52 protein-coding genes and 1 tRNA gene (1 of these 53 cut by a window edge) are annotated in these 52,957 nt (G+C 54.3%); 24 read left to right on the top strand and 29 right to left on the bottom strand.

What is annotated here, in order from left to right; genetic code table 11:
* The first annotated feature begins 799 nt into the window (after positions 1–799).
* Together AB9F29_RS17755 and hisD (AB9F29_RS17750) are read left to right on the top strand one after the other, a co-directional pair.
* Positions 800–1,279, top strand: a complete 480-nt coding sequence (locus AB9F29_RS17755; RefSeq protein WP_369756615.1) for a heme-degrading domain-containing protein — start codon at positions 800–802, stop codon at positions 1,277–1,279.
* Between the two features lie 257 nt (positions 1,280–1,536).
* Positions 1,537–2,826 (top strand): histidinol dehydrogenase, encoded by a 1,290-nt coding sequence (gene hisD / locus AB9F29_RS17750; RefSeq protein ID WP_369756614.1) that lies wholly within the window; start codon positions 1,537–1,539, stop codon positions 2,824–2,826.
* Here hisD (AB9F29_RS17750) and AB9F29_RS17745 read toward each other — a convergent pair.
* The 16 genes from AB9F29_RS17745 to AB9F29_RS17670 all read right to left on the bottom strand — a co-directional run bounded on the left by AB9F29_RS17745 (position 2,814) and on the right by AB9F29_RS17670 (position 18,678).
* The gene (locus tag AB9F29_RS17745; RefSeq protein ID WP_369756613.1) at positions 2,814–4,160 is read right to left on the bottom strand and encodes an amidase; all 1,347 of its coding nucleotides are present in this window, start codon (positions 4,158–4,160) and stop codon (positions 2,814–2,816) included. The two genes, hisD (AB9F29_RS17750) and AB9F29_RS17745, sit on opposite strands and share 13 nt — an antisense overlap.
* Positions 4,157–4,849: an RraA family protein gene (locus AB9F29_RS17740; RefSeq protein ID WP_335585790.1), complete on the bottom strand. Its 693-nt coding sequence runs from the start codon at positions 4,847–4,849 to the stop codon at positions 4,157–4,159. The genes AB9F29_RS17745 and AB9F29_RS17740 overlap by 4 nt, the downstream gene beginning before the upstream one ends.
* Positions 4,846–5,544, bottom strand: coding sequence for an alpha/beta fold hydrolase (locus AB9F29_RS17735; RefSeq protein WP_369756612.1), 699 nt, complete (start codon positions 5,542–5,544; stop codon positions 4,846–4,848). Before AB9F29_RS17735 ends, AB9F29_RS17740 begins: the two co-directional genes overlap by 4 nt.
* Positions 5,541–6,665: a cobalamin-independent methionine synthase II family protein gene (locus AB9F29_RS17730; protein WP_369756611.1), complete on the bottom strand. Its 1,125-nt coding sequence runs from the start codon at positions 6,663–6,665 to the stop codon at positions 5,541–5,543. Before AB9F29_RS17730 ends, AB9F29_RS17735 begins: the two co-directional genes overlap by 4 nt.
* A gap of 38 nt (positions 6,666–6,703) precedes the next feature.
* Positions 6,704–7,669 (bottom strand): cupin domain-containing protein, encoded by a 966-nt coding sequence (locus AB9F29_RS17725; RefSeq protein ID WP_369756610.1) that lies wholly within the window; start codon positions 7,667–7,669, stop codon positions 6,704–6,706.
* A 150-nt stretch (positions 7,670–7,819) separates the two neighbouring features.
* A complete protein-coding gene (locus tag AB9F29_RS17720) occupies positions 7,820–8,782 on the bottom strand; it encodes an ester cyclase (protein WP_369756609.1) in 963 nt (320 codons plus the stop codon).
* On the bottom strand, positions 8,779–9,762 hold the full coding sequence (locus AB9F29_RS17715; protein ID WP_369756608.1) for a nuclear transport factor 2 family protein: 984 nt from the start codon (positions 9,760–9,762) through the stop codon (positions 8,779–8,781). Before AB9F29_RS17715 ends, AB9F29_RS17720 begins: the two co-directional genes overlap by 4 nt.
* Positions 9,759–10,769, bottom strand: coding sequence for an ester cyclase (locus AB9F29_RS17710; RefSeq protein ID WP_369756607.1), 1,011 nt, complete (start codon positions 10,767–10,769; stop codon positions 9,759–9,761). Before AB9F29_RS17710 ends, AB9F29_RS17715 begins: the two co-directional genes overlap by 4 nt.
* A gap of 2 nt (positions 10,770–10,771) precedes the next feature.
* Complete coding sequence (locus tag AB9F29_RS17705) at positions 10,772–11,785, bottom strand: LacI family DNA-binding transcriptional regulator (RefSeq protein WP_369756606.1); 1,014 nt, start codon at positions 11,783–11,785, stop codon at positions 10,772–10,774.
* A complete protein-coding gene (locus AB9F29_RS17700) occupies positions 11,785–12,540 on the bottom strand; it encodes an SDR family NAD(P)-dependent oxidoreductase (protein WP_369756605.1) in 756 nt (251 codons plus the stop codon). Before AB9F29_RS17700 ends, AB9F29_RS17705 begins: the two co-directional genes overlap by 1 nt.
* Positions 12,537–13,868 (bottom strand): histidinol dehydrogenase, encoded by a 1,332-nt coding sequence (gene hisD / locus AB9F29_RS17695; RefSeq protein WP_335585781.1) that lies wholly within the window; start codon positions 13,866–13,868, stop codon positions 12,537–12,539. Before hisD (AB9F29_RS17695) ends, AB9F29_RS17700 begins: the two co-directional genes overlap by 4 nt.
* A 10-nt stretch (positions 13,869–13,878) precedes the next feature.
* Positions 13,879–14,364: an ester cyclase gene (locus tag AB9F29_RS17690; protein ID WP_369756604.1), complete on the bottom strand. Its 486-nt coding sequence runs from the start codon at positions 14,362–14,364 to the stop codon at positions 13,879–13,881.
* On the bottom strand, positions 14,361–15,416 hold the full coding sequence (locus AB9F29_RS17685; protein WP_335585779.1) for a sn-glycerol-3-phosphate ABC transporter ATP-binding protein UgpC: 1,056 nt from the start codon (positions 15,414–15,416) through the stop codon (positions 14,361–14,363). The genes AB9F29_RS17690 and AB9F29_RS17685 overlap by 4 nt, the downstream gene beginning before the upstream one ends.
* A gap of 10 nt (positions 15,417–15,426) precedes the next feature.
* Positions 15,427–16,308, bottom strand: a complete 882-nt coding sequence (locus AB9F29_RS17680; protein ID WP_369756603.1) for a carbohydrate ABC transporter permease — start codon at positions 16,306–16,308, stop codon at positions 15,427–15,429.
* A gap of 12 nt (positions 16,309–16,320) precedes the next feature.
* The gene (locus AB9F29_RS17675; RefSeq protein WP_335585777.1) at positions 16,321–17,349 is read right to left on the bottom strand and encodes a sugar ABC transporter permease; all 1,029 of its coding nucleotides are present in this window, start codon (positions 17,347–17,349) and stop codon (positions 16,321–16,323) included.
* Positions 17,350–17,439: 90 nt separating this feature from the next.
* Complete coding sequence (locus AB9F29_RS17670) at positions 17,440–18,678, bottom strand: ABC transporter substrate-binding protein (RefSeq protein ID WP_369756602.1); 1,239 nt, start codon at positions 18,676–18,678, stop codon at positions 17,440–17,442.
* 392 nt (positions 18,679–19,070) lie between these two features.
* On the opposite strand from AB9F29_RS17670, the gene AB9F29_RS17665 reads away from it, so the two are divergent.
* From AB9F29_RS17665 to AB9F29_RS17635, 7 genes are all read left to right on the top strand, one after another.
* Positions 19,071–20,222, top strand: coding sequence for an ester cyclase (locus AB9F29_RS17665; RefSeq protein ID WP_369756601.1), 1,152 nt, complete (start codon positions 19,071–19,073; stop codon positions 20,220–20,222).
* A 264-nt stretch (positions 20,223–20,486) separates the two neighbouring features.
* Positions 20,487–21,554, top strand: coding sequence for an ester cyclase (locus AB9F29_RS17660; RefSeq protein WP_369756600.1), 1,068 nt, complete (start codon positions 20,487–20,489; stop codon positions 21,552–21,554).
* 251 nt (positions 21,555–21,805) lie between these two features.
* A complete protein-coding gene (locus tag AB9F29_RS17655; protein WP_369756599.1) occupies positions 21,806–22,990 on the top strand; it encodes a M24 family metallopeptidase in 1,185 nt (394 codons plus the stop codon).
* 2 nt (positions 22,991–22,992) lie between these two features.
* The gene (gene argE, locus AB9F29_RS17650) at positions 22,993–24,162 is read left to right on the top strand and encodes an acetylornithine deacetylase (RefSeq protein ID WP_369756598.1); all 1,170 of its coding nucleotides are present in this window, start codon (positions 22,993–22,995) and stop codon (positions 24,160–24,162) included.
* Complete coding sequence (locus AB9F29_RS17645) at positions 24,155–24,859, top strand: GntR family transcriptional regulator (RefSeq protein WP_369756597.1); 705 nt, start codon at positions 24,155–24,157, stop codon at positions 24,857–24,859. The genes argE and AB9F29_RS17645 overlap by 8 nt, the downstream gene beginning before the upstream one ends.
* A gap of 231 nt (positions 24,860–25,090) precedes the next feature.
* Positions 25,091–26,938, top strand: coding sequence for an autotransporter assembly complex family protein (locus tag AB9F29_RS17640; protein ID WP_369756596.1), 1,848 nt, complete (start codon positions 25,091–25,093; stop codon positions 26,936–26,938).
* On the top strand, positions 26,935–30,384 hold the full coding sequence (locus AB9F29_RS17635) for a translocation/assembly module TamB domain-containing protein (protein ID WP_369756595.1): 3,450 nt from the start codon (positions 26,935–26,937) through the stop codon (positions 30,382–30,384). The genes AB9F29_RS17640 and AB9F29_RS17635 overlap by 4 nt, the downstream gene beginning before the upstream one ends.
* Here AB9F29_RS17635 and AB9F29_RS17630 read toward each other — a convergent pair.
* A complete protein-coding gene (locus tag AB9F29_RS17630) occupies positions 30,378–31,145 on the bottom strand; it encodes a TerC family protein (RefSeq protein WP_369756594.1) in 768 nt (255 codons plus the stop codon). The two genes, AB9F29_RS17635 and AB9F29_RS17630, sit on opposite strands and share 7 nt — an antisense overlap.
* A 57-nt stretch (positions 31,146–31,202) precedes the next feature.
* A complete protein-coding gene (locus AB9F29_RS17625; protein WP_369756593.1) occupies positions 31,203–32,240 on the bottom strand; it encodes a LacI family DNA-binding transcriptional regulator in 1,038 nt (345 codons plus the stop codon).
* Between the two features lie 212 nt (positions 32,241–32,452).
* On the opposite strand from AB9F29_RS17625, the gene AB9F29_RS17620 reads away from it, so the two are divergent.
* The 3 genes from AB9F29_RS17620 to AB9F29_RS17610 all read left to right on the top strand — a co-directional run bounded on the left by AB9F29_RS17620 (position 32,453) and on the right by AB9F29_RS17610 (position 36,036).
* On the top strand, positions 32,453–33,979 hold the full coding sequence (locus AB9F29_RS17620; protein WP_369756592.1) for a sugar ABC transporter ATP-binding protein: 1,527 nt from the start codon (positions 32,453–32,455) through the stop codon (positions 33,977–33,979).
* Positions 33,972–34,991: an ABC transporter permease gene (locus AB9F29_RS17615; RefSeq protein ID WP_335585765.1), complete on the top strand. Its 1,020-nt coding sequence runs from the start codon at positions 33,972–33,974 to the stop codon at positions 34,989–34,991. Before AB9F29_RS17620 ends, AB9F29_RS17615 begins: the two co-directional genes overlap by 8 nt.
* An 88-nt stretch (positions 34,992–35,079) precedes the next feature.
* Positions 35,080–36,036, top strand: a complete 957-nt coding sequence (locus AB9F29_RS17610; protein WP_335585764.1) for a substrate-binding domain-containing protein — start codon at positions 35,080–35,082, stop codon at positions 36,034–36,036.
* Positions 36,037–36,205: 169 nt separating this feature from the next.
* Here AB9F29_RS17610 and AB9F29_RS17605 read toward each other — a convergent pair.
* Positions 36,206–36,289, bottom strand: a tRNA-Tyr gene (locus AB9F29_RS17605).
* A gap of 112 nt (positions 36,290–36,401) precedes the next feature.
* On the opposite strand from AB9F29_RS17605, the gene rlmB reads away from it, so the two are divergent.
* The 3 genes from rlmB (at position 36,402) to AB9F29_RS17590 (ending at position 38,336) form a co-directional block, all read left to right on the top strand.
* Positions 36,402–37,181, top strand: a complete 780-nt coding sequence (gene rlmB, locus AB9F29_RS17600) for a 23S rRNA (guanosine(2251)-2'-O)-methyltransferase RlmB (protein WP_335585763.1) — start codon at positions 36,402–36,404, stop codon at positions 37,179–37,181.
* Positions 37,182–37,277: 96 nt separating this feature from the next.
* Positions 37,278–37,733: a YHS domain-containing (seleno)protein gene (locus tag AB9F29_RS17595; protein WP_335585762.1), complete on the top strand. Its 456-nt coding sequence runs from the start codon at positions 37,278–37,280 to the stop codon at positions 37,731–37,733.
* 177 nt (positions 37,734–37,910) lie between these two features.
* Positions 37,911–38,336, top strand: coding sequence for a CoA-binding protein (locus tag AB9F29_RS17590; RefSeq protein WP_369756591.1), 426 nt, complete (start codon positions 37,911–37,913; stop codon positions 38,334–38,336).
* Here the strand turns inward: AB9F29_RS17590 and AB9F29_RS17585 are convergent.
* The 3 genes from AB9F29_RS17585 to hisA form a co-directional block, all read right to left on the bottom strand.
* The gene (locus AB9F29_RS17585; protein ID WP_369756590.1) at positions 38,333–38,641 is read right to left on the bottom strand and encodes a phosphoribosyl-ATP diphosphatase; all 309 of its coding nucleotides are present in this window, start codon (positions 38,639–38,641) and stop codon (positions 38,333–38,335) included. The two genes, AB9F29_RS17590 and AB9F29_RS17585, sit on opposite strands and share 4 nt — an antisense overlap.
* Positions 38,638–39,402 carry an imidazole glycerol phosphate synthase subunit HisF gene (hisF, locus tag AB9F29_RS17580; protein WP_039002543.1) on the bottom strand — a complete coding sequence of 255 codons (765 nt, stop codon included), beginning with the start codon at positions 39,400–39,402 and terminating at the stop codon, positions 38,638–38,640. The genes AB9F29_RS17585 and hisF overlap by 4 nt, the downstream gene beginning before the upstream one ends.
* A gap of 66 nt (positions 39,403–39,468) precedes the next feature.
* Positions 39,469–40,200, bottom strand: coding sequence for a 1-(5-phosphoribosyl)-5-[(5-phosphoribosylamino)methylideneamino]imidazole-4-carboxamide isomerase (gene hisA / locus AB9F29_RS17575; RefSeq protein ID WP_335585759.1), 732 nt, complete (start codon positions 40,198–40,200; stop codon positions 39,469–39,471).
* Positions 40,201–40,350: 150 nt separating this feature from the next.
* Here hisA and AB9F29_RS17570 point away from each other — a divergent pair, with 150 nt between their 5' ends.
* Positions 40,351–40,734, top strand: coding sequence for a DUF2147 domain-containing protein (locus AB9F29_RS17570; RefSeq protein ID WP_039002541.1), 384 nt, complete (start codon positions 40,351–40,353; stop codon positions 40,732–40,734).
* A 45-nt stretch (positions 40,735–40,779) separates the two neighbouring features.
* On the opposite strand, the gene hisH is transcribed toward AB9F29_RS17570, so the two are convergent.
* From hisH to AB9F29_RS17555, 3 genes are all read right to left on the bottom strand, one after another.
* Positions 40,780–41,418 (bottom strand): imidazole glycerol phosphate synthase subunit HisH, encoded by a 639-nt coding sequence (gene hisH / locus AB9F29_RS17565; RefSeq protein ID WP_369756589.1) that lies wholly within the window; start codon positions 41,416–41,418, stop codon positions 40,780–40,782.
* A complete protein-coding gene (hisB, locus tag AB9F29_RS17560) occupies positions 41,419–42,006 on the bottom strand; it encodes an imidazoleglycerol-phosphate dehydratase HisB (RefSeq protein ID WP_335585757.1) in 588 nt (195 codons plus the stop codon). It lies immediately after the preceding gene.
* 96 nt (positions 42,007–42,102) lie between these two features.
* Positions 42,103–42,648, bottom strand: coding sequence for a pseudouridine synthase (locus AB9F29_RS17555; RefSeq protein WP_369756588.1), 546 nt, complete (start codon positions 42,646–42,648; stop codon positions 42,103–42,105).
* Between the two features lie 234 nt (positions 42,649–42,882).
* Here AB9F29_RS17555 and AB9F29_RS17550 point away from each other — a divergent pair, with 234 nt between their 5' ends.
* The 5 genes from AB9F29_RS17550 (at position 42,883) to AB9F29_RS17530 (ending at position 46,439) form a co-directional block, all read left to right on the top strand.
* Positions 42,883–43,503: an ATP-dependent Clp protease proteolytic subunit gene (locus AB9F29_RS17550; protein WP_039002536.1), complete on the top strand. Its 621-nt coding sequence runs from the start codon at positions 42,883–42,885 to the stop codon at positions 43,501–43,503.
* 159 nt (positions 43,504–43,662) lie between these two features.
* Positions 43,663–44,928: an ATP-dependent Clp protease ATP-binding subunit ClpX gene (clpX, locus tag AB9F29_RS17545; protein WP_039002609.1), complete on the top strand. Its 1,266-nt coding sequence runs from the start codon at positions 43,663–43,665 to the stop codon at positions 44,926–44,928.
* Positions 44,929–45,094: 166 nt separating this feature from the next.
* Positions 45,095–45,469, top strand: coding sequence for an NADH:ubiquinone oxidoreductase subunit NDUFA12 (locus AB9F29_RS17540; protein WP_369756587.1), 375 nt, complete (start codon positions 45,095–45,097; stop codon positions 45,467–45,469).
* 2 nt (positions 45,470–45,471) lie between these two features.
* Entirely contained in the window at positions 45,472–45,921 is a 450-nt protein-coding gene (gene mlaD, locus AB9F29_RS17535) for an outer membrane lipid asymmetry maintenance protein MlaD (protein WP_369756586.1), read from the top strand.
* Positions 45,918–46,439: a DUF2155 domain-containing protein gene (locus AB9F29_RS17530; RefSeq protein ID WP_369756585.1), complete on the top strand. Its 522-nt coding sequence runs from the start codon at positions 45,918–45,920 to the stop codon at positions 46,437–46,439. Before mlaD ends, AB9F29_RS17530 begins: the two co-directional genes overlap by 4 nt.
* On the opposite strand, the gene aat is transcribed toward AB9F29_RS17530, so the two are convergent.
* The 3 genes from aat to accB are packed head-to-tail and all read right to left on the bottom strand — an operon-like array spanning position 46,367 to position 48,911.
* On the bottom strand, positions 46,367–47,017 hold the full coding sequence (gene aat / locus AB9F29_RS17525; protein ID WP_369756584.1) for a leucyl/phenylalanyl-tRNA--protein transferase: 651 nt from the start codon (positions 47,015–47,017) through the stop codon (positions 46,367–46,369). The genes AB9F29_RS17530 and aat overlap by 73 nt on opposite strands.
* 54 nt (positions 47,018–47,071) lie before the next feature.
* Positions 47,072–48,418, bottom strand: coding sequence for an acetyl-CoA carboxylase biotin carboxylase subunit (gene accC / locus AB9F29_RS17520; protein WP_039002529.1), 1,347 nt, complete (start codon positions 48,416–48,418; stop codon positions 47,072–47,074).
* A gap of 10 nt (positions 48,419–48,428) precedes the next feature.
* Entirely contained in the window at positions 48,429–48,911 is a 483-nt protein-coding gene (gene accB / locus AB9F29_RS17515) for an acetyl-CoA carboxylase biotin carboxyl carrier protein (RefSeq protein WP_039002528.1), read from the bottom strand.
* 395 nt (positions 48,912–49,306) lie between these two features.
* On the opposite strand from accB, the gene AB9F29_RS17510 reads away from it, so the two are divergent.
* Positions 49,307–50,647, top strand: coding sequence for an NAD(P)-dependent oxidoreductase (locus tag AB9F29_RS17510; protein WP_369756583.1), 1,341 nt, complete (start codon positions 49,307–49,309; stop codon positions 50,645–50,647).
* A gap of 3 nt (positions 50,648–50,650) precedes the next feature.
* The gene (gene preA, locus AB9F29_RS17505) at positions 50,651–51,949 is read left to right on the top strand and encodes an NAD-dependent dihydropyrimidine dehydrogenase subunit PreA (protein ID WP_335585749.1); all 1,299 of its coding nucleotides are present in this window, start codon (positions 50,651–50,653) and stop codon (positions 51,947–51,949) included.
* Between the two features lie 52 nt (positions 51,950–52,001).
* Here preA and AB9F29_RS17500 read toward each other — a convergent pair whose 3' ends face one another.
* Entirely contained in the window at positions 52,002–52,625 is a 624-nt protein-coding gene (locus tag AB9F29_RS17500) for a TetR family transcriptional regulator C-terminal domain-containing protein (protein WP_335585748.1), read from the bottom strand.
* A 298-nt stretch (positions 52,626–52,923) separates the two neighbouring features.
* On the opposite strand from AB9F29_RS17500, the gene AB9F29_RS17495 reads away from it, so the two are divergent.
* Positions 52,924–52,957, top strand: the start of a protein-coding gene (locus AB9F29_RS17495; protein ID WP_335585794.1) for an aspartate aminotransferase family protein. The gene runs 1,247 nt beyond the window's last position; 34 of the gene's 1,281 nt are visible here — the first part of the coding sequence; it begins with the start codon at positions 52,924–52,926; its stop codon lies beyond the right edge, outside the window.

The raw sequence follows: 52,957 nt of genomic DNA, 5'->3' as shown, positions 1-52,957 counted from the left end.
AGCGCCACCATGATCCATCAGGGTAGCGGAATAACGATATCGTGCCAAAATGGACACGAACGTCAAAAACTCTTAAGGGCACCAAGATCAGCCGGGTTTCCACACAGCCTCTCCGCTGAGCTGACCTCGGTGCCTTGCCCCAATAGGCCAAAGCTGTGGAATTCCTTATGTCACAGTAATTGCTCTGTAGGGAACGTTTCAAACTTGACTAGTCGAAAGCAAAAAACCTAAGCGTAATTACGATCTATTTACGAATTTTTTTCACAAATTATTGAAATAAAACATTAAACTTTGCTTCTAGAGCGCACCAGTATTTTTACCCGATGCAGTGAAGATCCCTATTTATATGAGGTTATTCAGGGCGTTGTGGGGGCGTTTCTCTTACTGAATTGCGCTAAAAACCATTAAAATCGCCATGCAAGGTATACGAAATTCCAAGTCAATTAAAAAGCGCGTTTAGCATTGCGTGCAAGGAATGAGGGATCATCAAAGTTAACCGCCGCCGTTTACCCGTAGGAGAGATGGCGGCCTTAGATCAGGCGATCACCTTACAGGGTTGGAAATTTCCGGACGTTTTCGCGACTGTGTACCGATTGAGCCAAGCGGGCCAACTCGCTTTTCATCGCGTTAATACAGCGCGATAACCCCACGACATTCGGGGATTTGTTGCCCATTGAGGGGGTCGCCCGAACAGCAGGCTTGATTGAAGCCCGAAACGCCCACAACATGCAGAAAATACATTCCATTTGCGGTGTGTCTAAAATGATGTCTGTGCTGACATCAGGGATAAGGTTGAAGAATGACGATTGAAGATGAAAAAGCGCTCTTGGAAACATTGGCAGCACAGGAAGCGCAACTGGTGTTTCCGAAGTTCAGCACTGATATGGCGTTGACGCTTGGCGCTCGGTTGATGGCGCATGGTCAGGAACATGACTTACCGATCTCGGTTAATATTTCACGCAACGGGCAATGCCTTTTTGCCTGTGCACTGACGGGGGCTCGCCGCGATAACGAGGTCTGGATTCAACGCAAAAACTGTGTCGTGAACCGGTTTGGCCATAGCTCGTTCTATATGGGGACGCACCTGCGCGCTCTGGGAACAACAATGGAAGCGAAATACCTGTTGCAGGAGAGCCATTATGCCGCGCACGGCGGGGCGTTTCCAATTCTGATCAAGGAAACGGGCCCGATTGGGACGGTGACTGTTTCGGGGCTATCGCAACGGGATGATCACGACCTCGTTGTAAAGTTTCTAGGCGAATTGCTAGCGGAAACTTGATGGCGGTGGTTTGGGGCTGAAAATTTCCCCGAACTTCCTGCTGGCAACCACTGGCAATTGCCGCCAACTGACTTGAGATCAGGCCTATGAAAATACGCGCGATAAGCGCTTAGGGAGTGAGGGTACCTCACGCCAGCTAAAGCTATTTCCGAGAAAAAATTACGCCTCGAATGATTGAATACGTTTGCAATATTATTGGACGTTGATAGTATTCCTCTAGAAATTTCACACTCAGTCTCTATCGAATAGGAAAAGTTATGCACTCCACTTGCCCACCGTTCAAGGGTATTCACCAGCTTTGCAAACCAAAAGACAACGGGCCATCCGATGCGTCGGATATCTCAAATTTGGTGAGTAAAGTCCTGTTTGCAGTTCAAAAGGACGGTGATCGCGCCGTCGCAGAATTTGCCTTGAAGTTTGACCAAAGTGATCTGACCGACTTTGAGGTGTCGCTTGAAGATCGCGAAGCCGCGCTCAGGGAGCTTGATCCGCAAACGCGCGCAGACACTGAATTTGCGATTGCAAACGTACGCAAGTTTGCGGAGGCGCAACTGGAAACGATGCTGCCACTTGAAATAGAAATCCGCAAAGGTGTTCATCTTGGGCACCGGATTATTCCGATTGAACGGGTGGGTTGCTATGTGCCGGGGGGCCGCTATCCGCTGTTGTCCGCGCCGATCATGACTATTGTTCCGGCCAAAGTCGCGGGCGTGGATGAGGTTATCGCTTGTTTGCCACCGAATGCGCATCGGGCGATGATTGCGGGCTGTCATTTGGCGGGGGCTGATCGCATTTTCCGCATTGGCGGCGCTCAAGCGATTGCAGCGATGGCGTTTGGCACCGAAACCGTTCCCGCCGTTAACAAGATCGTGGGGCCGGGCAATGCATACGTCAACGAGGCCAAGCGGCAGGTTTTTGGGCCAATTGGCATCGACCAACTCGCCGGACCCTCCGAGATTTACACCCTTGCCGATCATACGGGCGACGCGGAGATGATCGCGACCGATCTGCTGGCCCAAGCGGAGCATGATGTGCGCACGCGTGTCGGTTTGATCACCACGGATTCCGACTTGGCACATGCCGTCAAAGACGAGATCGAGAAGCAACTTAAGGTTCTTGCCACCGCAGAAACGGCCGAACAAGCATGGCGGGACTATGGCGAAATCGCGATTTGCGACGACGAGGCCACGATGATTGCCTACTCTGATTTCATTGCCGCCGAGCACTTACAGGTTCATACAGCTGATCCCAAAGCCTTCGCGGAAAAGCTGCGCAACTACGGCTCTTTGTTCATCGGGGAGCTGGCGAGTGTTGTCTATTCCGACAAATGCTGTGGTACCAACCACACTCTGCCGACCATGGCGGCGGGGCGTTATACTGGAGGGTTGTGGGTTGGAACCTATGTGAAAATCGCGACCCATCAATGGATCGAGCCCGAGGGGGTGATGGCCGTTGGGCCGCCCGCCGTGCGTCAAAGCACGAGTGAAGGCCTAGACGGTCACAGACGCGCGGCCCAGTTGCGACTGGACCGGCTTCAGGCGCTGTAAGGATCGCCCGCGCCGTGGTCGGTGGCGGCTTCAAAAGCCGCGCCGACACGGCACACGGTGGCTTCGTCGCCGTGCCATCCTACGATCTGTAGGCCCATCGGCAATCCGTTGGCAAACCCCATCGGAACGCTCAGGGCAGGGTGGCCCGTCACGTTGAATGGCAAGGTACGCATCGCTGTCCATACGGTTTTGCCCTCGGCAAAGGCGCTAAACGGTGGCGCGGGGGCCATTGTGGTTGGTAGGATCAGGACGTCATGGTCCCTCAGAAGTGTATCAACTGCTGCGCCAAACCCTCCCACTAATTTCTGTGCAGCCACGAGTTGGCGCGAAGTGACGGATTTTCCGGACAGGATGCTTTTCGCAGCGGCTGGCCCCACATCCGACGGTTGCGCCTCAATTGTATGGCCATGGGACGCGTATTCTCCGGCAAGGATGATTTGGGCTGCCGCAGCTTCAACGGCGGCATAATCAGGCAATTCAACCAAGCTCACTTGGGCACCACAAAGGGATAGGACCGAGGCGGCTTCATCCATCAGGGGTTCGAGGGCCGGATCGGCCGCCGTGTCGGCACACCACGCGCGGCCATAGGCAATACGCGTTCCAACCACACCCGACAGTTCGGCGCGTGCAGATTTTGTCAGAACGGCAAAGACCGTAGCCGCCTCTGTGACGTTGCGCGCAATCGGGCCGACATGGTCCAGAGCCGTGGCAAGGGGCATGACGCCGTCAAGGGACACCGCGCCATAAGTTGGCTTAAGTCCGACAACCCCGCAGTAGGACGCGGGGCTGCGCACCGATCCGCCCGTATCTGTTCCAAGGGCAATGCGTACCATTCCAGAGGCCACAGCCGCCGCCGATCCAGACGAGGAGCCACCCGTCACATGGGCGGGATTCCATGGGTTGCGGGGCTGTGCATAGAGGCTGTGTTGATCGGGACCAACGGTCGCCAACTCATAGGTCGCAACCAAGCCCAGAGGAACCGCACCTGCGTCCAGCAGGGTTTGCACAGAGGGGGCGGTGGAGGTTGCGATACGATCTTTTTGCAAGCGTGATCCCCAGCGCACAGGCCACCCTGCTACGTCGAAAATATCCTTGATTGCGAAGGGAATACCGTGAAGCGGGCCAAAATCCTGCCCTGCCGCAAAAGCGGTATCTGCTGCCTGTGCTGCGGCCGTGGCGTCTTCAGGGGCCACATGCACAAACGCGCCAATCGCTGGGTTGCGGTCCGCGATCCTTTGGAGGTGTGCCGCGACAAGGACGGTTGCTGTTAACGTTCCGGATCGCAGCGCCGTCGCGGCTTCGTCAATCGACAGGTCGGCGGGATCGATCTTCATGTGCGTGCGCGTTCAAAATTCGCCCAAGCTTTTTCAAACCGTGCGAAATCAAAGCCAGCTTCCTGTGCGGGGCCAAGGACCAACTGCTCGGTTTCCTGCATCTTGGTGATTGCTTGGGCGAGGTGGTCGATCACCTCGGGTGGCACAACGACCGCCCCGTGCTGGTCCGCGTGGACCAAATCCCCAGGGGACACTGTTAGTCCAAAGATCGTCACGGGGCCGTCAAGTTCGGTGACGTGGACGAAGCCATGACTGGGGCCGATGGAACCCGCCACCACGGGGTAATCTGGTGCCATATCCCCAAGGTCGCGCATCACGCCGTTGGTCAACGTCCCCGACAGACCAAAGCCCTTGTGGATTGTCGTATTCACTTCGCCCCAAAAGGCGCCAATGGCGTGGGGATAGTCCTCGTCCTCAACGACACAGACAGAGGGTTTGGGGGCTTCTGCCATTTGTTTGTAATAGGCCATGCGACGGGCGCGGATCACATCTGCGGGCTCGCTTGGCGGGGTTATGGCGGCAATTTTGGCGGTGCTGGCATAGCCGACAACCACGCCGACGGGATCATTGATCAGCATTGTGCCGCGGGTGAAGGCGTTAAAACCGCGCTTGCCTTGGGCGACTTCGATGGCGTTGCAGACGGTAGGCGTATCAACAGAGCGCAGGAGTGCGAGAAGTTCGGGGGTCATGTATCAGTCTCCAGCCAGCGGGTGAGTGTGGCATTTGTTAGGTCGGGTTGTTCGAGCGTGGGTAAATGGCCCGCGCCCTCGATGACGGTAAGAGTGGCGTTGGGAACCAATGCACAGATCAGTTCATGTCGCTGCACGGGGCATAGGGTGTCAAACCGTCCGCAAAGTGCGAGCGTCGGCACGGTGATGTGGCGCAGGGTGTCCTGCTGATCGGGGCGGGATTGGAGCGCGCGCGATTGGCGGACGAAAACCTCGGGGCCAAGCGCTTTTGCCATGTCCATGCAGATGTTTAAAATCTCTTGCCGTGCAGGGCCGTCGGCGAGATAGCGTGGCTTCATCTCGTCGCGCATCACAGAGTGCAGGTGTCCCGTCTGTACCTTGATAATCTGCGGTTCGCGCGCGGCTGCGACTTCGGGAAGTTCCGCCAAAGGATTGGTATCCAAAAAGGCAATCCTGTCCACGCGTTCTGGGGCCAAACGTATGACCTCCATCGCGACGATACCGCCCATAGATAGCCCCGCCAGCGCAAAACGCGGCGGCGCGTTGTCTAGGACGTTTTGCGCCAAGCCCGTGATGGTCTGCGTGGCGATTAGGGGGGCCACATGCACGACTCGATGCGCCGAAAACGCCGCGATTTGCGGGGCAAATAACCGTGCGTCGCACATCATACCGGGCAGCAGGACTAGCGGGATCATGAGGCCAGTTTCGCTCCTTCGGAGAGGGCGGAAAGCTTGGCATAGGCGATATCGGGATCGACCGCGCCAAAGCCTGCAAAGGTGCCAAACCCGCAATCGGTGCCCGCGATAACGCGCTCGGCCCCTACGATGTCTTTAAAGCGTTCAATCCGTTGCGCAATCAATTCAGGATGTTCGACGAAGTTGGTCGTAGTATCGACCACACCGGGGACGAGCACTTTGTCGTCGGGGATATCGGCCTTGCGGTCGCGAAATACCGCCCATTCGTGGCCGTGGCGCGGGTTTGAGGTTTCAAACAACGTATAGCGCGCCTTGGCGCTCATCAGGGTGTCAAACATCTTGGACATAGGGATATCACAGACATGTGGCCCCTCGTAATTACCCCAGCAAATATGGATGCGCACCTTGTCTTGCGGTACGTTTTGCAACGCATGGTTCAGCGCCTCGACATGGGAGGCGGCGATTTTGAGGAATTCGTCGTCGCTCAGATCATTGAACAACATGTGTCGCGACAGGGCCAGATCGGGACAGTCCAGTTGCAGGTCTAAACCACTGGCGACAATGGTTTCATATTCCGCTTTCATCGCATCCGCCAAAGCTGCCAAATAGGCCTCGCGGGTGGGATAGAAATCGTTTTGCAGGAAGAGTGAAATCACCCCGGGGCTGGCGGCATTCATAAATCCGCGCTCTGCGCCGTGTTGCGCCATTGCGGCCTTTAGATTAGCGATGTCTTTTTCCAATTCGCCTTGGCCTTTTGAGGTCACTTTGCCCACGCACATGGGGCGTGCATATTGGGGCGATCCGCCGTCGTCGGCCAATCGTTTCAGGTAGGTCGGAAATTGTTTGAGGTCAGCAGGGGCGTTGCGTGGGCTGTCGCCGTCAAAACCCGTGTAGCGGTCTTTGACGTAGGTGGCATAGCTGATCTTGGAAGTTTCGCCGTCACTGACGATGTCAACGCCGGAAGCGACCTGACGGCGCACGGTTTCGGACACCGCCGCCGTCATGGCCGCATCAAAGGCCCCCTGATCGTAGTCCGTGCCGTTTTCACGCGCAAAGATGAAATCGACCACCTCTTGGGTGCGCGGAAGACTGCCAACATGGCTGGTTAGGATTTTGGTCATAGGGGCCTCTTTTCTTTTTTATCAGTTGGTTGGCGAATTTATCCTTGCCACGTCAAGCCCGCTGGGTCAGCGGTTTGCGTCACACGATACAGGGAGGACTCACCCGTCATTGAGGGGGTGATACAGTGCGCTACATTCGGTGGAATGGCGACGGTATCGCCCGGATTTAGCGTGGCGCTGCCGCCGTCATACGTCAGTTTCCAATGACCGCGCATGGGCATCAAAACGGTATTCTTGTCGTGGCTGTGCATCTCTGACGGGGCCGAACCACGGGTGATGAAATCCACCTCAAACCCAGGTTTGTCGCGCAAGATGCCGTTTTCGCCAATGACTTTCGCAGGTTCGCTATCGCCCATTGCATAGAGATCATAATAGCGCGCGACATAATGCGGGACCACATCGCGGGTTGTGGGCTCGGGGTAATCTTTCAACTGCTCTTCCGTTAGCAACGGCATCGGCTTCACATCCGCAGGCAGGTTTTGGCCCTTTTTGGTGTCGTAAAGCTTGCCGTTTTCGCCAAGTACCAGCCCGTGATCGGCGGCATCGGTGATCACTTGCGGGGCCCAGATCACGCCACCGCCTGCATCATCGCCGCCAAGGACGGCCATGATCATCCCATAGTCGGTGCCGATGTTTTGAAAGCCACGAAAGATGCCCGTGGGAATATTGATGATATCCCCTTCTTCAAGAATCACTTCGCCCGCATCGCCCCAGCGACCCCAGAAAAACCTCCAGCGGCCCGAAAGGATGAAAAACACTTCCGCCGTGCGGTGGCTGTGTAGAGAATTGCGACAGTGGGGAGGTTGGCCCGCCGCGCCGATATTAAAGCCCACTTGATCGGAGATATGGACGTGCTGGTCGGCGCTTTCCGACACGCCTCCGCCGATGATGGTGAAGTTTTCTTTTTGGTTACTCCCCGGTGTGTGGGCGTCGATAAAGGCAGTTTTGCAAGGCATTAGGTCGCCATAGCGGACAATGCGTTTTTCCATTTCTGATGGGGTCATTTTGTGTCTCTCCTGAGAACGTCTTGATGTATCTGGTTTAGTGTAGCTGTTTGGAGGGCGCGATTTGGCCCGGCGGATGCGGGTTTAATCTGCGCGCCCGACGGCTGGCCAGAACGCCATGACGATGCAAAAGGGTGCGAGCGATGCGGATCATGTTTGTGCCTCGTGAAGGAGGATTTGCTTCCAGATCGCGACCTCGTCCCAAAGGCTCCATTCGCGGCGCAAGCCCCACGGGCCGAACTCTGCGTGGGTGAATCCCATGATGTGAACCGGTGCTCCTGTTGGCGCTCCGAAAACACCATAACCAGTGTGATGACCCGTCAGGCTCCAGCGTACGGCGGCGCGGTCTGGCTCTCCCTGATCTGAGCGCCCAATGCGATGATGCACCTCGAATTTGGCGTCCGGAAAGGCACTGCGCAATTGCATCCACTGTGCCTCGGCAAAGGAACGTCCCCAGCCCGTGACGTTTCCTGCATGGTAGATATGGGCCGCGCGATCATAGGTTTTGCCAATAACCGCGACGTCATAGTCCATGATATGCGTCAAAATATCGGCCAGTCGTGTGCCAAGTTCGTGGTCATTGCCCGTGCCCGTATAGGGGCCGGGGCGGTCCTGATCGGGGGTGAAGGGGCGCTGGGCGGTCTCCGGCCCGCCTTCGCGTGCAATGGATGCTGCGGCCCAATCGCGCGGGCTGTGGCCCATTTGCTGCACCATCGAGGACACGTCATAGCAGAGCCATTCGTCGGTAATAACGTCGTCTTGCACGAAACAATCCGCGATACAGCGGGTCGTTACAACTTTGCCCGTCGGGGGGCCGAACACGCCGTGGCCCGTATGTCGCCCCGTGATGATTGAGCGGTGCGACGATAGATAGCCGTCCTTTTCGGTGCCCGACCAAATCACGTCGTCGCCAAGGATTTCGCGGTCGGGGAAGACGGCTTGACTTGCGAGGGTGTCCTTTATCACGCCCTCGGTCCCGATGATCAGCGCCGCCGTGGAGCGCATGATCATGTCCTTGCCATAGGATTCATGCAGCGAAGCGATCTGGCGTCCCTCCCAAATCTCGTAAGTGACGCCTTGGATATAGTCGGGCAGGGTGGCAAAACGGCTCATTCTACGTTTCCGGTGTGCAAGTGGATTTGTTTCCAAATCGCGACCTCGTCCAGAACGGTAAATTCACGCCGCAAGCCCCATTCGCCCCATTCGGCGTGGGTCGCGCCCATGATATGGATCTCGGCCCCAGTCGGCGCTCCGAAAAATCCGTGGCCGCTGTGTTTGCCCGTAAGGGACCAACGCACCGCCGCACGATTGGGGGTGCCAGCGTCAGATCGACCAATGACGTGGTGGATTTCGAACGTCGCCGTCGGGAAGGACGAGCGCAGACGCATCCAGTCCGTCTCGGCAAAGCCATACGACCAGCCACCACGTGATCCCCAATGTTCCGTTCGCACCGCACGGTCGTATTCGGAACGGATAACGGTGAAATCCTTGTCCATAATGCGTGTAAGGATGGAGGCGAGCCTTTGGCCCCATTCGTTGTCGTTACCGCGTCCCGTATAGGGGCCGATGACGTCATCGCGCGGGTGGAATGGACGCTGACAGGTCTCAGGGCCGCCCTCGTGCTGAATTTGATAGCGGGCATAATCGGCGGGTTCCCAGCCCAGTTGCCGCGCAATGCCGCCTGCGTCACGGATCAGCCATTCATCGTCGATCACGTCGTTTTTGGCGGCGCAATCGGCGATCCCACGGATCACGAAACTTTTGCCCGTTGGCGGGCCGTACAGGCCGTGCCCTGTGTGGGTGGCAGTCGTCAAAACACGGTGCGAAGACAGGTAGCGTTCGGGGTCTGTGCTGTCTTGCGACCAGATGACGTCCTCGCCCAGAAGTTGGCGGTCGGGAAATTCGGCCAGTGTCGCGAGCGTCCCGTCGATGACGCCTGCATTGCCCGTGACCAGCCCCGAGGGGAAGCGCATCGGGATATCTTTGCCGTAGTAGTGGTGCAACGTCGAGAGGCCACGGTCTTCCCAGATTTCCTTGGTAATTTTCAAGATGTAGTCTGGGAAGTCTTTGAATTGGGGGGAAAAGCCCTTCATGTGTGCTGTCCTGTATGGAGTAAAATTTGTTTCCAGATCGCTGTTTCATCAATGAGCGCATATTCGCGGCGGATTGTGGGGTCGCCAGCGCCGAATGGCCCGAATTCGGCGTGGCACATGCCCATAATATAGACCTCGGCACCTGTGGGCGTGCCAAACCGGCCCCAGCCACTGTGCTTGCCATGCAGCGACCAGCGCAGCGCGGCACGCGGTGGCATCAAGGGATCATCGCGGCCGACGATATGTTCGATTTTGAAGGTGGCAGTGGGAAAGGCGGCGCGCAGGCCGATCCAAAAGGCGTCGGCTTCGGCCCACCCCTGTCCATTTTGGCCGCTGGGATAGTGCAACGCGCAGGCGCGATCATAGTGGCGCGGAATTGCGTCCAACTCGGCAGCCATGAGGGCGTTTATCGTCGCGGCATAGCGCTCGCCCCATACATTGTCGTTGCCTTTGCGGTCGTAGGGACCAGCCACGTCGCTCGCGGGTGTCATGGGCGGCACGCAGGCCGTTGGGCCGCCTTCACGGGCAATCAGGTCGCGGGTCCACTCAACAACGTCAAAACCCAGTTGTTGCACGATTGCGGATTGGTCGCGGACCAGCCACTCGTCGTAAACCGCGCCGTCGCGGATCGCGCAATCTGCAAGGATGCGGTAGGCGATTTTACGTCCTGTGGGGGGGCCGTACATGCCAGCGTGTGAATGGGTCGCGGTGCAGATCAAACGATGCGACGAGAGGTAGGCATCGGAGGTGGCAGTCGCGCCTGCGGGATCGTCGCACCAGATAACGTCTTCGCTGAGCAACTCGCGGTCTGGAAACTCAGCAAGCGTTGCCATGGTGGCCGCGATGACGTTTGAGTTGTCGACCACCACCGATGCAGGAGAGCGGACGATCAGCCCGTCGGCATAGAGGTCGCGCAGGGAGCCGATCTTGCGATCCTCCCAAATCTCTTTTGTTATACCGATGATATAGTCGGGCACATCACGCCATTTTGGGTCAAAACCGCGCATCCCTATGCCTTCAAAGTCTTGGTGGAGCCGCGCAAGATCAGTTCGCCTTGAAACTGCACTTTTTGAGGCGGCGCGGTGGGGTCTTTGATGCGGGTCAAGATGGTCTCGACGGTTTGCACCACCATCCGGTTGATCGGCTGGCGATAGCTGGTCAAATCATAGGCCGGCCATGCGGCGATGGGCACATCATCAAATCCAGCGATGCTGACGTCTTCGGGAATGCGCAGACCCAGCTTGGAGCGCAACGCGTCCATCACCGCGAAGGCCATATGATCGTTGCACACAAAGGCGGCGTCGGGACGGTCGGAGCCGGCAAACATCTCAAGCGCTGCGGCGCGGGCCATCTCGTATTTAAATCCGCCGTTCTCCCGAAAGGACAGGGCAAGGCCTGCCTCTTCAAGCCCGTCACGGAACCCCGATTCACGGTCACGTTGGGTTGAGGCCCCTTCAAATCCGGCGATGTAGCCAATTTTCGTGTGACCAAGGGCTGCGAAATGCGCTGCGATTTCACGACCGCCACGGCGATTGTCAGTCGTGACGGACGACATCAACGGATCGTCTTGATCCCGATTAAAGAGAACGACAGGGATGCCATGATCGTTGCACCGCGCCGTAAGTTCTGATGACATGGATACTGAGGCCAGCACGATGCCATCCACCTGATAATCCAGAATTTCTTTCATAACGTCCTGAACGTCGCCAATGGTGGGGGCAGCCATGAAAACGAGCACGTGGTAGCCTTCGGCTTGCAGCGCAATTGACAGGCGTTCAACGACTTCGGGATAGAACTGGTTTTCCAGATAGGCGACAACAAGGCCAATGATGCGGCTTTTTCCGGTAATCATTGCACGGGCCAAAACGTTGGGGCGATACCCCAATGCCGTCGCGGCTTTGTCCACCTTCTCACGCGTTGCTTTTGAAACCGAGGCTCCGGGCGTGTAGACACGGCTGACTGCCGATTGACTAACGCCTGCCTTTAGCGCGACTTGTAGTGATGTGATTTTTTCGTTTGCCATCAGTCTGCTGTCCAACCTCCGTCTATGAGCATTGAGGTACCAGTTACCAGAGAGGACGCATCCGAGGCCAGATAAAGAACGGCCCCCATGATGTCCTCAACTTCGCCGACTCGACCAAGTTTGATCTTTTCGGTTATCCATGCGGCGCGTTCGGGGTTTTCGAACGTCACCGCCGTAAGTGGCGTGCGAATGAACGTTGGGCAAATGGTGTTGACGCGAATTTGACGTGGTCCCCATTCAATGGCCATGGCCTTGACCATCCCCTCAAGCCCGTGCTTTGACGCGCAATAGACGGCGCGATCAATGCCGCCAACATGGCCCATCTGGCTGCTGATATGGATGATCGACCCCGCCCCAGTCATGCGGCGTGCCGCGTAGATCGACAAGAAATACGCCGACCGCAGATTGAGCCCCATGACGGCGTCGTAGTCCTCGGGTGTTGTGTCCAAGGCGGGCGAGTGGCGGGCCAACCCAGCTGAATTCACGACGATATCAAATGGGTCTTGCGCGTCCACTGCGGCCTTCGTGGCCTCAAGGTCGGACAGGTCCAACAACAGCGTTTCCGCCGACCAACCATTGCTGGCCATTTCATCTACCGTGGCCGATAGTTTTTCAACGCCCCGCGCGGCACAAACCACATGCGCGCCAGCATCGGCCAAGGCAACGGCACAGGCTTGACCGATTCCAGACGACGCACCCGTCACGAGGGCACGTTTGCCATCGAGGCGCATGGAAGGTGTACGTGGCAGAGTCATTCTGCGGCCTCCTTGTAAGGGGCGCGTTCGCCATAGGGCACGTTGATCCCCCCATAGCGGCGAACGCGGAGGTTGCATTGTTCGGCGTGGGCCACGAACCCTTCCAGCATACACAAACGAGAGCCATAGGCGCCAATGGCCGCGGCGGCCTCGTCGGTGGTGATCCGTTGGTAGCTGTGAGTTTTGAGATACTTGCCAACCCAGAGACCACCGGTATAGCGACCCGCCTTCTTCGTTGGTAAAGTGTGGTTTGTTCCAATGACTTTATCGCCGTTGGCAACATTCGTGCGTGGCCCCAAGAACAAGGCACCATAACAGGTCATTTTTTCCAGAAACCAATCGTCACGGTCGGTCATGACCTGCACGTGTTCGGAGGCAATATCGTCGGCCACCTCCAGCATTTCGTCATAGGTATCACAGACGATAATCTCGCCGTAGTCTTCCCAACTTTTCGACGCGGTGTCGGCCGTGGGGAGGATTTTCAGGAGGCGGTCGATTTCGGCCATTGTGGCGCGCGCCAATTTTTCGGAGTTGGTCAAAAGCACACAGGGGCTGTTGTAGCCATGTTCGGCCTGTCCCAGAAGATCGGTCGCACAAAGTTCGGCGTCAGCGGCGGTTTCGTCGGCGATCACCATTGTTTCGGTCGGACCTGCGAACAAATCAATCCCCACACGGCCAAAAAGCTGGCGCTTGGCTTCGGCCACAAAGGCGTTGCCCGGACCGACGAGCATATGCACAGGTTCAATCGTCTCGGTGCCAAGTGCCATGGCGCCAATGCCCTGAATGCCGCCCAAAACGTAAATCTCATGCGCGCCGCCTAAATGCATTGCGGCAATCACTGCGGGGTTGGGCTCGCCTTTGAAGGGAGGGGTCGCCGCGATGATACGCGGAACGCCAGCGACGGCGGCGGTGGCCACGGACATGTGGGCGCTGGCAACCATCGGGAATTTGCCGCCCGGAACATAGCACCCAACCGATTGCACGGGAATGTTTTTGTGGCCCAGAAACACGCCGGGCAGGGTCTCAATTTCGATATCCAGCATGCTGTCACGCTGGGCCTGCGCGAAATTACGCACCTGCACCTGTGCAAAGCGAATGTCCTCGAGATCGCGCGGATCAACCTTTGCGATTAAAGCCTGAATGTCCGCGTCCGAAAGACGGTAGCTTGCAGGGCTGTAATTGTCGAACTTTTCGGCCATTTCACGCACGGCCACATCTCCACGCGCCTCGATATCCTTTAGTGCCGCTTCGACGGTGGCCCGCACAATGTCATTATCAGCCGCCCGTTCAGATTCGGGTTTCCCGCGCTTGAGATAGGTCACAGTCATTTCAAATTCCTCATGCAGGGTGCGTTGGTGTTAGGGTGCCGTTATCGTAGTTTTCCCAGCCGTGCCCGTTAAACACGTCGCGGCCAAGTTGGGCGAGGACGAAGGCGAAATCGACTGACACCCAGTTGTCTTTTATGCGGTTGCCGTCGATTTTCCAGAAGTCCATGTAGGGAATTTTAACGCGCTTGTTGGTGGGCGCGATCCCCATGAAGGTGCCCGAATGGGTGCCCTCGATATGGCCAAAGCACGACGCCCATTCCCCTTCACAAATAAAGCGATCAGTTTTGTATTCTCGCTCGGTGAAGGCCGCACGCAGGGGCAGTTGCCAATTGTTGCGGAAGGCATCCAAGCCTGGCTTGGTGCCGCAGCCTTGGTTGCCGATCCAGCGGAAATCTTCGTGGAAATGGCTGGCCATGTCGTTGGAATTGTCGCCAAGTGCGGCTTCCATTCGCAAAATAACTTGCCGTGTTGCCTCGGCCTCGGTGAGTGCACTCATGGGAGAGCAATCCTTTCGCCAGACGCTGTGTCAAACAGATGACAGATGCTTGCGGGAATGCGCGCTTCGACCACTTCGCCAATCGCTGCACGATAGTCCTTGTGGGTTTTGACCGAAACAAGAGCCCCCGCCAAACGCCACGTAATCATCGAGGCCTCGCCAAGGAGTTCGATCGAATACATCGGTGCCGCGATCTGGCCGCCACTGGTGACAATCTCGGCGTCTTCAGCGCGGAACCCGAGGGTGACATTGCCCGATGGCCCCGCAGGCAGCCCCTCGACACGCATGTTTTGACCTTCGAACACGCCATTGGACAGCGTGCCCTCAATAAGGTTCATCGCGGGAGATCCAATAAAGCTGGCCACGAACGTGTTGGCGGGCATGTCGTAAATATCGGTCGGTGTCCCGACTTGCTGAATTTTGCCAGCATTCATAACGACCACGCGGTCAGCGAGGGTCATCGCCTCGATCTGGTCATGGGTCACATAGACGGTCGTGGTTTTCAGTTTTGATTGCAGGTTTTTGATCTGCGCTCGTGTACTGACACGCAATTTGGCGTCAAGGTTCGAGAGGGGTTCGTCCATGAGGAACACTGTCGGTTTGCGCACAATGGCGCGTCCAAGCGCCACGCGTTGTCTTTGACCACCGGACAACTCCGCTGGACGGCGATGCATGAAATCCTCAAGCTCGGTCATCCGCACGGCTTCCATCACCATCTCGTGGTGCTTTTCTTTTGGCACCTTGCGGACGCGCAACGGGAACCGGATATTTTCATATACGGACAGGTTCGGGTAGAGGCCGTAGGACTGGAACACCATGCTGATGTCGCGGTCCTTGGGTTCGAGTTTATTGACGACACGATCCCCTAAGATGATCTCGCCTTCCGTGACGTCCTCAAGGCCCGCGATCATCCGCATGGTCGTGGATTTGCCACAACCCGAAGGCCCGAGCAGCACCAGAAATTCCTCGTCCGCGATGTCTAGGCTGAAGTTTTCGACGCCCACAAAGGAGCCCCAACGTTTGTTTACATTTTTGAGTTGAAGTCTGGCCATAGTGAGCCCCTTATCCTTTGACGGCGCCAGCGGTCAGACCGCTTACGATTTGACGTTGGAAAAACATGATGAGTACGAAAAGCGGTAAAATCGCCGAGACCACCGCGGCTACGGCATACATGACCTTGCCTTCCTCTTGCGTGGACCCCAGAAATCCGTTGATCTTGGGGATCATCGTTGCGTTTTCTTGCGTCAGCAGCATCGATGTTACGGTAAAGTCGTTATACGCCAACAGAAAGCTGAACAGCCCTGTGGTGACCACACCTGGCCACATCACGGGGATGATTGCCAGTCGGAAAGCCTGAAAGCGGGTGCAACCGTCGACCATTGCGGCTTCGTCCAAATCCTTTGGGATCGAGAGGAAGAAACTGTGCAGCATCCACAAGGTGAAGGGTTGGTTGATCGCGACAAGAACGACGATCGTGGTCAGCTGATACCCCCAGATATTGAGTTGGAAGAAAGGCAGCAAATAGCCCGAAACCAATGTCACGTGCGGCATCGCCCGAAAAATCAGCGCCGCCATGAGGAGCCAGAACGTATATCTGAACCCCGAGCGCGCCAGAGCGTACCCGCCGAGGGTTCCCAGCGTCAGCGAGATGACAACAACCGATAGGGTGATCGTCGCCGTGTTGACAACCGCGCGCCAAAACTCTTGCTCAATCCATGCGCCCTCATAGCCATTGAGGGTAAAGACCCCCCCCGTTTGACGCTCGGTGATTGGCCCCGTGATCGCGTTCATCCAGTTTGCGCGGGAAAAGAAATCTCCCTCAACCTTAAAGGAGCCCCACATGGTCCACAGGAAGGGGAAGGCGGCGATGAACAGCCAGATCAGCACGAAGGCAATTGTCAGCGCAAGAAGCGGGAGCGGTTTTTTGTGTGTTGGGTTAGACATGCTTCTGACTCCTCAAGTCTTGCGGTTGAATTCGCGCGAATTGCGGCGCAGAACCGGCAACAGCAAGATGAATACGCCAACAATCGTCAGCATCGATGTCGCAGCGGCCGACCCATAAAGCGGGGACTCTGCGGCGCGCAGATCGTTGTAGATCAGGTAACTCAGCGAGGTCGCACTCGCCGCGGCTGAGAAGCCGATGATTGGTTCGAAAACACGGAAGTTATCCATTAATTGCATCAGCGCAATGAAGGTCACGAGTGGCGTCATATAAGGCACAATGACGAAGCGCACGCGCTCCCATCGGTTGGCTCCGTCGACCATTGCAGATTCAAGCGTATCCTTTGGCACCGTTTGCAGCCCCGCATAGAAAACGACGAAGGCAAAGGGCGCGCTGTGCCAAACTCCGTAGACGAACAATGTGACCCACGTCAGCATCGGCGACGCTTTGAGCGATAGAGAGGGATCGGAAAACAGCGTTTGCAACCCCGCCCCAATGATCCCTCGACTGTCGATCATCCAGAACAGGACCAGCGATCCTACCAGAGGCGTAACAATCATCGGCAGCAGAGAAAAGAAGATCACCGGCCCCTTGAGCATTTTGGGAATGGAATTGACAACAACCGCGATGATGAAACCAAGAATAATCACCAATGGTGTCACAATAAAGGTGTAGCTCATGGTGAAAATGAAGGCCTTGTAGAACGGCAAATTCATGATTTTATTTCGTATTTCACCAAAGTTTTCACTCGTCGCGAATATCTCACCGATTTCATCATAGGCCAGATGGCTGGCATTGCCGTAGGTGCCTAATCCGTTAAAGCGGCCCGCAGGCTGGCTCTTGCTTAACGCGGACATCGCATTTGCATCGACGCTGACCGAAGCCACGCATCCAAAGGGGCCGCAATTTTCCGCTTCGATCAAAATCTTCTCGTGCTCGATGAATAACGATTGATAGCCTACCGAGATAATCGGGATGGCAATGAACAAAATCATCGCGAAAAAGGATGGCCAGATGAAGGCCAAAAACGTTTTGTGAGGCATGAATGATCTCCTGCTGTGTCCCTCAAGGACACGAGGTGGGTTTGCGCACGTCAAGGAGGAGAGCCGACGCGCGGCTCTCCTCCGAATGGCTTAGTTTAGGAAGCCAGCTTCTGTCGCTGCAGTCTCATAAGCCGAAGTGATGTCAGACATCGCCTGCTCAGCACTTTCTTTACCCTGCAGGTATTCCGCGAGATTGTCGCCAATTGCTGTGTGCAACAGCCCCATATACGGCAACATTGGATAGGGACGCGCGCCCCCTTGCAGATCGGCAATCACACCCGTTGCGGCATCTGTCGGCTCATAGCCGTCGATCAACCAAACGGCGACGTCGCGGTTGGCTTCCATCATTTCTGGGGAAATTCCCACCATCATCGCGCGGAAAGATGCCTCAGCGTCCTCGTCGCTGATGTTCTTGGCTATTGTGAAGCCATCCCACCAAAGTGCTGCGCCTGGTATTGTGCTGTCGCCCAAAGCCGGAGCAGCAGAAAAACGGGTTACGGCTGCGATCTCAGGTGCTGGGCTATCATCGCCAATATAGGCGCCAGCGCGCGAACCCCATGCGATCGCAAACGCCAATTCGCCAGCTTCCCAAACGGGCTTTTGCGAATTGCTATCGTATGTTGCCCAGTCTTGGCTCATGTATTCCGTCATCGCCTTCAGGTTTTCCAGAACCGCGATGCCATCTTCGTTGTCGATAGCGAGCGCAGCACTTCCAGGTGCGAAAAAGTCGTTGCCGGTGCTGAGGTAGGTGTTCACGAATTCAGCAGCGATATTCCAGCCGGGCATAAAATTCGACGCAATGGGTGTTTCCATTACGCCGTTGGCCCGCAGGGTTTCGGCAGCAGCCAGCATCTCTGCAAACGTGGTCGGGACTTCAATGCCGTTTTCGGCAAGGATATCTTGGCGATAGTAAAGATGCTGCGCGTTCGCCATGAACGCAATCGCCATGGTTTTACCGTCGACGCGGATCATCTGGCTTTCGGCAAGCTGGTCGCCATATTTTGCAACAAGATCATCAAGCGGACGGATCAGGTCATCGTTCATCAGCGGGACAACGGAGTTCGTTGCAACGATAGCGACCGTATATGTCGCAGGCGTGATCGTGAGTGCAGGAACCTGAATGTTCTTATGCTCTTCGGTGCGATTGCTCGTAACCTCTACGGTGTCGCTAGCACAGGCCGATGCGGCCTCAGCAATTGCCGCAAGCGCGTCAAAATCATTAGACAGGATTCGGACCGAGCCCGACTCAATGCCGCAGTCGGCCCAAGCTGCGCTGGCTGACGCAATCAGCGTGCATGTCGCGACGGTTGTTTTTAAATTGAGAATCATTTTTATTTTCTCCCGTTGGTGAAGGTAAGCCACCCGCAAATCTTTGGAATAGCTCATATATTTTATATAATTGGCATCAAATGGCAGGCTGACGCTCAGAAATCCTAGCGTTGATTGACTACGCATGCAACAAATTTTGGAATGCCACGGAGATGTTGCTGAAAATGGACCTCCGTATTCGCTGGTCTTTCTGGCTTGGTATGAAGGAATTTATTTGTAAATGTGCATATTATACAGCTAATTATGGAATTTATGGCGATTTTGGATGGGAGTTTTAAAAATTCATAGTGGCATATAAAAAAATTGGAGGTGAAAATAAACATATTGCAAACGTATGCTATTTAGGGCTCAAATAGGGCTAGATCCGATTCATAAAGAGAGAAAGATTAAAAATGGTAGCCAAGGAAAGCGGTTCCAAGGAAGCAAAACGCGGTGCGAGCGATAAGGTCCTGCAATCAGAGCGACGCGATTTTGTGGCCATGGTGCCCACTGATCGTGATCGTGTGCAGCCCATGAAGGGGTTCGATCCGATTTATACCGACATCGTTGACTACATCATCAGGTGTACGCATCGGATTTGGGACGAGCGGGATGTCGGGTTGATTTATACACATTATACGCACAATTGTGTGGTCTATAGCGCCTTAAACACCACCTATACTCGCGAGGAGGTTGTTCAGGGGACGATCCAGCGCATGTTTATGTTGCCTGAGCGTCGCGGGATGGCAACGCATGTGATTTGGAGCGGGAACGAGAATGACGGGTTTTACACCTCGCATCTGGTGACCGGCGCGGGGCGCCACTCCCAGCCCGGTGTTTACGGAAAACCCACCGGTCGAACGTTTGTGGCGCGCACAATTGCCGACTGTATGATTTACGAGAATATGATTTATCGCGAGTGGCTGGTTGTCGATACGATGTCGCAAGTTAAGCAACTCGGATTGGATACGCACGCCTACGCCGAAACCCTTGCCGCGAATTATTTCGACAAGGGGTTGCTCGCTGTGGACATGGGCGAAAACCGTCGTTTGCTCGGCCAATATCCCCCCGAGACCGCAGCGGACCTTTCGATTGCCAATAACGCCCTAGAGGAAGAAGTGCTGGGCTGGCTTCATGAAATCCACAACAAGCGGATGTTTGGAAAAATCAAGGACGTCTATGCGCCCACCGTTCAATATCACGGTCCGCTGATGAAAGAACTATACGGCCACGGTGCGGTGACGCATCAGGTCGTTGGTTTGTATTCTTCGGTGTCAGACGGCTTTTTCATGCCGCAACACGTTTGTTCGCAACCCTGCGAAGAGGGCGGCACCAAAGTGGCCGTGCGCTGGATTATTGAAGGGCATCACCTTGGTTGGGGTGTGCTAGAGGAGCTTGGAGCGCCCACTGGAAAGCGTGTACAGATTATGGGGATGAGCCATTTCCATATCAAGAATGGCAAGATCGTCGACGAGTGGACGAACTACGACGAGATGTCGATCTTGATGCAAGTGAAGTTGGCGCAAATGGCCGACAAGGACAGTGCTGTTCTAGAAGATATTTAAGGATTGGGGGCTTGGGCGATGTGCCTACGCCCCCACTCAAACGTCTCTTAGTACCGAACGCTTATATGGAATGGGGCTGATTTTCTGGTGCCTTTGCCTGCAGGTTGCAGCGTTGCCCAGTTTCGGTCATTCCGAATTGGCCTTCACCTGTCGGCACCGATTTGACACTCTCAAATCCACTCTTAATAATCAACTGAGGTTACGCCTGCACAAATTGAAATTGCAGCGCTACGGTTTCCTCGAAATCACAAATGGAATTGCGCAATGACCGACAAGCTGCCCACATTAAAGCGCCAGTTGCATGAAGGGCTCTCCGCACTTTGCGACGCGGGAACTTCGGGTTTGGCGCAAGCAGCAACGACACTTTATCACAGCGACGTTCATCTCCGAGCGTCGCATCCTATGAACGAAGCGCGGGGCGTTAGCGGGCTGCTGGAAACGCTTTGGAGGCCATTGTTGATGTCATTTCCTGATGCGGAGCGCCGTGATCAAATGGTTGTTGGCGGGAGCTACGAGGGGCGCGACTATGTCGGAATGGTCGGACATTATTGTGGGACCTTTCGGAAGGACTGGCTGGGTATTCCAGCGACAGGGCGGCCAATTTGCATCCGCTATGGTGAGGTCCATGAAGTAAGGGATGGAAAGATTATCCAATCCAATTGCATTTGGGATGTGTTGGATGTGATCCGGCAGGCAGGGTTTTGGCCTATTGCTCCAAGCCTTGGGACGGAAGGGATGTGGCAAGGTCCTTTGACGGGCGATGGGCTTGATTTTTCACCCCGTGACGAAGCGCTATCCGCTAGAAGTATTGAGCAAACATTGGCCATGCATGCCACCTTGGGCGCCTTTGATGATTTGGCGGGCACGGGGCGCGACGGTCTTTTGAATATGCCCCAAAAGGACCACTGGCACCCTAAGATGATGTGGTACGGGCCGTCTGGAATCGGGACGACGCGCGGGCTTCAGGGGTTTGTGGATTATCACCAGTTGCCGTTCCGTATTGCGTTTCCTAAGCGCAAAGGCGGGGGGCAATGGGATGATATAGCCGACTTGAAGGCCAAACATAGCGGCGGGCATTATGTGCGCATTGGGGACGGTGCGTATTCCCTGACGTCGGGGTGGCCGAGTGTGTTCGCCAACCATTTGGGCGGTGGTTTTCTTGGGCTTGGCCCAACGAACCGTCAGGTTACAATGCGGGTTATGGATTTCTATTTGCACCATGAGGGATTGATCCGCGAGAATTGGGTTCCCCTCGATATCCTTGATCTGTTGATGCAGATGGGCGTGGATGTGCTTGGCCGAATGGAGAGTCATTTCCGTCGCGGTGGATAGAGTCTGCGACGCGGTTTCGCGAGGGGTGAAGTATTGCTTCGCGCGCGACCTGTCGCCTGTGAATGTTATCGGAATGCTCGTTGGTCCCTAGCATTCCTTTTCATCTTCGCCCTATTGTGTACAACACAAAATGAATCACTTGCTTTTTGCGCGTTAACTGCCACAAATCTACCAAAGAATCTACCAAAGAATCTACGCCACGCCCGTTGTTGTGTACATCTTTGCTTAGAAACTCGCGAAAGGACTGTCCCTTGGCCCAAGAACACGCCGCTTTTAGTCGTTCAGAATATGATCGCCGTATCGTTAAAACTCGCGCCGCAATGCTGGCAGCAGGGCTTGACGTGATCTTCGTGACGGACCCCTCCAATCAAGCATGGCTCACGGGCTATGACGGATGGTCGTTTTATGTGCATCAAGGTGTGATCTTGGGACTAGAGGGCGATCCAATTTGGTGGGGGCGCTATATGGACAGTGTGGGTGCCAATCGGACCTGCTGGATGGCCCCCGACCAAATTCATGGCTATGCGGATAATTTCGTGCAATCCACCGAACGCCACCCGATGCAGGATTTGGCCGGACATATTCGCGCCCTTGGGTATGAAAGCGCGCGGATAGGCGTTGAAATGGACAACTATTATTACTCGGCAAAGGCCCACGCGGTACTTGTGCAAGACCTGCCGCAGGCACAGATATTTGACGCAACGGCCTTGGTGAATTGGCAGCGTTTGATCAAATCAGAGGATGAAATATCGTTTATTCGCAAGGCGGCGCGGATCACCGAGAAGGTCATCGCCACCGCATTGGACAAGGCCGCACCGGGGGTGAAGAAGAACGAGTTGGTCGCCGAAATTTTCCACGCTGGAATTACGGGTGTGGATGATATTTGGGGGGATTACCCCGCGATCGTACCGCTGACGCCTTCGGGGCTGGATGCAACGGCGGCGCACTTGACGTGGGATGGTGCGCCGATGCGCGATGGGGAGGCGACATTTTTTGAACTTTCTGGCTGTTATCGCCGCTATCACGCGCCGCTGTGTCGGACCATATATTTGGGGACGCCGCCACAAGAAATGCTGAACGCAGAACAGGCACAACTTGAAGGGATCGCCGCGGGCCTTGACGCCGCGCGGGCAGGGAACCGGACTTGTGATATCGCCGACGCGTTTATTGGTACCCTCAAGAAGCACGGCATTCATCGCGAGGGGCGCTGTGGCTATCCTATCGGTTTAAGCTATCCGCCTGATTGGGGCGAACGTACCGCGTCAATCCGCAGCGAAGATCGTACAGTTCTTGAACCCGGGATGGTGTTTCACTTTATGCCCGCCTTGTGGATGGAGAGTTGGGGGCTTGAAACCACTGAAACCATTCTCATCACCGAAAATGGTGAAGCCGAAGCGCTGTGTAATGTGGACCGCAAACTTTTCGTGAAGAATTGACGATGGATAGGCTTTCCCGCACCACCGAAATTTTGCGCGATCTGATCGCTTTTCCAACGATCTCGTCAGACAGTAATCAGGCGTTAATTGCCTATGCCGCCAATCTTTTGGAGGACTGCGGCGCGCGTGTAGATATTGTAACGTCGCCCTGCGGGACCAAAGCTAATCTCTTTGCCACCTTGGGACCAGAGAGAGATGGCGGCATTTTGCTTTCAGGGCATAGTGATGTGGTGCCGGTTGCCGATCAGGATTGGAGTTCGGATCCGTTTGAAATGGTGGAGCGGGACGCGCGCCTTTATGGCCGTGGCACCTGTGACATGAAGGGGTTTATCGCAGCAACGCTTGCGATGGCGCCGCAATTTGCTAGCCAAGTGCGAGAGCGTCCCCTGCATTTCGCGCTGACCTATGACGAGGAGGTTGGCTGTTTGGGCGCGCAGCATTTGGCGCAAACCCTACAAGCACGCAGTTTGACGCCGCGGGTGGCCATTATTGGCGAGCCGACAGAAATGCGGGTGATTGAGGGCCATAAAGGCTGCTATGAATACTCCACCCATTTTCATGGTTTAGAAGGGCATGGTTCGGCACCCGATCTTGGGGTTAATGCGGTTGAATTCGCGGTGCAATATGTGAGCCGTCTGTTGGACCTGAAAGAAAAGTTGCGCGGTATGGCCCCCGCGAAAACCCGATTTGATCCACCTTGGACCACGGTGAATGTTGGCGCGCTCAACGGCGGGGTAGCCCATAATGTGATCGCTTCCAAGGCGCGGGTGGACTGGGAAATGCGACCCGTTCAGGGCGGCGACGCCGATTTTGTCAAAGCGGCGTTACAGCAGTTTTGCGACGTGGAGTTGCTGCCCAAAATGCAGGCCATTTATGGCGAGGCTTCCATCCATCTTGAGATAGTTGGAGAGATAGCGGGACTGATCCCTGCGGATGAAAACGAAGCGCGTCGGATCGTGATGGAGTTGACGGGGGCCAATGATGCGGATGTGGTGGCCTTTGGAACCGAAGCAGGAATTTTTCAGGCGCTGGGTACGGATGTGGTCGTTTGCGGCCCAGGATCAATTGAACAGGCGCATAAAGCGGATGAATATCTCTCGTTGGATCAGCTATCAGCAGGCCTAGCCATGCTAGATCGACTGGGTGGTGAGCTGGAGATGCAGAGTGAGTGAACCGCTTGAAGACGAACAGGCACCCTTAACTGTGCGTGATCGTCATGCCGCCATGCATCAAGAAATTCGCCAACGCATTTGCCTGCTTGATTACCCGCCCGGAATGCGGCTTTCGGAAGCGGCACTGGCCGAAGAATTTGGCACCAGCCGTACGCCTTTGCGACGGGTTCTGGCGCGGCTTGAGGACGAGGGGCTGGTTTTGTCCCATCACGGGGTCGGCACCCTAGTTACTGATGCCGATATCAACGCGCTGGAACAGGTATATCGATTGCGAGTCGAGTTGACGGAGTTGACGGGCCGCCTTGATCCGGTACCGCCAAGTGATGCTTTTTTAGTCAAGATTGATGGGCTGGTACTTCGGGCTGCGCAGATCATTAAGTCTGGCACCGCGCGGGAATTTACCCAGTTTGATATGGACGTTTTCCAAACGCTACTCGATCTCACTTCAAATGCGCCGCTGCGTCAAACCCTTGAGCGGCTCTATTTCCAAACCAAACGGATTTGGTTGAGGACGGCGATTGAGGCACAATTGGATTTGGAAGAAGAGTTCCGAATTTTCCATCATGAGTTGGAGGCCATTCAACTGGCGCTACTGTCGGGGGATTTGGATGCCGTTGCTCGCATACAACGGGCGCATGTCTCGATGAGTTTTAAACGTCTGCAACGACAAAATGCGTGCGCCCAATCAGGCATTTGAAGACCCGACGGGAGTAAATATCCTTAGGCGAGTTGCTAAGGCGTCCCAACATGGGAACGCCAGATTTTGCATTCCTTTTTTTAGGTGTGCGCCGCGTTCTGCCGTACAGTCGGTGATAACTGCATTGTGCTCTTCTTTTCTTTTAAGTCTGTGTTAAAGTCGCTTCATGTTTTTACGGTGATAGCGCGAAGAATGCTTGTGCGATGTCCCCTTCGCAAGTTGGATTGTTTTGTGACCAAAATCTCTTCCCTGCTCTGGTGCCCCGCTTCGGCCCTAAAATTTCATCCTCGCCTCCTTTTAAGTGGTTTGGTTTTGAGCGCCAGTTTAGGCCCCGTTGGGGCACTCGAATTGGATTTGTCGCTGACACCGGCCTCCAAAGAGTTGCAGGATAAAGTCGCAGCCCAAGCGCTTTTGACGCCGTTGGCGGCCTCCGATGAGGTGGATACACTGGACGTTTTGGCCTCGGCACAAGCTGATTATCAACGGATTTTGGCGGTTCTCTATGAGTTGGGCTATTTTGGCTCGACGGTTTCCATCAAGCTGGATGGCCGCGAAGCTAGTAGTTTGTCGACGATTTCACCGCCCCAAAGTATCTCTCAAGCAACGATCACCGTGACAACGGGGAGCGAATTTAAGTTCGGAAAAGCCCAGATTGCCCCGCTTGCGCCTGCGTCCAAACTCCCGCCAGAGTTTGCAACGGGACAAGTCGCGAGTACCAGAGTTTTGGAAAACAGCGTCCAAGGGGCGGTTTCCGACTGGAAAGACTCAGGCTACCCAAAAGTTGTGCCAAATAAACAGAAATTCACAGTGAACCACAATTCCAACCTCTTTAATGCCGAGGTGGAATTGGCAACGGGTCGCCTCGCGCGGATCGGAAAAGTCACCGTTTCAGGTAGCGAAAACGTCCGTCCAGAGCGGGTGATCGCGATCTTGGGGATCGAAGAGGGGAAAATCTATTCGCCCGAAGATCTTAAAGACGCGGAAACGCGTTTGCGGCGCACGGACGCGTTTAGGTCGGTTGTTTTGACTGAGGGTGAACAGATTAATGCCGACGGGGCGCTTCCTATCGAAGTGGAGGTTCAAGATCAAATCCCACGAAGGTTTGGATTTGGCGGCGAAATTTCTTCGGATGAAGGCGCAACGGTCACGGCCTATTGGATGCATCGCAATTTGACGGGCGCCGCGGACAAGTTGCGTTTCGAGGGCGAAGTCAGCGGCATTGGCAGTTCTTATGGCGGCGCCGAAGGGCGTTCGGAATTCAACATTACTGCCCGCTACGAACGGCCCGCAGCCTTTGCGCGCGACACAGACTTTTTTGCCCTCGGCAGTCTCGCGACCATAGATGAAGAAACATACAACCTTGAACAAGCGATCCTCGGCGTGGGTATCCAGCGCTATGTGACCGACGAATATCAATACCAATTTTCAATGGGGTTGCTCCATGCGCGTGAAGAAACCGTCTTTGGCAAGGATACTTACACGCTGCTGACCGGGTTGTTTGAAGGAACAATCGACTATCGGGACAATGCTCTGCGCCCCACCAGCGGATATTTTATTCGCCCAACCCTTTTGCCCTATGTCGACGTAGAGGGCGCGCGCACCGGTTTGCGCGCTTATGTTGACGCGCGCACGTATTTTGGCTTCGGCGAATCGAAAAATACAGTCATAGCGTTGCGCGGACAGCTTGGTTCAATCGTGGGCACCTCTATTGAGGATACACCCGCCAACTTCCTGTTCTATTCTGGCGGGAGTGACACAGTCCGTGGCTTTCCGTATCAATCGCTTGGTGTTGTTGTGAACGGGGAAACGGTCACGGGGGGGCGGAGTTTTGCGGGGATGTCGGCGGAATTGCGCCAGATGTTTGACAGCGGTTTTGGCGTGGTAGGATTTACCGACATTGGCTATGTCGGTGCGAATTCCACGCCCGATGGTTCGGGCGAATGGCAAGTTGGGGCAGGGATTGGCGCACGCTATGACACGGGAATTGGCCCGATCAGACTCGACGTGGCTGCACCCGTTGGTGGCAGTTTCGATGCGAGTGGTGTTCAGTTTTACATCGGAATTGGAGAAGCGTTTTGAAATCCCTCATCGCCATTGCCGCCTTGTGTTTTAGCCTCGCGACTCCAGTGTTTGCGCAGGAAGAAGAACGCGGTGGCTTTCTGCAAACACAACTCGAAGACAGCCTGAGTGGGGAAGGGCGGATCGTCAGAATTACCGGCTTTAAAGGCGCATTGAGTTCAGTCGCCACGATGGAAAAATTAACGATCGCCGACAGCGACGGCATCTGGTTGATCGTCGAGGGCGCTTCTTTGAATTGGGAACGCGCCGCGCTTCTAAGGGGGCGGGTGATCGTCAGGGAAATGACCGCAGATCGGATTGAAGTCGTTCGAAAACCAATCGCCGTTCCTAGCGAAGCCCCCGCAGCGGAGGCAACTGAATTTAGCTTGCCGGAATTACCTGTCTCCATCGACATTAAGAACGTAAGTGTGCCTGAAGTCAAATTGGGAAAAGACATTGTTGGGAGGGCGCTTGAGCTGTCTTTGGACGCGTCGGCAAGCTTGGAAGGGGGCTCGGGACAGGCCACATTTTCGGCGCAGCGTACTGACGACGCGGACGGAGAATTTACATTTAGCGGAGGCTATGCGCGGGACACGCAGGCGCTGGATGTCGAGTTTGATTTTAGCGAAGATGCGGGCGGAATTGTTGCCCAACTATTGAAAATTCCTGACACGCCCGCGCTGGAGGCCTCAATTACGGGGCACGGTCCGCTTGCTGATTTTACCGCCGAATTTTTCCTCGCGAGTGCGGGTGAAAAGAACATCGAAGGCAGTGTTGAACTCATTCAAACCCCTTTTGGCGTGGTCGGATCCGAAGGGGCAACACCGCAAAAATCGCAAGGGTTCAAGCTTAAGCTCGGCGGTGATGTCACCGCGCTTTTTGCGCCCGAATATCGCTCGTTTTTTGGTCCAGACCTGTCCTTGAACTTGGAAGGGGCACGGGAACCCAGCGGCGCGTTGGATCTTGAGAACTTCTCTCTCCAAGCGCAAACTATTGATTTGAAAGGGGGCGCGCGCCTTTCTCCCGAAATGTGGCCAACCTTGCTAAACATTAAGGGAAACGTGAAAACCAAAGACGGCACGCCCGTGCTTCTTCCTTTGTCGGGGTCGAAAACACTTGTTGATAGTTTGAATCTTAACCTCAGTTATGACGCCCACAAAGGATCGGGTTGGCAGGGGAGTTTGGGCCTCGTTAATCTTGTACGAGATGAGGTGGAACTTGCCTCGGCCCGGCTGTCGATGGCAGGAGAATTTGAAAGCAAAGTACACAAAGTCACTGGTGTAAACGCAAATGTTACCTTTGCGACTGAAGGCCTTGTTCTGGCGGATCCGGCGTTGTCACAGGCCTTAGGGACGACCTTGAAAGGGCGCGCCTATGTGGCATACAAACCGCAAACGCCTTTGGTTGTTCATAACGTTTCTGTTGAAGGCAAGGGCGTGGCTTTTAGCGGCGATTTCGATATTGGCGGCCTATCGGACGGGCTTCCCACTGACCTAAAAGCGGCGCTAACTATAGATGATCTTTCGCAATTCGCGGCCCTCGCAAAACAACCGATCGCGGGGGGAGCAAACCTGTCTGTTTCGGGCAGTGTCGAAGCTCTTTCAGGTATTTTTGACGTCATAATCGAAGGAGAGACGCAGGATTTGGCCGTGGGGATTTCCCAAGCTGACCCGTTGATTGCCGGGGTCGGAAATATCTATCTCGATGCCGCGCGCGACAGCGAAGGCACGACCCTACGCGCCTTTAAAATCACAACACCGGAACTTTCACTGGACGCGCATGCAGACGTCGACGCAGATGACGGCACGTTTGTTTACGAAGCCAAGTTACGTGACTTGGCACTGATTTTGCCACAATATCCAGGGGGCGTGACCCTTGAAGGGACAGCCAATCTAAGCGCGGACGGCGTCGTTCTGGACACGTCAATGACCGGGCCACTGGGCACCACGGCCAAAGTTTCTGGGCTTGTCACAGGCCCGAATGCGAACATGTCCATTCAGGCGCATTTAGACGATCTTGGCGCAATTGTTGCGGCTTTGCCTGGGAGTGTGGATCTCGACGGGACACTCAAAAAACAAGGTGCGGATTGGCATGTATCAACGAATGTGAATGGCTCGATGGGGATTTCCGCGAAGGCCGAAGGGTTGGTTTTGGAGGACCAAAGTTTGGATATGAAGGTGTCTGGAAGCGCACCGCTTGGCCTTGCTGGCCCCTTTATCACTCCGCGTACCCTGTCGGGGACCGCGCAATTTGATTTGGCGATAAAGGGCGTTCCAAGTCTGAATGCCGTTTCGGGACAGGTTACCATCTCGAACTCCGAGGTTGTGGCACCGAATTTCCAACTTGCGCTCAAAGACCTTGGCGCCCAAGTCACCCTCAACAATTCCAGCGTAAACATTGATGCCAAGGCGAATGTGTCCTCAGGTGGGTCTTTGACGGTGCAGGGGGGGATGTCGTTGGTTGGTGGATACGAGGCGAATTTGGCGCTGGCGCTTCAGGCGATTCAGTTGTCCGACCCCGCCCTGTATTCCACGTCGGTAAACGGGAACGTGGCGGTAAACGGACCGTTGCTTGGAGGGGCGCTTATCTCGGGATTGATCGACATTGGCGTCACGGAAATTACCGTGCCCGCAGGCAGCATTGCCTCGGTCACCAGCATTCCACAAATGGATCATATTGGAGCCTCCGCTGCCGTTCGGGCTACCCTTGAGCGGGCCGGTCTCGACAAAAAAACCGAGAAAACCGGAGCCTCTGGGAATTCGGGCGGGCCCGTGTATCCGCTGGATGTGACAATTTCTGCGCCAAGACAAATCTTTATTCGTGGGCGCGGGATCGACGCGGAACTTGGCGGGGAAATTAGGCTTACGGGCACCACGGCCAATATTGTTTCAGTCGGTGCCTTTGAGCTTCAACGCGGGCGCATTAACATTCTGGAGAGGCGCTTTGCCCTGACGGATGGTGAAATCCTCCTAGAAGGGAGCTTCGACCCGCGTCTGAATTTGCGCGCAACGACGACCATTCCCGACGGGGAAGCAAGTATTGTTGTGGGTGGATTCTTGTCCGAGCCAGAAATCACTTTTGAGTCCTCGCCAGAAGCACCCGAAGACCAAGTTCTTGCGCTGATCTTCTTTGGGGTTCCTTTTGATGAAATGACGGCGTTCCAATCGCTCCAACTTGCCTCTGCGGTTGCGACCTTGACGGGGCGTGGCGGCACGGGTGTTATCGGACGTCTGCGTGAAAATCTTCCCGTTGATGATTTTGAGCTTGATTCAAATTCGGACGGCGTCGCGACGGTCAGCGTGGGAAAACATCTCAGTGAGAACGTTTATTCCAACGTCGAAGTCAGTGCCCAAGGGGATACGGAAATCTCGCTTAACTTTGATTTAACCAAGAAGTTGACGGCCAAAGGAACAACCGGCAATGACGGGAATTCCTCCATTGGGATCTTTTTCAATACCGACTACTGAGCATGCGCGTGTTTTCGTTTTCGCGCCAATAGGTTGAGCATTTCGACGAAGGCCGCAAAGGCCATCGCGGCGTAAATATACCCTTTTGGCAGGTGGTGGCCGAACCCATCCGCGATAAGGACCATGCCGATCATCAGAAGGAAGGCGAGGGCCAACATCACCACGGTGGGGTTGGAGTTCACGAAGGACGACACGGGGCCCGCCGCGAGGAACATGACGCCCACGGCGATGACCACCGCGACCACCATAATTGGCAATTCCGAGGTCATCCCAATCGCTGTCAAAATGCTGTCGATTGAGAAAACGGCATCCAGAATGATGATCTGGGTGACGACGGAGGCAAAGCTCGCGACCTCTTTGGATTTGAACATCGTATTGGCGGGGTCGGGTTGAACTTTGTGCTGAATTTCGGTGGTCGCTTTCCATACAAGAAAGACGCCGCCAGAAATAAGAATGATATCGCGCCAAGAAAAAGCGGTTTCGAACGCGGGGGTTCCGTGGCTGTCGAGAGGTCCTGTAATTCCCAAGTCAAACACAGGGGCGGTGAGGCCAACGACCACGGAAATAACGGAAAGCAACGCAAGTCGCAGGATAAGCGCGAGGGAGATACCGATCTTTTGGGCATGGCGCTGTTGCTTCTCTGGAAGCTTGCTCGAGACCACTGAAATGAAGATGAGGTTATCGATTCCAAGGACGATCTCAAGTGTCACAAGCGCCAAAAGAGCAGCCCAAGCTTGGGGTGAAAGGAGTAGGTCGATCATGGAAAACCTCAAATGTTGGTCACGTTACTCGCCGACACTTACAAGGTTTTTGAGGGATTAGTCCAAAGATTTCATGCGTGGTGCCGAACAAGATCCACGCACAATTAGGTCGCCGTGGAGGAGGGACGTCTCTGTGGGGATGCTGCGCGTGGGGAGGAAGTCCAACAAATGTGTCATCGCGATCTCGCCAATTTGGCTGCGAGGCTGACGGATTGTTGTGAGAGAAGGCGTTATATTATTGGCGAAGGGGATGTCGTCGAACCCTACGACCGAAAAATCGGCAGGGACATTGAAACCACGAGATTGCAGCGCGGCGATCACCCCGATTGCGGTATTGTCATTGTAGCAGAAAAAGGCCGTGGGGAGGGTGTCGCGGATAAACAGGCGTTCGATTGCGCTGCGGCCTCCCTCGGTGGTGCCATCGCCCTGAACCCGCCAAACAGAACTTTGATTGAAAGCCTCCGTGAGGGCCTCGCAATATCCCCGATGGCGATGTTCCGAGAGGGCGTCGCCGGGGGGGCCTGAGACGTAAACAATTCTCTTATGACCAAGGGAAATAAGGTAGTCGGTCGCAACTTTGGAGGCAGCAGCATCATTGACGCCAACATAGCTTATGTCAGGGCGATTGATCGGACGCGCGGCCGCCACCATTGGCGGAATTTTGGTTGTTGGGTGTTGCAACCAACCTGCGACAGGGAGGTGGCCTGTTAGAAGGATTAAGCCGTCAGCCATACCCGTTGAAAGGAAGCGCAGATGCTTTTCCTCAAGTAAAACATCCCCCTCCGTGTTCCCGATCAAAACGCCATACCCCCGCGCCTTGGCGACTTTTTCGAGGCCCGTTAGGATGCCTGGAAAATTGGGGTCGGCAATCGACTGGGCTAGAACCATCACCATTTGCGAGCGCTGCATGCGCAGGTTTTGTGCCATAGCGTTTGCCGTGTAGCCCGTCCTTGCGATGGCCGCCGTGACCTTCTTGCGGGTGCTTTCGGCCACTTTTTCTGGCATCCGAATCGCTCGACTCACTGTCGCAATCGAGACACCCGCAAGTTTTGCGACATCCTCGATTGTGGCGGGTCTTGGAGAGGGTTGTTCCAAAGTCAGTGTGGCCTTTTTGAAATTTCGAACTTCAAAATAATGTTAAAAGTCCAATGGTTGCAGCAAGTTTGAGGAGTTTAAAACGGGACGGCACAAAAGAGCAATGAAAAGGTTTACAGGAGTTTATGAAAAGGTTTACATTATTCTTGAAAAGGTTTTCATAATTGGGAACAAAGCGCGGGAGGCGACTTGTTCTAGGGGGAGGAGAAGACATGGCCGATGGAGGTTTCCATGATACGCCAGTGCTGTCCGCAGAGCGGGTAAGCAAGTCTTTTGGTGCGATACCTGTTCTGTTTAGTATCAGCTTTGATCTGCGCGCAGGGGAGGTTCATGCGTTGATTGGGGAAAACGGCGCGGGGAAATCCACGCTTATGAAAGTGATGTCTGGTTTTATCCCCGCAACCTCGGGCACTCTGCGTGTTGACGGCGAAGAGGTTAACTTGCCACCCAACGGGCAAGCAGAAGACCTTGGGATTGTTCTTATTCACCAAGAGCTAAACTTGGCCGAACAAATGACCGTTGAAGAAAATATTTTCTTAGGTCGCGAGATCGTGCGTAACGGGGTTTTGAACCGTCGGGAGATGACTGCACAGGTTCAAAAGATGTTTTCCGACGTTGGCTTAGACATCTCTCCCAAGGCGCGAATTTCGAGTCTTTCCATTGCTCAAAAGCAAATGGTTGAGATCGTCAAAGCCACTAGCCGCAATGCGCGCGTATTAATTATGGATGAACCAACAGCGGTTTTGACTGAAGCGGAAACCAGTGTTTTCTTTGAACAAGTCGCGAAGTTAAAGAAGCGTGGCACGGCGATTATGTTTGTGTCGCACAAATTGCAAGAAGTGAAAGAAATCTCGGATCGCATTACAATCTTGCGCGATGGACAATGGATCGCAACTAAGCCAGCAGATGAATTCACACTGGATGCGATGGCACAGATGATGGTTGGGCGCGAATTGTCCGATCTTTATCCGCCAATTCAAGAAGCTGATGTGGACGCGCCGCGCGTTTTGGAAGTTTCTAATTTAACGACAAAGAATGTGCGTGGCATCAGTTTTGATTTGCGAGCTGGCGAAGTTTTGGGCTTCTCGGGGCTGATTGGGTCAGGGCGCTCGGAAGTTTTTGAGTCGATTTGTGGCCTCTCGGAAATCGAAAGTGGCACGATCAAAATCGACGGCGCCGAAGTGCGGTTTTCGTCTGTGGCCCAAGCCCGCGATGCAGGCGTAGTTTACCTCACGAAAGATCGTAAATCCAAAGGCTTGCTCATGGAGCAGGGGATGCAAAAGAACATGACCTTGCTTGCGCTGCCAAAATTTGTGAAGAATTTCATGTTGGACAAAGGGGCCGAAGAGAAGGCACTGGCGCGCGGCGTGCGCCGCTTTGATATTCGCGCGCGTGACCCCAATGTCAAAGCTGGCGATTTGTCCGGCGGCAACCAACAGAAACTTCTCCTCGCCAAGGTTATGGAGTGTACTCCGCGTGTTGTTATCATCGACGAACCCACGCGCGGTATCGATGTAGGCACCAAGCAGCAGATTTATCATTTCATCGCGGCCCTCGCGGCCGAAGGAATGTCTGTGGTCGTGATTTCATCAGAGATGCCGGAAATTATCGGCATTTGCCACCGAGTTTTTGTGATGCGCGACGGGCGTATCATGGGGTCTGTGACGGGCGACGCCATTAATGAAACAGAGATCGTGCGCTATGCCGCTGGTCTGAAGGAAGAGGTGCGGGATGTCTGATTCAGCCACAACCACAGAAACAAAAAGCTGGCTTTCGTCAGTCGATTTTAAAACACTTGGGCCAGCGATCGCGTTGATATTGCTCTGTATCGTTGGATTTTCACTGAATTCAGCGTTCTTGAGTGAAGGTAATATCACCAATCTCCTCACGAGGTCCGCGTTTATCGGCATCATCGCGATTGGCGCCACATTCGTTATTACGGCTGGTGGAATTGACCTTTCGGTTGGGTCCATGGCTGCGGTTATCGCCGGCGTGATGATCATCGTGATGAACAGCGCAGTTGAAATCATGGGCACAGGTGTCGCGACGGTTCTTTTGGGCTGCGGTGTGAGTGTAATTTTGGGCGTTGGCGCTGGCTGGGCAAACGGATTTCTGACCACTAAAGGAAAAATCGAAGCCTTTATTGTCACCCTCGGGACTATGGGGATTTTCCGCTCGCTTGTGACCTATTTCGCAGACGGCGGCACCTTGTCGTTGGATTATGGCATCCGTGAAACCTATCGCCCAGTTTATTATGAGGCGTTCTTTGGGCTGCCCGTACCGGTTTGGGTGTTCATTTTTGTGTCGATCGCGGGCTGGGTTTTGCTTAACCGAACCGCCTTTGGCCGCTATTGCACGGCAATTGGCTCCTCCGAAAGCGTGGCGCGGTATTCGGCGATTAAAGTCGACCGCATCAAAACATGGACCTATGTGATCCAAGGGCTTTGCGTGGCAATGGCAACCATTATCTATGTCCCGCGTCTTGGCTCGGCCTCCTCAACGACGGGTGTCCTTTGGGAGTTGGAGGCGATTGCTGCGGTGATCATCGGCGGCACGGTCCTCAAGGGCGGCTACGGGCGGATTGGCGGCACGATTTTGGGGGCGCTGATCCTGACAACCATTGGCAATATCCTGAACTTTACGGATATGATTTCGAATTATCTGAACGGCACAATGCAAGGTCTGATTATTATTATCGCCGTTTGGTTGCAGCGCGCGGACTGGGGCAAAAAATCCAAGCCAAAATCCTAGCGTTGAAATGTGCGTCAAGGAGAGGCGCACAAAAGAAGGGGCCGGACCTAAAAAGGGCGGCTAAGATTGAAACTTAGGGAGGAAGATTATGAAACTGAAAACATCACTATTCGTCGCCGCAGTTACGGGGGCCATGGCCCTTGCCAGCGCCGCAATCGCGCAGGACCAAATTAAAATTGGGGTCTCATACCCAACGCCAACCCATGCTTGGGCGGCTGGGATGAACTGGCACGCAGAACAAGCCGAAGCGCGTCTCGAAGCTCTGTATCCAGACGTAGACCTTATCCTTGTGAACTCGCCAGATCCCGGCGCTCAGGCTTCCGCGATTGAGGATCTTGTCTCGGTTCACCAAATCGACGCACTTGTGGTCCTGCCGTTTGAGTCCGAGCCACTGACGGATCCAGTTTTGAACGTCAAAAAAACTGGCGCCCTGATCACGGTTGTGGATCGTGGCCTGAGCTTGCCCGGAATCGAAGACATTTATGTTGCGGGCAACAATCCTGAATTGGGTCGCGTGTCGGCGCAATACATGAAAACGCGTTTGAAAGAAGGCGATAACATCGTTGTTCTACGCGGGATTCCAACCATCATCGACAATGAGCGGTTCGATGCGTTCATGGCCGAAATGGAAGGCTCCGGCGTGAATATCCTCGACCACAAACATGCCAACTGGAATCGCGATGACGGTTTTGAAGTGATGCAAGACTTCCTCAGCCGGTTCCCCGATATCGATGCGGTTTGGGCGCAAGATGATGACATCGCCATTGGTGTTGTTGCGGCTCTGAAACAGGCTGGCCGCGACGGTGACGGCATGTTCGTTGTTGGCGGTGCTGGCATGAAAGAAACCATCAAATCGATCATGGATGGTGAAACATTGATACCAGTTGACGTCCTGTATCCACCAGCGATGATCGCCACGGCGATGGATGTAACCGTTGCCGCCTTCAAGTCCAACGGTCCGGTTTCTGGTCGTTATATTCTGGGTGCGACTTTGATCACGCCCGAGAACGCAGCAAGCTTCTATTTCCCCGACTCTCCTTTCTAGATTCTCCCAAGATCAGACAGTGAAGACGGGAATACGGGGGAGCCTTTCGGGGCTCCCTTTTTTGATTCGGGCTGGTTGTGAACGCTTGGAAAACCGCAGGGCAAAAAAAATGGCCTCGAAAATGCGTGAACATTTCCGAAGCCAATTTTTACAACGCAAAGCGTTGAAATGGTGGGCGATCCTGGAATCGAACCAGGCGTGAGTCGCCTCGAGGGAGTTACAGTCCCCTGCCACACCTTGCGGCCTATCGCCCAACAAGGGGTGAGATACTAGCCCTAGATTGGGGCGTCAACAGGAAAATACCTTGCATCTACACCTAGGCTCTGCGCATTGTCCGCGGCGCAATAAACTAAAGGCGGTGGACCATGGATAAACCTAAATGGGTGATTGAAAAAGAGCAGGACAAACGCTTGGCACGGGCCTCTCGCGTTTGGATGTTTGGGATTCACGCCGTGCGCGACGCTTTGCGCAACCCCAATCGGGAACGGCTGCGATTGATGGTCACCCAAAACGCGTATGATCGTTTAGAGAGTGACATCTTGGCCAGCGGCATGGAGCCGGAAATCGTGCCCACACGCAAATTTTCCGCCCCGCTTGATCCCCAGTCAGTTCACCAAGGCGCCGCATTGGAAGTTAAGCCGCTCGATTGGGGGCCGATTGAGGAAGTCTGCCTTGCTGCGGACGGTCAGGTGCCACGTGTGATCCTGTTGGACCGCGTGACGGACCCACATAACGTTGGGGCGATTCTGCGCTCTGCGGAAGTGTTTGGGGCGCGGGCCGTGATTGCACCAGAACGCCACTCGGCTCCGGAAACGGGTGCATTGGCAAAGACCGCTTCCGGCTCGCTAGAGCGTCAGCCGTATCTGCGGATTCGCAATCTCGCGGATGCCATCGAAAAACTGCAACAAATGGGCTATTTGGTTGTCGGTTTGGATGGCGATGCCGAGGAGTCTATTGAGGACGCGGTTGTCGGTATGACGGACCGTCCCATCGCTTTGGTCTTTGGGGCCGAGGGGCCTGGCTTGCGGGAAAAAACCAAGGAAACCGTTGATAAGTTAGCGAAAATTCCCTATGCGGCCGACTTCGGGTCGTTGAATGTTTCCAATGCTGCTGCGGTCGCGCTCTATGCTGTTCGCCCGAAATAGGCGCTGACGTCTTTCTCGCGGGCTGTCACGGTTGCGTTAGGGGTCTTGGGTTCTTTGCCATTTGTTGCCAAATTTAGAGCAACAGAAAGGATTCTCATGTTCTCTCGTCGCCATTTCCTCGCAATGGCGGGCGCTGCCCCGCTTGCGACTCTCGTTGCGCCACCCGCTTTTGCGGGCAATGACTACGTGTTCAATACCCACGGGGTGGCCATCAATGGCTATGATCCCGTTGCCTATTTTACTGAAAGCAAACCCGTGCAGGGGATGATGAAATATGCGGTGAAATGGGAAGGCGCGATGTGGGTGTTTTCGTCGATGCACAACGCTGAGATCTTTATGGGGAACCCGCGTGCCTATGCTCCCAAATACGGGGGCTATTGCGCCTATGCGATGTCCAAAGGGGCTGTGGCAACCACGGAACCCGATGCATGGACGATACACAAAGACCGCTTGTACCTAAACTACAACACAACGGTTCGAAGTGTTTGGCAGGAAGATATGCCGGGCAATATCGCTCTTGCCAATGGGTTCTGGCCTTCAGCATTGATGTAGTGTGATCACGTTTTCTTGAGAAACCCTTAACATTTTGAACTCAGTACCCATTTTTTAAAGAGTAGGGTTTGGAACACCCTCGCAAATACTGTCCCTCGTTCCACACTAGCGTCCGAGCTTTCCCCAGTTCGGGCGTTTTTTCTTGTGTGAAATGGGACGGTTCGAAAGGTTTTAGGGATGAAACATACAGATCAAACGCTGCGCGAAATCTTTACCGACACGAGGGTCATTGCCTGTGTTGGCATGTCGAAAAAACCGGAACGAGCGAGTTATTACGTCTCTGAGTTCCTGAAGGATAAGGGGTTTCGCATCATTCCTGTTAATCCCGTCTATGTGGGGCAGACGCTGTTGGGCGAACCCGTCCGCACCAGTTTGACGGCAATTGAGGCCGATATCCAAGTCGATATGATCGATATTTTCCGCAGAAGCGAAGATGTGTTGCCCGTTGTGGAGGAAGCCCTTGCGCGCTTTCCGAATCTCAAGGTGATTTGGATGCAGTTGGGGATAGAGAATGCGCAAGCGGCGGAACTTGCAGAGGCGCGGGGCGTTACAGTCATTCAAAACCGCTGTCCGAAAATCGAGTATCCGCGCCTGTTTGGTTAACGCGATGCCTTTTCGGAAATCCCTGACGTTCCTGCGCGGCGGGCCAATTCGGCTTCGACCTGCGCAAGGGATACGCCGCGCGACTGCAACATAACCAGCAAGTGAAAAAGCACGTCGGCGCTCTCTTTGACGAGTTCGTCTTTGTCGTTTTTTACCGCAGCAATGATCGCCTCAACGGCTTCCTCACCAAATTTCTCGGCGCATTTTTCGGGGCCTTTAGCGAGGAGTTTCGCGGTCCAGCTGCCGGTTGGGTCGGCGCTGGCACGCTCGGAAATTGTCTGGGCAAGTTTTGCGATTTCACTCATCTGTCTAGCCTCACATTGATACCATTCGCGGCCATGTATTCCTTGGCCTCGCGAATGGTGTAGTCCCCAAAGTGGAAGATCGACGCGGCAAGTACTGCGGAGGCTCCGCCCAGTGTCACACCTTCGACGAGGTGATCCAACGTGCCGACACCACCTGAGGCAATCACCGGTACAGAAACCGCATCCGAAATCGCGCGGGTAAGGGGCAAGTTGAAGCCTGCACGGGTTCCGTCACGATCCATCGAGGTGAGCAGGATTTCCCCAGCGCCCTTGGAAACAACGTTTTTCGCAAATTCAACCGCGTCAATACCGGTCGCTTTGCGGCCACCGTGGGTAAAGATTTCCCACTTGCCAGGGGACACGGTTTTCGCGTCGATGGCGACCACGATGCACTGGCTTCCGAAATGGTTTGCCGCGTCGGCGATCACGTCGGGATTGGCAACGGCGGCGGAATTGAAGCTCACTTTATCCGCGCCAGACAACAGCAATTTGCGGACATCATCACGGGTACGCACACCGCCACCAATTGTAAGCGGCATGAAACAATGTTCCGCCGTGCGCCGCGCCAAATCATACATGGTACCGCGATTTTCGTGGGTGGCTTTGATGTCGAGAAAACACAACTCGTCGGCCCCCGCAGCGTCATAGGCTTTTGCGCTTTCCACGGGGTCGCCCGCGTCGATCAAATCGACGAAGTTCACGCCCTTCACGACACGCCCTTCGGCGACATCTAGGCAAGGGATGATGCGGGTCTTGAGCATGGCGGCGGCTCCGTGGTGAAGGATTTCTTTGTCATAGGGGAAACACCGCTTCCCGACTAGGGGGCGTTAAGCGGTTTCGCCTTTTAGCACTTTGAGCGCTTGGGCCAAGTCGATCGCGCCATCATAGAGCGCACGACCGGAAATCGCGCCATTGAGGTTGGCTCCGCAATCGCGAAGCGCCCGCAGGTCGGCCAAGGAGCTGACGCCGCCTGAGGCGATAACGGGAATGGTCACCGCGCGGGCGAGGGCGGCTGTGGCTTCGACGTTGGGACCCTTCATGGCGCCATCGCGGTTGATATCGGTGTAAATGATCGCCGAAACGCCCGCATCCTCAAAGGATTTGGCGAGGTCTGTGACCATCACGTCGGTTTCCGTCGCCCAGCCTTTGGTCGCGACACGGCCATTGCGCGCGTCAATTCCAACGGCGACTTTTCCGGGGAACTCGCGGGCGGCTTCGCGCACGAGGTCGGGGTTTTCAACGGCGACGGTTCCAAGGATGACGCGGGCGAGGCCTTTGTCGATCCAGCGCGCGATGGTTGCCATGTCGCGGATACCTCCGCCCAATTGGGCAGGGACGCGGCATTGTTTCAGAATCGCCTCAACGGGGGCGGCATTTACAGGCTCGCCCGCAAATGCTCCGTTGAGATCAACGAGGTGGAGCCATTCACAACCTGCCTCAACAAACTCCAGCGCTTGGGCCGCTGGGTTTTCGTTGAAAACGGTGGTTTGGTCCATATCGCCCTTGAACAGGCGCACGGCGTTGCCGTCTTTGAGGTCGATGGCGGGATAGAGGATCATGAAGCTGGCCTGTTTTGAGCTAAGTTAGCGCCTTTTGACATGGTTTTTGTGGGAAAGCAAAAGCTATGGCGCGAAAAATGCGACCCAACGTCATGGTTGATCGAAGCGAGAATTCTGGCGCAGGTTTGCTTTGAAACGGGAGGATACTGAATGAAAACACTACTTACAGCCGCGGCAGCGCTTGTTTTATCTGTCGGCGCAGGATTTGCAGATCCGATTGACGGCACATGGAAAACCGAAGTTGATGATGGGGCCTATGCCCATATCGCCGTTGCGCCCTGTGGCGACAAAATTTGCGGCGTGATTGCGCGCACCTTTGATTCTTCGGGGGAAACCAAATCGCCGAACATCGGCAAGCAGTTGGTTTGGGATATGAGCGTGAAGGGCGAGGGGGCCTATGCGGGCGGCAAAATTTGGCAACCCTCCAAAGACAAAGTGTATAAGTCCAAAATGGCTTTGAACGGCAATACGCTCAAGGTTTCGGGCTGTGTCGGCCCTATCTGTAAGAAACAAACGTGGTCGCGCGTGAACTAAGCGCCATGTGAGAAAGCCCTGCCGATTGGCGGGGCTTTTAATCTTTTAGGGTTTCCATTTCAGGAAGTTGGCAATCATCCGCAGGCCGGTTTGTTGCGATTTTTCTGGATGAAATTGCATCCCGATCAGATTGTCACGTCCGACAATCGCGGTGATTTCCTCGGCATAATCCACATGCGCCAAACGGTGGGCTGGGTTTTTGACGCGGAAATGGAAGGAGTGGACGAAATAGGCGTGATCACCCGTGGAAATCCCCTCCAGCACTGCGTGGGGATGGTCCAAAACGAGGTCGTTCCACCCCATATGCGGGACTTTTAGCGTGGGGTCCGAAGGGTCGACTTTGACGACATCGCCGCCGATCCAATCAAATCCAGCGGTGTCTGTATACTCATGGCCTGTTGTCGAAAGCATCTGCATCCCGATGCAAATCCCCATGAAGGGGCGGCCCCGTGCAACGACGACTTCCTCTAAGGCTTCAAACAATCCCGTGTGGTCAAAAAGCTCGGCTTTGCAGGCGGGAAAAGCGCCATCTCCGGGCAAGACAACGCGATCCGCCCGCAAGACATCGGCGGGGTCGGAAGTGACGATGACGTCACCCGAATTGGTCTCGGCCGCCATGCGTTGGAACGCTTTTTCGGCCGAGTGCAGGTTGCCACTGTCGTAGTCGATGATTGCCGTGAGCATTTACAACGCACCCTTTGTCGACGGAATCGCATCCGCTTTGCGCGGATCGATTTCAACCGCTTCACGCAATGCGCGGGCCACCGATTTGAAGGTCGCTTCAGCAATGTGGTGGCTGTTGAACCCGTGCAATTTGTCGACATGCAGGGTGATGCCGCCGTGGGTGCTGAGGGCTTGGAAAAACTCGCGGACCAATTCGGTGTCGAAGGTGCCAATTTTTGGCGTTGGCATGTCGACGTTCCAAATGAAATAGGGCCGTGCGGAGAGGTCCAGCGCAGTGCGGATTTGCGAGTCATCCATTGCCAACAGGAAAGACCCATAGCGCCGAATCCCTCGTTTATCGCCAAGCGCTTGGCTCAAGGCCTGACCAATCGCGATTCCCACGTCCTCGACGGTGTGGTGGTCGTCGATGTGCAAATCGCCGCTGGCGCGGACGGTCAGATCGATGAGCGCGTGCCGCCCAAGTTGATCCAGCATATGATCAAAGAAGCCCACACCCGTTTTGTTGTCGTACAGACCGGTCCCGTCGAGATTGATTTCGACCGAAATATCGGTTTCTGCAGTCTTGCGCGTAATTTTTGCGGTCCGCATGTCAGGTCTCCTAAGTTTTTTCCATCTTATAGGCGTGCAGGGCGACCAGATAAAGAGCGCACTTAACGGTGAACGAAAGCCCTCTGAATATGTGTTCTAGGCCTCACGCCATTGGCCATTTTCGAGCCCTTCGATGGACCAATCGCCGATTCTGTAGCGGATCAGGCGCAATGTGGGGGATCCGATATGGGCCGTCATGCGACGGACTTGGCGATTGCGGCCCTCTGAAATCGTGATCGAAAGCCAACAATCGGGCACCGTTTTGCGGAATCGAACAGGGGGGATTCGGGGCCAAAGGCCTGTGGGTTCGGTCATCCGCTCCACTTTGGCGGGTTTGGTCGGGCCATCTTTGAGGGCGACACCACGGCGCAGGTTTTCGATATCGGCGTCGCTCGGGGTGCCTTCTACTTGCACCCAATAGGTTTTTTCCATCTTGAATTTCGGGCTGGCAATCTTGTTTTGCAATTTGCCGTCGTCCGTCAAAAGCAACAGGCCTTCGCTGTCGCGATCAAGGCGTCCCGCAGCATAAACTTTTGGAACTTTGATGAAATCAGAAAGGGTTTGGCGCGTACTGCCTTGCGAGCCCGCGTCCGTAAATTGCGAAAGCACATCAAAGGGTTTGTTGAAAAGGATCAGAGTCATGCCCCTAAATGCCAGAGCAAAGCGAGGGGGGCAACAGGTGGGAAAGTATAAGATTTCCTTCACATTTTATCGAATATTACCATTTTGATAAGATTTCCCCTTTATCAGGGCAATTACAACCTTCGCGCGGTAAAGTGACAGGGCAGCCCTTGCAGGTCCCTGTTGGGACTATTACTACTTCTAAGCTAAGTGGATCCGCGTTGACGTGAAGACGCAAAGAGTAGGCAGGCAAATATGAACGACCCAGTTGAGACGTATATGAACCTCGTGCCCATGGTGGTCGAGCAAACGAGTCGCGGCGAGCGCGCCTATGACATTTTCTCCCGCTTGCTCAAAGAGCGGATCATTTTCGTAAATGGTCCCGTTCATGACGGAATGAGTCAGCTTGTTGTGGCCCAGCTTTTGCACCTTGAGGCCGAAAACCCCGAGAAAGAAATCTCGATGTATATCAACAGCCCCGGCGGCGTAGTGACATCCGGACTGTCGATTTATGACACGATGCAATACATCAAACCTAAAGTGAGCACTTTGTGCATTGGGCAAGCGGCTTCTATGGGGTCACTTTTGCTTGCAGCGGGCACCAAAGGCATGCGTTATTCTCTGCCCAACAGTCGTATCATGGTGCACCAACCTTCGGGCGGATACCAAGGGCAGGCGACGGATATTCTTATCCATGCTCAGGAAACACAAAAACTCAAGGACCGCTTGAATGGCATTTATGTCAAACATACAGGTCAAGATATGAAGACCGTCGTCGACGGGCTTGAGCGTGATAATTTCATGTCTGCAGAAGAAGCTAGAGACTGGGGTCTCATTGATGAGATCGTTGAGAATCGCGAAAAAAGCGACGCATAAGGGCGCGTTGGTTTCTACCGATGCGTTAACGGCACAATGATTTTGCCGTTGTACAAGAAAATTGGCTGTCCTAAGCTAGGGCCTAAGGCAGCCTAAACAACGTTTATTACGGTTTGACTGGGCGCAATGCGGCCACCAGAGATCAAACAAAGGATCACCATGGCAAAAACGACGACTGGCGACAGCAAAAACACACTTTACTGTTCTTTCTGTGGAAAGAGTCAGCATGAGGTTCGTAAACTTATTGCAGGACCAACGGTCTTTATTTGCGATGAATGTGTTGAACTTTGCATGGACATCATCCGCGAAGAGACCAAGTCTAGCGGTCTGAAAGCCACGGATGGCGTTCCGACACCGAGTGATATTTGTGAAGTTCTTGATGATTATGTTATTGGCCAGGCGCACGCAAAGCGTGTGCTCGCAGTTGCTGTGCATAACCATTATAAACGTTTGAACCACTCCGGTGGTACAGGCGACATCGAACTTGCAAAGTCCAACATTATGTTGGTTGGCCCAACGGGTTGCGGGAAAACCTTGCTCGCGCAAACACTTGCGCGCATTTTGGACGTTCCGTTCACCATGGCGGACGCCACAACTTTGACCGAAGCAGGCTATGTCGGGGAAGATGTCGAGAACATCATCCTTAAATTGCTTCAGGCCAGCGAATACAATGTTGAACGCGCGCAACGTGGCATCGTCTATATTGACGAAGTCGATAAAATTACACGCAAATCTGACAATCCGTCGATCACTCGCGATGTGTCGGGCGAGGGTGTGCAACAGGCGCTTCTGAAAATTATGGAAGGGACGGTTGCTTCCGTGCCTCCACAAGGGGGGCGTAAGCACCCACAGCAAGAATTTTTGCAGGTCGATACCACTAATATTCTGTTCATCTGTGGCGGCGCGTTTGCCGGCCTCGACAAGATCATTGCTGCCCGTGGTAAAGGTAGCGCGATGGGATTCGGTGCCGATGTCCGCAATAACGACAATCGGGGTGTTGGGGAGATTTTCCAAGAGTTGGAGCCAGAAGACCTTTTAAAGTTCGGTTTAATCCCTGAGTTTGTCGGGCGCCTGCCTGTGATTGCAACTCTTGAGGATCTTGACGCGGATGCGCTGGTGACGATTTTGACCAAGCCTAAAAATGCGCTGGTCAAACAATATCAGCTGTTGTTTGAACTTGAAAACGCGGAATTGAAGTTCACCGACGACGCCCTCAAAGCTATCGCCGGTCGCGCCATCAAACGCAAAACGGGTGCGCGGGGGCTTCGGTCCATTCTTGAAGAAATCCTTCTGGATACAATGTACGAACTCCCAGATATGGGCAGCGTAACGGAAGTGGTTGTAAACGAAGAAGCTGTCTTAAGCGACGCGTCGCCTCTTTTGGTCCATGGTGATGAAAAAGCTGAGCCCGTAAGCGCGGGCTAATGAAACTCGAGTTCTGGGAAGAGGAGTATCTCTTTCCCAGAACTATTTAACCGCTAGATACCTGATAAATTGGCTTCAGCGGCAAATTGCCTTACCTTCGCGCGTATGGACTAGACCTCAGGCGCGAGTTGCGGCATATCTACCCCAACGATTTTCGGAGACTCCTATGCGCTTTATTCTCAGCTTGATCACATGGTGGAACAGAGAAACTTTGGGGACACGTGTATTTACGTGGCGCAAAGGGACCAAAGTTGGCGAAGATGCCGCTGGTAATTTATTTTACAAAAACAAGGATGGCTCCAAACGGTGGGTCATCTTTAACGGTGATATCGACGCGAGCAAAGTTTCGCCAGATTGGCATGGTTGGCTGCATTTCACATGGAACGACACGCCGACCGATGCGCCTTTGGCTCATAAGGTTTGGGAGAAACCGCACCAAAAGAACACAACGGGCACGCTCGCGGCATATGCGCCGACAGGGTCGCTGCGGCAAGCTTCACCTGCGAGTCGCGCAGATTACGAAGCTTGGCAGCCAGAATAACAATGAGCGATTCTCCAGCTCAAATCATAGTGGGCAGTGCCGTTTTGGTTGTTGCTACAGGGTTTCTGATCTTTGCGGGACAAGCAACTGGATTTGGAAGTAGCCGCGCTGGCTATGAATTGTCTGCAAGCTTTCGTTCCGCAGAAGGTATTACCGTTGGCTCAGACGTGCGTCTTGCCGGTGTGAAAATCGGATCCGTCACCAAAATGGCTTTGAACACGCGGACATTTTTCGCGGACACTGAAATAACGCTCTTCGATGGCATCCAACTACCGGATGATAGTGCCATAACTATTGCCTCAGAGGGTTTGTTGGGCGGTAATTTCGTTGAAGTCAGTCCCGGCGGATCGCTTTCAAACTTCGAAGCAGGTGCCGAAATTGAAGATACACAAGGGGCGGTCAGCCTCATATCGTTGTTGATGAAATTTGTCTCCGGGAGCGGCGCGGAATGAACCGCTCTCTGTGTGCAGTTTTGGCTTTTTGCGCAATGCCGGCGTTTGCTCAGACCATTATTGAAGAGCCCTTGCCGTCCTTTGACGAAGAGTTGGGGATCATTGGCATCACGACTGAGAACCGCAGTCTAGACGTTCTTAATTCCAACGGCGATCCTTTTCTAGAAAGCGTTGAGACTGAATCCGTCGAGCAGGTGTCTCAAGGTACGGGTGCTGTTCTGCGCGGTTTAGATCGGGTGAGTACCGAGCTTCAGGACTTTGAGCTTGCGACAGGCGAAAGCTTTATGGTCGGTCCATTGCTCGTCACTTTAAAAGAGTGTCGTTACCCGCAGGACAATCCCTCTGGTGATGCATTCGCCTATCTGACTATTGAAGATCGCCTGCAGGGTGAAATCGTTTTTGAGGGCTGGATGATTGGGTCCGCTCCTGCGCTCAATGCGTTGGATCACTCGCGGTATGACGTCTGGGTGTTGCATTGCAAAACGTCCTCAGGCGACGAAATCGCTCCTGCTGAGTAGAAATTCGCATCGACTCCGAGCGCAGAAAATAAGCGTTTCCGATAGGTTTCTCTTGGAATTTCCTGTGCTCCGAGCGAGAGCAGATGGGGCGTGACAAATTGTGTGTCAAACAGGGTGAAGCCGCACCGACAAAGCCTGTCTACCAGATAGGCCAGAGCGATTTTTGAGGTGTCACGGCGGTGTGAGAACATGCTTTCCCCAAAAAATACCCCCCCCAATGTGACGCCGTAAACCCCGCCGACAAGGGTGTGGGTGTCCCAAACTTCGATTGAATGCGCAAAACCCAATCGATGCAGTTCTTGGTAGAGATCAAAAATTTCGGCATTGATCCATGTCTCCGCTCGATCCGCGCATGCCGCAACCGTTCCAGAAAAAGCGCTGTTGATTCGAATGTCGAACGACGAGGTTCGCAAGGTACGCGCCAAACTGCGTGAAATGTGAAACCCGTCGAGCGGAATAACGCCACGGCGGTGTGGGTCAACCCAAAATATATCAGGGTTTTCGCGGCTTTCAGCCATCGGGAATACGCCAGACGCGTAGCCGTTGAGCAATATTTCTGGCGTTAAAGGGTCAGACATTCCCAGTCTCAGCATATGAAAACGCCCACCCGAATAAGGGCAGGCGTGTGATTCTCAAGATAGGTTTGCTTCGAGCCAGCGTTCAAGCCAGTGGATGTCGTAATTCCCCGTTTGGATGTCTTCCTCCGCGAGGAGCATGTCAAACAGCGGCAAGGTGGTTGCGACGCCATCGACGATCAGCTCGCCTAAGGCCCGCTGCAGACGTGCGAGCGCTTCGGGGCGATCACGCCCGTGGACGATCAATTTTCCAATCAAACTGTCGTAATAAGGGGGGATCGTGTAGCCGTCATAAAGTGCGCTATCCATACGGACACCCAAGCCACCCGGCGCGTGGAACTGCGTGATACGCCCAGGGCACGGGGCGAAATTCGGCAGGCGTTCGGCGTTAATCCGTACCTCAATCGCGTGACCGTTGATGACAAGGTCATCTTGGCCAAAGGACATTTCAAGGCCAGATGCTACCCGAATTTGCTCACGCACCAGATCAATGCCAAAAATGGCTTCGGTGACCGGATGCTCTACTTGAAGGCGCGTGTTCATTTCGATGAAATAGAACTCCCCATTTTCGTAGAGAAATTCGATTGTACCCGCGCCAACGTAATTGATCCGCGCACAGGCGTCCGCACAGACCTTACCGATTCTGTCCCGCAACTCTTGGGTGATGCTCGGGCCGGGGGCTTCCTCAAAAACTTTCTGATGGCGACGTTGGAGCGAACAATCCCGCTCGCCTAAATGCACCGCTTTGCCTTTGCCGTCGCCAAAGACTTGGATTTCGATGTGACGCGGCGTGCCGAGATATTTTTCGATATAGACTTCGTCGTTGCCAAACACCGACTTGCCTTCAGAACGGGCTGTGCGGAAGGCAACTTCGAGGTCGGCTGCGGATTTGGCAAGTTTCATGCCACGGCCACCACCGCCCGCTGTTGCCTTGATGATCACCGGGTAACCAACTTCGTTTGCAACTTTTTGCGCGGTCTCGTAGTCAGGGACGCCCCCGATTGAGCCAGGAACGCAAGGCACGCCAAGTTTTAGCATGGTCTCTTTGGCGGTGATTTTATCGCCCATCGTGCGAATGTGTTCCGACGTCGGGCCGATGAACGCGATGTCATGGTCTTCGAGGGCCTGCACGAATGCCGCGTTCTCAGAGAGGAAGCCATAGCCAGGGTGGATCGCTTGGGCGCCTGTGATTTCACAGGCCGCAATGATGGCTGCCACATTGAGATAGCTGTCGGTGCTGGAAGGGGGGCCAATACAGATTGCTTCGTCGGCCATGCGCACATGCATGGCGTCTGAGTCCGCAGTGGAATGGACGGCGACCGATTTGATCCCCATCTCGCGACAAGCGCGGATCACGCGTAGCGCGATTTCTCCACGGTTGGCGATTAGAATTTTTTCAAACATAGGGCGCGCCTTATTCGATGATCATCAATGGTTGGCCATACTCAACGGCGTCGCCGTCGGTGATCAAAATCCGCTTAACCGTGCCGGACGCAGGGGAAGGAATATGGTTCATTGTTTTCATCGCTTCGATGATCATTAATGTGTCGCCTTCGGTAACTTTGCTACCCACACTTACGAAATTAGCTGCACCGGGTTCGGCCGCCATATAAGCGGTTCCAACAACGGGTGAAGGCACCGCGCCGGGATGGTCAGACGGATCTTCACTGACGACCGCAGGAGCGGATGCGGGTGCAGAAGCCACAGCCGCAGCAGGGGCTGCAACGGGGGCGGCTGCAACGGCGGCAACAACATTGGTTTGTTTGCTAACACGAACATTCAAGCAATCGTCGTCGCCATACTCGCGTTTGACATGCAGCTCGGTGAGATCGTTTTCATTTAGAAGTTCTGCAAGGGCCTTAATGAATGCCACATCTGAATCGTGATTTTTTGTCATGCCGTCCTCGATGTTTTCCGTTACCGCTTCTTTGGCAGCAACATGCCAAATTGTGTTTTAGACGCTTATAGCCAGTTGCCAAGTGATAGAAAAGCATTCCTACAACAATTCTTGACCTTACGAGAGCGAAAACTCAAGATTTTGTTACAGAAGTTGTAGCGGAGGCAGAATTTCAGGGTTGTTAGAAGAATTCTATGGGGTGAATGGACCCAAACTCTGCTCTTGGCACCGTGATGCCACGAGATTCTGCCGCATTTATACTGGAAGTTTGCTTGATTTATAATCATTTTAAGAGCGGCATTTTATTTTTTGACCATTTAGTCAATAAATTGCTTTGAAAGTGCTAAAACATGTGCAACGCTCTGGATATCAAACACGCCAGCAGGGAGGCACCTATGCCGAACAGCCAGTTTACCCCCGGAATCGCTTCGGGAAGGTTGTCAGACACGGACTACAACGAGAATTTTTCCGATCTTCACGCACCGCTTGAGGTCCATGAGGCCGCCGTTGCGGCAGATCGCTGCTATTTTTGTTATGACGCTCCATGTATGACCGCATGTCCGACGAGCATCGATATCCCATTGTTCATACGCCAGATTGCCACGGGAACACCCGACGCAGCAGCGAGAACAATTTTTAATCAAAACATTCTGGGAGGAATGTGCGCTCGGGTGTGCCCGACGGAAACGCTTTGCGAAGAAGTTTGCGTGCGCGAGACCGCCGAGGGGAAACCTGTCGAAATTGGCCGCTTGCAGCGATTTGCAACAGATACGTTGATGGCAAAGGGTGTTCATCCCTATGTACGGGCTGCGGCGACGGGCAAAAAAGTTGCCGTTGTCGGGGCCGGACCTGCGGGTTTGGCCGCGGCGCATCGGTTGGCGATGAAGGGGCACGATGTGACCCTGTATGACGCGCGCGCCAAAGCTGGTGGGTTAAATGAATTTGGGATCGCCGCCTATAAATCCGTTGACGAGTTCGCAGAACGCGAGGTCGCGTGGCTTTTGGAGATCGGCGGAATTACCGTTAAAACTGGGAAGGCGTTGGGAGGAAACCTCGCGCTTGAAACCCTTCGCGCGGAGTATGACGCTGTGTTCCTTGGTATTGGTCTTGGGGGAGTAAACGCTCTTCGTGCGCCAGGGGAAGACAAAGATGGTGTCTTGGATGCCGTTGGTTTTATTTCAGATTTGCGCCAAGCAGATGATCTTTCTGCCCTTCCCGTTGGTCGCAATGTTGTGGTGATCGGCGGCGGGATGACCGCCGTCGACGCCGCAGTCCAAAGCAAACTATTGGGGGCGGAGAACGTCACCATGGTTTATCGCCGTGGTAAAGAAGCCATGAGCGCAAGTGTTTATGAGCAAGAATTGGCAACGGCCAAAGGCGTTCGGATTATCTACAACGCGCAACCCAAAGCCGTGCTTGGAAATGGCGCCGCGTCAGGCGTTGAATTTGAATATACCACCTCGGAGCGCGGCGCGTTGCAAGGGACGGGGGAAGTTTTCACCGTTCCCGCGGATCAAGTATTCAAAGCCATCGGCCAAACGCTAATCGAAACCCCAGAGGGTATCGCAATGGCGGGCGGCAAAATCCAAACCTCGGAAACTGGCGCAACAAACATTGCGGGAATTTGGGCTGGCGGCGATTGCGCGAGTGGTGGCGATGATCTTACTGTCACAGGGGTCGCCCAAGGGCGCGATGCTGCCGAAGATATTCATACATTTTTGATGGGAGGTGCCTAAGTCATGGCCGATCTAACAAGCAATTTCGTTGGCATCAAATCACCCAACCCATTTTGGCTGGCTTCTGCACCGCCGACCGACAAAGAATACAACGTTCGCCGCGCCTTTGAGGCCGGTTGGGGTGGGGTTGTCTGGAAAACACTGGGTTCCGAAGGGCCGCCCGTTGTGAACGTAAACGGGCCACGGTATGGTGCTATTTTTGGCGCAGATCGCCGCTTGCTCGGTCTCAATAATATCGAGCTGATCACCGATCGCCCGTTGCAGACAAACCTTCGTGAAATCAAAGCGGTAAAGCGGGATTATCCCGACCGCGCGATGATCGTATCCCTCATGGTGCCGTGCGAAGAAGACGCGTGGAAAGCCATCCTACCCGTTGTCGAAGAAACGGGTGCGGATGGAATTGAACTCAACTTTGGCTGCCCCCACGGGATGGCGGAGCGCGGAATGGGCTCGGCCGTTGGGCAGGTACCAGAATACATCGAAATGGTCACACGGTGGTGCAAACAAAACACCCGTATGCCTGTGATTGTGAAGCTCACACCCAACATCACCGACGTGCGCAAGCCTGCGGAAGCCGCGCGCAGAGGCGGCGCGGATGCGGTGAGTCTGATTAATACAATCAATTCCATCACCAGCGTTAACCTTGATGCCATGAGCCCTGAGCCCATGATCGATGGCAAAGGCACACACGGCGGATACTGCGGTCCAGCGGTGAAGCCGATTGCGATGAATATGGTTGCGGAAATCGCCCGTAATGCCGAAACGGCGGGTTTGCCAATTTCGGGAATCGGCGGCATTACCACTTGGCGCGATGCGGCCGAATTTATGGCACTTGGTGCTGGCAATGTTCAGGTCTGTACGGCCGTTATGACTTACGGTTTTAAAATCGTCGAAGAGATGATTTCAGGTCTGAGCGAATGGATGGATGAGAAGGGCCACACCAATACCGCAGATTTCGTTGGCATGGCTGTGCCGAATGTAACTGATTGGCAGTATCTCAACCTGAACCACGTCACAAAAGCAGTCATCAACCAAGACGATTGTATTAAATGTGGTCGGTGTTACGCAGCTTGCGAAGACACAAGCCACCAAGCAATTTTAATGTCCGAAGATCGTGTTTTCACGGTGGACGACAGCGAATGCGTGGCGTGCAACCTTTGCGTTAATGTGTGTCCTGTCGAAAACTGCATCACGATGACAACGCTCGAAGATGGCGCGATTGACGAGCGGACGGGCGAGAAAGCCGGTGGGTATTCCAACTGGACACAACACCCCAACAACCCGTCGTTCGCAGCAGAATAACAGGTAATATCAAAAGCATTGAATATGGGGCCTCGTTGTTTTTCGGGGCCCTTTATGTTTGAGTAGGGGACAGAACCCGTGTAAAGATGGTGTCCAGAAAGGCCTCAGCATCCGGAAACGGGTCGGGCCGTTCTTCGCCTAAAACCATACGCACTTGTACGTCAAAATCGGCATAATGCTGAGTCAGGGACCAGATCGAAAACAAAAGGTGGCGTGGATCCACGGGGGCGATTTTCCCCGCGGCAATCCAGCCATCAATCACCAAAGATTTTTCGTCGACAAGACTTTTGAGCTCGCCCTCAATTGCGGGTCCAATTCGCGGAGCCCCTTGTAGTATTTCATTGGCAAACAGTCGGCTTTCGCGCGGAAAATCTCGGCTCATTTGCAGCTTTCGATGAACATATGCAAGAATTTCGTCGCGAGGATTTCCCTCAGCATTTAATTTGTACAACGGGTCGAGCCATGTTTCCATGAGGCCCTCAAGCAAAGTCGTATGGATGGCCTCCTTGGAGGCAAAATAGTAGAGTAAATTCGGTTTGCTCATACCCGCGGTTTTCGCGATATGGTCCAGCGTCGATCCTCGAAAACCGTACTGGGAAAAAACGTCCAAAGCGGCCTCAAGAATCAATGAGATGTTTTTTTGCTGGATTCGTGTCTTTGGTTGCTTGCTGTTCATTTCGGCCTCATCTCTCGGAACTCTCGCGCCGATTTTGGAATCGTCTGTGCCGCTTTTAACGGCCTGCTCAAAAATGTGCCAATTTATTTGTTTATTTCCCAGAAACCTGCCATTCCTATAGGAATTCTGCGTGAAAACTGGTCGAAAAACTTGACTGGTTTCTCACCTCTGTTAGCGTAAGATTGACCAAATGGTCAAACTATTTTGGGTGGCGGGATGCTAAATAACATGCCCGCCTAGGGAGGCCACAGTGGCAAACGATCACACAATTATTCCAAACGACCTATCCGCTTTTTGGATGCCATTTACGGCCAACCGCCAATTTAAGAAGG

This window comes from Falsihalocynthiibacter sp. S25ZX9 (assembly GCF_041205405.1).
In the GTDB taxonomy this organism is placed as follows: Bacteria; Pseudomonadota; Alphaproteobacteria; order Rhodobacterales; family Rhodobacteraceae; genus Falsihalocynthiibacter; species Falsihalocynthiibacter arcticus.
This window is presented reverse-complemented; position numbering and strand designations above follow the sequence as displayed.

Bases quoted from the DNA above. Each gene is read 5' to 3' on its own strand.
- AB9F29_RS17755 (WP_369756615.1), top strand. From the start codon at position 800: ATGACGATTGAAGATGAAAAAGCGCTCTTGGAAACATTGGCAGCACAG.
- hisD (WP_369756614.1), top strand. From the start codon at position 1,537: ATGCACTCCACTTGCCCACCGTTCAAGGGTATTCACCAGCTTTGCAAA.
- AB9F29_RS17745 (WP_369756613.1), bottom strand. From the start codon at position 4,160: ATGAAGATCGATCCCGCCGACCTGTCGATTGACGAAGCCGCGACGGCG.
- AB9F29_RS17740 (WP_335585790.1), bottom strand. From the start codon at position 4,849: ATGACCCCCGAACTTCTCGCACTCCTGCGCTCTGTTGATACGCCTACC.
- AB9F29_RS17735 (WP_369756612.1), bottom strand. From the start codon at position 5,544: ATGATCCCGCTAGTCCTGCTGCCCGGTATGATGTGCGACGCACGGTTA.
- AB9F29_RS17730 (WP_369756611.1), bottom strand. From the start codon at position 6,665: ATGACCAAAATCCTAACCAGCCATGTTGGCAGTCTTCCGCGCACCCAA.
- AB9F29_RS17725 (WP_369756610.1), bottom strand. From the start codon at position 7,669: ATGACCCCATCAGAAATGGAAAAACGCATTGTCCGCTATGGCGACCTA.
- AB9F29_RS17720 (WP_369756609.1), bottom strand. From the start codon at position 8,782: ATGAGCCGTTTTGCCACCCTGCCCGACTATATCCAAGGCGTCACTTAC.
- AB9F29_RS17715 (WP_369756608.1), bottom strand. From the start codon at position 9,762: ATGAAGGGCTTTTCCCCCCAATTCAAAGACTTCCCAGACTACATCTTG.
- AB9F29_RS17710 (WP_369756607.1), bottom strand. From the start codon at position 10,769: ATGCGCGGTTTTGACCCAAAATGGCGTGATGTGCCCGACTATATCATC.
- AB9F29_RS17705 (WP_369756606.1), bottom strand. From the start codon at position 11,785: ATGGCAAACGAAAAAATCACATCACTACAAGTCGCGCTAAAGGCAGGC.
- AB9F29_RS17700 (WP_369756605.1), bottom strand. From the start codon at position 12,540: ATGACTCTGCCACGTACACCTTCCATGCGCCTCGATGGCAAACGTGCC.
- hisD (WP_335585781.1), bottom strand. From the start codon at position 13,868: ATGACTGTGACCTATCTCAAGCGCGGGAAACCCGAATCTGAACGGGCG.
- AB9F29_RS17690 (WP_369756604.1), bottom strand. From the start codon at position 14,364: ATGAGTGCACTCACCGAGGCCGAGGCAACACGGCAAGTTATTTTGCGA.
- AB9F29_RS17685 (WP_335585779.1), bottom strand. From the start codon at position 15,416: ATGGCCAGACTTCAACTCAAAAATGTAAACAAACGTTGGGGCTCCTTT.
- AB9F29_RS17680 (WP_369756603.1), bottom strand. From the start codon at position 16,308: ATGTCTAACCCAACACACAAAAAACCGCTCCCGCTTCTTGCGCTGACA.
- AB9F29_RS17675 (WP_335585777.1), bottom strand. From the start codon at position 17,349: ATGCCTCACAAAACGTTTTTGGCCTTCATCTGGCCATCCTTTTTCGCG.
- AB9F29_RS17670 (WP_369756602.1), bottom strand. From the start codon at position 18,678: ATGATTCTCAATTTAAAAACAACCGTCGCGACATGCACGCTGATTGCG.
- AB9F29_RS17665 (WP_369756601.1), top strand. From the start codon at position 19,071: ATGGTAGCCAAGGAAAGCGGTTCCAAGGAAGCAAAACGCGGTGCGAGC.
- AB9F29_RS17660 (WP_369756600.1), top strand. From the start codon at position 20,487: ATGACCGACAAGCTGCCCACATTAAAGCGCCAGTTGCATGAAGGGCTC.
- argE (WP_369756598.1), top strand. From the start codon at position 22,993: ATGGATAGGCTTTCCCGCACCACCGAAATTTTGCGCGATCTGATCGCT.
- AB9F29_RS17630 (WP_369756594.1), bottom strand. From the start codon at position 31,145: ATGATCGACCTACTCCTTTCACCCCAAGCTTGGGCTGCTCTTTTGGCG.
- AB9F29_RS17620 (WP_369756592.1), top strand. From the start codon at position 32,453: ATGGCCGATGGAGGTTTCCATGATACGCCAGTGCTGTCCGCAGAGCGG.
- AB9F29_RS17615 (WP_335585765.1), top strand. From the start codon at position 33,972: ATGTCTGATTCAGCCACAACCACAGAAACAAAAAGCTGGCTTTCGTCA.
- AB9F29_RS17610 (WP_335585764.1), top strand. From the start codon at position 35,080: ATGAAACTGAAAACATCACTATTCGTCGCCGCAGTTACGGGGGCCATG.
- rlmB (WP_335585763.1), top strand. From the start codon at position 36,402: ATGGATAAACCTAAATGGGTGATTGAAAAAGAGCAGGACAAACGCTTG.
- AB9F29_RS17595 (WP_335585762.1), top strand. From the start codon at position 37,278: ATGTTCTCTCGTCGCCATTTCCTCGCAATGGCGGGCGCTGCCCCGCTT.
- AB9F29_RS17590 (WP_369756591.1), top strand. From the start codon at position 37,911: ATGAAACATACAGATCAAACGCTGCGCGAAATCTTTACCGACACGAGG.
- AB9F29_RS17585 (WP_369756590.1), bottom strand. From the start codon at position 38,641: ATGAGTGAAATCGCAAAACTTGCCCAGACAATTTCCGAGCGTGCCAGC.
- hisF (WP_039002543.1), bottom strand. From the start codon at position 39,402: ATGCTCAAGACCCGCATCATCCCTTGCCTAGATGTCGCCGAAGGGCGT.
- hisA (WP_335585759.1), bottom strand. From the start codon at position 40,200: ATGATCCTCTATCCCGCCATCGACCTCAAAGACGGCAACGCCGTGCGC.
- AB9F29_RS17570 (WP_039002541.1), top strand. From the start codon at position 40,351: ATGAAAACACTACTTACAGCCGCGGCAGCGCTTGTTTTATCTGTCGGC.
- hisH (WP_369756589.1), bottom strand. From the start codon at position 41,418: ATGCTCACGGCAATCATCGACTACGACAGTGGCAACCTGCACTCGGCC.
- hisB (WP_335585757.1), bottom strand. From the start codon at position 42,006: ATGCGGACCGCAAAAATTACGCGCAAGACTGCAGAAACCGATATTTCG.
- AB9F29_RS17555 (WP_369756588.1), bottom strand. From the start codon at position 42,648: ATGACTCTGATCCTTTTCAACAAACCCTTTGATGTGCTTTCGCAATTT.
- AB9F29_RS17550 (WP_039002536.1), top strand. From the start codon at position 42,883: ATGAACGACCCAGTTGAGACGTATATGAACCTCGTGCCCATGGTGGTC.
- clpX (WP_039002609.1), top strand. From the start codon at position 43,663: ATGGCAAAAACGACGACTGGCGACAGCAAAAACACACTTTACTGTTCT.
- AB9F29_RS17540 (WP_369756587.1), top strand. From the start codon at position 45,095: ATGCGCTTTATTCTCAGCTTGATCACATGGTGGAACAGAGAAACTTTG.
- mlaD (WP_369756586.1), top strand. From the start codon at position 45,472: ATGAGCGATTCTCCAGCTCAAATCATAGTGGGCAGTGCCGTTTTGGTT.
- AB9F29_RS17530 (WP_369756585.1), top strand. From the start codon at position 45,918: ATGAACCGCTCTCTGTGTGCAGTTTTGGCTTTTTGCGCAATGCCGGCG.
- aat (WP_369756584.1), bottom strand. From the start codon at position 47,017: ATGTCTGACCCTTTAACGCCAGAAATATTGCTCAACGGCTACGCGTCT.
- accC (WP_039002529.1), bottom strand. From the start codon at position 48,418: ATGTTTGAAAAAATTCTAATCGCCAACCGTGGAGAAATCGCGCTACGC.
- accB (WP_039002528.1), bottom strand. From the start codon at position 48,911: ATGACAAAAAATCACGATTCAGATGTGGCATTCATTAAGGCCCTTGCA.
- AB9F29_RS17510 (WP_369756583.1), top strand. From the start codon at position 49,307: ATGCCGAACAGCCAGTTTACCCCCGGAATCGCTTCGGGAAGGTTGTCA.
- preA (WP_335585749.1), top strand. From the start codon at position 50,651: ATGGCCGATCTAACAAGCAATTTCGTTGGCATCAAATCACCCAACCCA.
- AB9F29_RS17500 (WP_335585748.1), bottom strand. From the start codon at position 52,625: ATGAACAGCAAGCAACCAAAGACACGAATCCAGCAAAAAAACATCTCA.